General features: G+C 70.8%; 38 protein-coding genes and 2 tRNA genes. 35 read left to right on the top strand and 5 right to left on the bottom strand.

The features are described from left to right. Nucleotides 1-298: 298 nt before the first annotated feature. The 17 genes from ACFYPH_RS09415 to ACFYPH_RS09335 all read left to right on the top strand — a co-directional run bounded on the left by ACFYPH_RS09415 (nt 299) and on the right by ACFYPH_RS09335 (nt 23,052). Nucleotides 299-1,477, top strand: a complete 1,179-nt coding sequence (locus tag ACFYPH_RS09415) for an ROK family protein (protein WP_387180487.1) — start codon at nt 299-301, stop codon at nt 1,475-1,477. After that, nucleotides 1,474-3,090: a sugar ABC transporter ATP-binding protein gene (locus ACFYPH_RS09410; RefSeq protein WP_354854608.1), complete on the top strand. Its 1,617-nt coding sequence runs from the start codon at nt 1,474-1,476 to the stop codon at nt 3,088-3,090. Before ACFYPH_RS09415 ends, ACFYPH_RS09410 begins: the two co-directional genes overlap by 4 nt. Then, on the top strand, nt 3,087-4,214 hold the full coding sequence (locus ACFYPH_RS09405; protein ID WP_354854606.1) for an ABC transporter permease: 1,128 nt from the start codon (nt 3,087-3,089) through the stop codon (nt 4,212-4,214). The genes ACFYPH_RS09410 and ACFYPH_RS09405 overlap by 4 nt, the downstream gene beginning before the upstream one ends. A gap of 95 nt (nt 4,215-4,309) precedes the next feature. After that, complete coding sequence (locus ACFYPH_RS09400; protein ID WP_354854604.1) at nt 4,310-5,362, top strand: substrate-binding domain-containing protein; 1,053 nt, start codon at nt 4,310-4,312, stop codon at nt 5,360-5,362. A gap of 54 nt (nt 5,363-5,416) precedes the next feature. Further along, the gene (locus ACFYPH_RS09395) at nt 5,417-6,610 is read left to right on the top strand and encodes a Gfo/Idh/MocA family protein (protein ID WP_387180570.1); all 1,194 of its coding nucleotides are present in this window, start codon (nt 5,417-5,419) and stop codon (nt 6,608-6,610) included. Between the two features lie 505 nt (nt 6,611-7,115). Beyond that, on the top strand, nt 7,116-8,282 hold the full coding sequence (locus ACFYPH_RS09390) for an inositol-3-phosphate synthase (RefSeq protein ID WP_387180482.1): 1,167 nt from the start codon (nt 7,116-7,118) through the stop codon (nt 8,280-8,282). After that, a complete protein-coding gene (locus tag ACFYPH_RS09385) occupies nt 8,266-9,288 on the top strand; it encodes an SCO3242 family prenyltransferase (protein ID WP_387180479.1) in 1,023 nt (340 codons plus the stop codon). Before ACFYPH_RS09390 ends, ACFYPH_RS09385 begins: the two co-directional genes overlap by 17 nt. Nucleotides 9,289-9,392: 104 nt before the next feature. Continuing rightward, a complete protein-coding gene (locus tag ACFYPH_RS09380; RefSeq protein ID WP_387180477.1) occupies nt 9,393-10,343 on the top strand; it encodes a sugar phosphate isomerase/epimerase family protein in 951 nt (316 codons plus the stop codon). A 65-nt stretch (nt 10,344-10,408) separates the two neighbouring features. Next, nucleotides 10,409-11,017, top strand: coding sequence for an EboA domain-containing protein (locus ACFYPH_RS09375; RefSeq protein WP_387180474.1), 609 nt, complete (start codon nt 10,409-10,411; stop codon nt 11,015-11,017). Then, nucleotides 11,018-11,872: a TatD family hydrolase gene (locus tag ACFYPH_RS09370; RefSeq protein WP_355064081.1), complete on the top strand. Its 855-nt coding sequence runs from the start codon at nt 11,018-11,020 to the stop codon at nt 11,870-11,872. Continuing rightward, entirely contained in the window at nt 11,872-13,071 is a 1,200-nt protein-coding gene (gene eboE / locus ACFYPH_RS09365) for a metabolite traffic protein EboE (RefSeq protein WP_387180470.1), read from the top strand. The genes ACFYPH_RS09370 and eboE overlap by 1 nt, the downstream gene beginning before the upstream one ends. Beyond that, a complete protein-coding gene (locus tag ACFYPH_RS09360) occupies nt 13,068-14,483 on the top strand; it encodes an alkaline phosphatase family protein (RefSeq protein WP_387180467.1) in 1,416 nt (471 codons plus the stop codon). Before eboE ends, ACFYPH_RS09360 begins: the two co-directional genes overlap by 4 nt. Then, complete coding sequence (locus ACFYPH_RS09355; protein ID WP_354854588.1) at nt 14,480-15,547, top strand: polyprenyl synthetase family protein; 1,068 nt, start codon at nt 14,480-14,482, stop codon at nt 15,545-15,547. Before ACFYPH_RS09360 ends, ACFYPH_RS09355 begins: the two co-directional genes overlap by 4 nt. Nucleotides 15,548-15,827: 280 nt before the next feature. Then, nucleotides 15,828-18,683, top strand: coding sequence for a PQQ-dependent sugar dehydrogenase (locus ACFYPH_RS09350; RefSeq protein WP_387180464.1), 2,856 nt, complete (start codon nt 15,828-15,830; stop codon nt 18,681-18,683). Between the two features lie 60 nt (nt 18,684-18,743). Further along, nucleotides 18,744-20,858 carry a ThuA domain-containing protein gene (locus ACFYPH_RS09345; protein ID WP_387180460.1) on the top strand — a complete coding sequence of 705 codons (2,115 nt, stop codon included), beginning with the start codon at nt 18,744-18,746 and terminating at the stop codon, nt 20,856-20,858. 469 nt (nt 20,859-21,327) lie between these two features. After that, nucleotides 21,328-21,831, top strand: coding sequence for a sensor histidine kinase (locus ACFYPH_RS09340; RefSeq protein ID WP_387180458.1), 504 nt, complete (start codon nt 21,328-21,330; stop codon nt 21,829-21,831). Between the two features lie 213 nt (nt 21,832-22,044). Then, complete coding sequence (locus tag ACFYPH_RS09335) at nt 22,045-23,052, top strand: sugar phosphate isomerase/epimerase family protein (protein ID WP_354854580.1); 1,008 nt, start codon at nt 22,045-22,047, stop codon at nt 23,050-23,052. Between the two features lie 82 nt (nt 23,053-23,134). Here the strand turns inward: ACFYPH_RS09335 and ACFYPH_RS09330 are convergent, their stop codons facing one another. Beyond that, nucleotides 23,135-23,548, bottom strand: a complete 414-nt coding sequence (locus ACFYPH_RS09330) for a hypothetical protein (RefSeq protein WP_354854578.1) — start codon at nt 23,546-23,548, stop codon at nt 23,135-23,137. 293 nt (nt 23,549-23,841) lie between these two features. Between ACFYPH_RS09330 and ACFYPH_RS09325 the strand changes: the two genes are divergently transcribed. The 12 genes from ACFYPH_RS09325 to ACFYPH_RS09270 all read left to right on the top strand — a co-directional run bounded on the left by ACFYPH_RS09325 (nt 23,842) and on the right by ACFYPH_RS09270 (nt 38,828). Continuing rightward, nucleotides 23,842-23,914: transfer RNA gene (locus ACFYPH_RS09325), tRNA-Asn, on the top strand. Between the two features lie 375 nt (nt 23,915-24,289). After that, on the top strand, nt 24,290-26,413 hold the full coding sequence (locus ACFYPH_RS09320) for an MMPL family transporter (protein ID WP_363940424.1): 2,124 nt from the start codon (nt 24,290-24,292) through the stop codon (nt 26,411-26,413). Beyond that, a complete protein-coding gene (locus tag ACFYPH_RS09315; RefSeq protein ID WP_387180453.1) occupies nt 26,403-27,641 on the top strand; it encodes an FAD-dependent oxidoreductase in 1,239 nt (412 codons plus the stop codon). Before ACFYPH_RS09320 ends, ACFYPH_RS09315 begins: the two co-directional genes overlap by 11 nt. Nucleotides 27,642-27,695: 54 nt before the next feature. Continuing rightward, on the top strand, nt 27,696-28,643 hold the full coding sequence (locus ACFYPH_RS09310; protein WP_355135250.1) for a hypothetical protein: 948 nt from the start codon (nt 27,696-27,698) through the stop codon (nt 28,641-28,643). After that, complete coding sequence (locus ACFYPH_RS09305) at nt 28,640-30,328, top strand: insulinase family protein (protein ID WP_387180450.1); 1,689 nt, start codon at nt 28,640-28,642, stop codon at nt 30,326-30,328. Before ACFYPH_RS09310 ends, ACFYPH_RS09305 begins: the two co-directional genes overlap by 4 nt. 61 nt (nt 30,329-30,389) lie before the next feature. After that, nucleotides 30,390-30,466, top strand: a tRNA-Ile gene (locus tag ACFYPH_RS09300). Nucleotides 30,467-30,721: 255 nt separating this feature from the next. Next, nucleotides 30,722-31,018 (top strand): hypothetical protein, encoded by a 297-nt coding sequence (locus ACFYPH_RS09295; RefSeq protein ID WP_355135246.1) that lies wholly within the window; start codon nt 30,722-30,724, stop codon nt 31,016-31,018. Nucleotides 31,019-31,361: 343 nt separating this feature from the next. Then, a complete protein-coding gene (locus tag ACFYPH_RS09290) occupies nt 31,362-35,420 on the top strand; it encodes an AAA domain-containing protein (protein ID WP_387180448.1) in 4,059 nt (1,352 codons plus the stop codon). Further along, the gene (locus ACFYPH_RS09285; protein ID WP_387180446.1) at nt 35,417-36,253 is read left to right on the top strand and encodes a hypothetical protein; all 837 of its coding nucleotides are present in this window, start codon (nt 35,417-35,419) and stop codon (nt 36,251-36,253) included. Before ACFYPH_RS09290 ends, ACFYPH_RS09285 begins: the two co-directional genes overlap by 4 nt. 222 nt (nt 36,254-36,475) lie before the next feature. After that, a complete protein-coding gene (locus tag ACFYPH_RS09280) occupies nt 36,476-38,302 on the top strand; it encodes a hypothetical protein (RefSeq protein WP_387180443.1) in 1,827 nt (608 codons plus the stop codon). 212 nt (nt 38,303-38,514) lie between these two features. Continuing rightward, entirely contained in the window at nt 38,515-38,679 is a 165-nt protein-coding gene (locus ACFYPH_RS09275; protein WP_355135238.1) for a hypothetical protein, read from the top strand. Further along, the gene (locus tag ACFYPH_RS09270; protein WP_355135236.1) at nt 38,667-38,828 is read left to right on the top strand and encodes a helix-turn-helix transcriptional regulator; all 162 of its coding nucleotides are present in this window, start codon (nt 38,667-38,669) and stop codon (nt 38,826-38,828) included. The genes ACFYPH_RS09275 and ACFYPH_RS09270 overlap by 13 nt, the downstream gene beginning before the upstream one ends. 233 nt (nt 38,829-39,061) lie before the next feature. Here ACFYPH_RS09270 and ACFYPH_RS09265 read toward each other — a convergent pair whose 3' ends face one another. From ACFYPH_RS09265 to ACFYPH_RS09255, 3 genes are read right to left on the bottom strand one after another with little or no spacing between them, the layout of a single operon-like run. Next, nucleotides 39,062-39,418, bottom strand: a complete 357-nt coding sequence (locus ACFYPH_RS09265; RefSeq protein WP_387180440.1) for a hypothetical protein — start codon at nt 39,416-39,418, stop codon at nt 39,062-39,064. Further along, nucleotides 39,406-39,738 (bottom strand): SUKH-3 domain-containing protein, encoded by a 333-nt coding sequence (locus ACFYPH_RS09260; protein ID WP_387180437.1) that lies wholly within the window; start codon nt 39,736-39,738, stop codon nt 39,406-39,408. Before ACFYPH_RS09260 ends, ACFYPH_RS09265 begins: the two co-directional genes overlap by 13 nt. 32 nt (nt 39,739-39,770) lie before the next feature. Continuing rightward, nucleotides 39,771-40,610, bottom strand: coding sequence for a PhzF family phenazine biosynthesis protein (locus tag ACFYPH_RS09255; protein WP_387180435.1), 840 nt, complete (start codon nt 40,608-40,610; stop codon nt 39,771-39,773). Nucleotides 40,611-40,863: 253 nt separating this feature from the next. On the opposite strand from ACFYPH_RS09255, the gene ACFYPH_RS09250 reads away from it, so the two are divergent. The 6 genes from ACFYPH_RS09250 (at nt 40,864) to ACFYPH_RS09225 (ending at nt 47,973) form a co-directional block, all read left to right on the top strand. Beyond that, a complete protein-coding gene (locus tag ACFYPH_RS09250) occupies nt 40,864-41,256 on the top strand; it encodes a YciI family protein (protein WP_387180432.1) in 393 nt (130 codons plus the stop codon). 139 nt (nt 41,257-41,395) lie between these two features. Then, a complete protein-coding gene (locus ACFYPH_RS09245) occupies nt 41,396-44,176 on the top strand; it encodes a BTAD domain-containing putative transcriptional regulator (protein WP_387180567.1) in 2,781 nt (926 codons plus the stop codon). A 92-nt stretch (nt 44,177-44,268) separates the two neighbouring features. After that, nucleotides 44,269-44,991, top strand: a complete 723-nt coding sequence (locus ACFYPH_RS09240) for a hypothetical protein (RefSeq protein WP_387180429.1) — start codon at nt 44,269-44,271, stop codon at nt 44,989-44,991. Between the two features lie 43 nt (nt 44,992-45,034). Beyond that, nucleotides 45,035-45,916 (top strand): hypothetical protein, encoded by an 882-nt coding sequence (locus ACFYPH_RS09235; RefSeq protein WP_387180426.1) that lies wholly within the window; start codon nt 45,035-45,037, stop codon nt 45,914-45,916. A 214-nt stretch (nt 45,917-46,130) separates the two neighbouring features. Continuing rightward, nucleotides 46,131-46,655, top strand: coding sequence for an orotate phosphoribosyltransferase (pyrE, locus tag ACFYPH_RS09230; protein WP_355135226.1), 525 nt, complete (start codon nt 46,131-46,133; stop codon nt 46,653-46,655). Nucleotides 46,656-46,782: 127 nt separating this feature from the next. Beyond that, nucleotides 46,783-47,973, top strand: coding sequence for a serine hydrolase domain-containing protein (locus ACFYPH_RS09225; RefSeq protein ID WP_355064112.1), 1,191 nt, complete (start codon nt 46,783-46,785; stop codon nt 47,971-47,973). A gap of 99 nt (nt 47,974-48,072) precedes the next feature. Here ACFYPH_RS09225 and ACFYPH_RS09220 read toward each other — a convergent pair whose 3' ends face one another. Next, nucleotides 48,073-49,212, bottom strand: a complete 1,140-nt coding sequence (locus ACFYPH_RS09220) for a helix-turn-helix domain-containing protein (protein ID WP_387180421.1) — start codon at nt 49,210-49,212, stop codon at nt 48,073-48,075. Between the last annotated feature and the right edge of the window lie 307 nt (nt 49,213-49,519).

Raw genomic sequence — 49,519 nt, 5'->3', positions numbered from 1 at the left:
GGGTGGCGCCAGCTGGTGGGGGGGGCCCCCGGCCCCGCATGGCCCCCCCCCCGCACCCACATTTTGGTGCCGCCCAACCCCCGCCGGGGGGGGGGGCGCCCCCCGCGCCCCCCCCCCCCGGTTCGTTTCCGCAGGCCCTTTTCTTGATCCACTATTAGCTTTTGCTCTTACGGACAAAAGTTGCCACCGGAACGGTCGAAGCTCTGGACAGGCGGTGCGGAACGCTCCTACTGTGTCGGACACAACACCTCGGCGTTGCGTCGATGTGAACGAGTTCGATGAAGAGGTGAACTCCCCGGTGCGGACCGTCGAGCCCCTGCACGTCCGACTGTTGCGGTTGCTCCGCGACGAGGGAGCCGTGTCCCGCGCCGAGCTGGGCGACCGCCTCCAGATGCCCCGCCCGCGCCTGTTGGCCGAGCTGGACCGGCTGGTCGCCCTGGGTTACGTCGCCGAGGCCGGGCTCGCCGCCTCCCGGGGCGGGCGTCGCTCCACCCTGGTCGAGCTGAACCCGAAACTGCGCTTCGCGGCCGTCGACCTGGGCGCCAGCTCGATGGACGTCGAGGTGGTCAACGGTCGGCTCGAACCGGTGGCCCACTACGCCGAGCCGGCCGAGATCCGTAATGGACCGAAAGTGACCCTGCAACGGGTCAACGAGCTGCTGCACAAGGCCCGGGTCGACGGCGCGTACGAGCGGTTGGACGCGGTGGGCATCGGCGTGCCCGGCCCGGTCAGCTTCCGCGACGGCGTCCCGGTCTCACCGCCGATCATGCCGGGCTGGGACCGGTATCCGGTCCGCGAGCTGCTCAGCCGGGAGCACGGCTGCCCGGCGGTGGTCGACAACGACGTCAACATCATGGCGATCGGTGAGCGTCACGGCGGGGTCGCCCACTCGGTGGACGACTTCCTTTTCGTGAAGATCGGCACCGGCATCGGCTGCGGCATCTACCTGACCGGCGACGTCTACCGCGGCACCGACGGCTGCGCCGGGGACATCGGCCACATCCAGGTCGACTCGCACGGGCCGATGTGCTCGTGCGGGAACGTCGGATGTCTGGAGGCGCTGTTCAGTGGCGCCGCGCTGGCCAAGGAGGCGACCGCCGCCGCCCGCAGCGGGGCGTCGCCGGCACTGGCCGAGCGGCTGGGCCTGCGCGGCGTGGTGACCGCTCTGGACGTCGCCGAGGGCGCGGTCGAGGGCGACGTGACCTGTATCCAGCTGATCCGCGACGGCGGGCGACGGGTCGGCGGAGTCCTCGCCGGTCTGGTGAGCTTCACCAACCCGTCGATGATCGTGATCGGCGGTGGGCTGGCCCAACTCGGGCACATCCTGCTCGCCGAGATCCGCAGCGTGGTCTACCGCCGGTCGCTGCCGCTGGCCACCGGCAACCTGCCCGTCGTGCTGTCCGAGCTGGGTGGTCGGGCCGGCGTCGCCGGCGCGGCCGTGCTCGCCAGCGACGTCGCCTTCGGGGAAGCATCATGAGCGAGGAGGAGACCGTGGCCCTGTCCGACGAGACCGCCACCACCGGGTCGGCCGACGCCGACGCGCCGCTGGTCGAAGCTCCGCCCGACACCGTCGCGGGCGAGGTGGTCCTGCGCCTCACCGACGTGGTCAAGACCTTCCCCGGCGTACGCGCCCTTGACGGTGTGCAGCTCGAGGTACGCGCCGGAGAGGTGCACTGCCTGCTGGGGCAGAACGGCGCCGGCAAGTCCACCCTCATCAAGGTACTGGCCGGAGTGCACCAACCGGATTCCGGGCTCGTCCAGTGGCGCGGCGAACCGGTCACCTTCGCCAACCCGCAGGCCGCCATGAAGGCCGGCATCGCCACCATCTACCAGGAACTCGACCTCGTCGAAGACCTCTCGGTCGCGGAGAACGCGTTCCTCGGGCACGAGTACCGCAGCCTCGGCTTCGTCCGGCGCGGCCGGATGGCCCGGCACACCCGGCAGATCCTCAGCCGGCTGGGTCACGGCGAGATCCCGCCCGGGCGGATGGTCCGCTCCCTGCCGGCGGCCGGCAAGCAGATCGTCAGCATGGCCCGGGCGCTGTCGCACGAGGCGCGACTGATCATCATGGACGAGCCGAGCGCGGTGCTGGCGCACGACGAGGTCGGCAACCTGTTCCGGATCATCCGCGAGCTGGCCGCGCAGGGCATCGCCGTCATCTACATCTCCCACCGTCTGGAGGAGATCCGCGAGATCGGCGACCGGGTCACCGTACTCAAGGACGGCCGGACCACTGCGGCGAACCTGCCGGCACGCGACACCCCGACCCGCGACCTGGTCAGCCGGATGACCGGCCGGACCATCGAGTACGTCTTCCCGGACCGGCCGGCCGACGACACCGCCGGCGCCGACCTGCTCCAGGTGGACGGGTTGACCCGCACCGGCGAGTTCGCCGACGTCTCGCTGAACGTGCGGGCCGGGGAGATCGTCGGCATCGCCGGCCTGGTCGGCTCCGGCCGGTCCGAGCTGCTGGAGACGATCTACGGCGCCCGGCTGGCGGAGGCTGGCACGGTGCGGATGGACGGCAAGGTGCTGCGCCCCGGCGTCGGTGCGGCGGTGCGGGCCGGCATGGGCATGGCCCCGGAGGAACGCAAGAGCCAGGCGCTGCTGCTCGGCGAGCCGATTTACCGCAACGTCACACTCGCCACCTTCGGCCGGTACGCGCGGCTCGGCTTCACCAACGCGGCGGCGGAACGCGCCGAGGCGGACCGGATCGCCGAGACCCTGGAACTGCGGCCCCGGGACGTCGACCGGCCGGTACGCACCCTGTCCGGCGGCAACCAGCAGAAGGTGGTGGTCGGCCGATGGTTGCTCGGCGGCACCAAGCTGCTGCTCCTCGACGAGCCCACCCGGGGCGTGGACGTGGGCGCCCGGGCCGAGCTGTACCAGGTCATCCGATCACTGGCCGCGCAGGGCGTCGGCGTGCTGCTGGTCTCCAGCGAGGTACCCGAGGTGCTGGGCCTCGCCGACCGGGTGCTGGTGATGCGGGAGGGCCGGGTCGTCCGCGAAGCCGCGGCCGGCGAACTCGACGAGAACACTGTGCTTGACCTCGTGATGGCGGGGTCCTTGATGGAAGGCGCACCGGCATGAGCGACGCGACTCCCACACCCACCGCGACACCGGAACGCCCACAGCTTCCGGCGCAGTCGCCGCCGGTGGACCCCGCGGAGACGGCGGTGACCAGCGACAAGGCCGCATCCACCGGCAAGCTCTCCTGGTGGCGGGGCGACGGCGGCGACGGCGCGAAGCGCAACCTCGGTCTGATCGGCGTGCTGGCCGCGCTCATCGTGGTCGGTGCGGTCACCAAGCCCGAGCTGTACGGCGACCCCACCTGGGTCTGGAACAACGTGCTGGCGATCCTCCAGCTCGCCTCGGTCGTCGGCGTGGTCACGGTCGGCATGACCTTCGTGATCATCGGCGGTGGCATCGACCTGTCGGTCGGAGCGATCGTCGCGCTGGCCGGGGTCTGGTGCACCACGGTGGCCACCCAGAGCTACGGCGCCGGCGGCATGATCTTCGCGGCCCTCGTGGTCGGCATCTGTGTCGGCCTGGTCAACGGCGTCCTCATCTCGTACGGCAGGTTGGTGCCCTTCATCGCGACCCTCGCGATGCTGGTGGCCGCGCGCGGCCTGGCGGCGTCGATCTCCAACAAGCAGACGCAGGTGTCGAGCAGCACGTTCATCAACGACATCGCGGCCCGCAAGGTGATCGGCATCCCGATCCTCGTCTACATCCTCGGCGCGGTGGTGGTGGCCGGGTGGGTCCTGCTCAACCGGACGACCTTCGGCCGGCGGACGGTCGCCGTGGGCGGTAACCCGGAGGCGGCCCGACTGGCCGGCATCAACGTGCGCCGGCACACCATGCTGCTCTACGCGCTCTCCGGTCTGTGCTGCGGCATCGCCGCCATCATGCTCACCTCGCAGGCCACCTCGGCGCAGGCGGCGATGGCCAACCTGTACGAGCTGGACGCGATCGCCGCGGCGATCATCGGCGGGACGCTGCTGAGCGGGGGGCGCGGCACGATCGTCGGCTCGCTGCTGGGCGTCATCATCTTCGCCACGATCACGAACCTCTTCGCCATCAACGGCCTCTCCATCGAGGCGCAGAACATGGTCAAGGGCGGCATCATCGTCGCCGCCGTCTTGATCCAGCAGTTCCAGTTCAAGTCCGTCACTCGGCTCCTCGCGCGGAACAGGGTCACCACCGCAACCTGACGCACCGCACCGTTGTCCAGGCGACGTCGAGATCTTCGACAGTGGCCGGGCCTCGCACACCCTCATCCCTAAAAAACGCTCCCAGGAGGTCGTTCATGACCCAGCACAGTCGCGACCTGTCGCGCCGCCGGTTGCTCTTCGGTGGAGCCGCGGTCGGCGCCGCCACCCTCTTGACCGCCTGCACCAGCAACGAGACACCGGCCGCCAGCACCCAGACCAAGGCCGCCGGCAACGCCGAGGGCAACAACGCCCCGGGCAAGAAGGTCGTCATCGGCTTCTCCGCCCCGGCGGCCGACCACGGCTGGATGGGCGCCATCCACGCCAACGCCAAGGCCCAGGCCGCGGCGTACTCGGACGTGGAGTTCAAGGAGGTCGACGGCGGGTCGAACTCGGAGGCCCAGCGCTCCACGCTCGGCACCCTGATCGCCCAGAAGCCGGACATCATCGTTGTGCTGCCGCACGACGGCAAGGAGGTCAACGCCGTTGCCCTCCAGGCCATGCAGGCCGGCATCCCGATCGTCAACCTCGACCGGGCGTTCCCCGACGCGCTGGCCTCCCGGCTGGTGATCAAGGGTGACAACTACGGCATGGGCGTCTCGGCCGGGCACTTCATCGGCAAGCAGCTCAAGGACAAGGGCGTCACCAACCCGGTCATCGGTGAGATCGCCGGTCTGGAGATCCCGCTGACCGTCGAGCGCAGCGAGGGCTTCAAGGCGGCCCTGGCGACGTACGGGTTTAAGGTCACCAACCGTCGTTCGGCCGAGTTCACCCCGGACAGCGGCCAGCGCGAGGCGGCCCAGCTCCTCCAGGCGTTGCCGAAGATCGACGCGATCTGGAACCACGACGACGACCAGGGCATCGGTGTGCTCGCGGCCATCAAGCAGGCCAACCGGTCGGAGTTCTTCATGGTTGGCGGTGCCGGCTCCAAGCTCGCGATCGACGCGATCAAGGCCGATAACTCGGTGCTGAAGGCGACGGTGACCTACAACCCGTCGATGGCGTCCTCGGCGATCTCGCTGGCGCGGCTCATCGCGCAGGGTCGGGGCCTGGGCGACCTGACGGAGCTGCAGGTGCCCAAGGAAATGACCCTCGCCTCCGAGACGATCACCAAGGAGAACGCGAGCAGCTACGACAAGCTCGGGTTCTGACATACCGGGGGGAGACCCACCTTGTCCACGACAGACAGAGAACTGCGGATCGGCATGGTCGGTTACGCGTTCATGGGCGCCGCGCACTCGCAGGCGTGGCGCACCGTGAACCGCGTGTACGACCTGCCGGCACGGGCCAGAATGGCGCTGATCTGCGGCCGCGACACACCGAAGGTGGCCGAGGCCGCCGACCGGCTCGGCTGGGACGCGTACACGACGGACTGGCGTGACGTGATCAACTCCGCCGACATCGACGTGGTCGATATCTGCACACCCGGCGACAGTCACGCCGAGATCGCCCTCGCCGCACTGGCCGCCGGCAAGCACGTCCTGTGCGAGAAGCCGCTGGCCAACACAGTGGCGGAGGCACGGGCGATGACCGCCGCGGCGGACACCGCCCGCGCCGCCGGGGTGCGGTCGATGTGCGGGTTCAACTACCGCCGGGTCCCCGCGGTCACGATGATGCGCCAGATGGTCGCCGACGGACGACTCGGGGTGATCCGGCACGTCCGAGCGACGTACCTGCAGGACTGGATCGTGGACCCGCAGTTCCCGCTGGTCTGGCGGTTGCAGAAGGACAGGGCGGGCTCCGGCGCGCTCGGTGACATCGGTGCGCACATCATCGACCTGACGCAGTTCGTCGTCGGTCAGCGGATCACCGGCGTCAGCGCGATCACCGAGACGTTCGTGAAGGAGCGGCCGTTGCCGGCCGGGTCGAGCGGGTTGGCGGCCACGGTGGACGGCAGCGGATCGGTGGACGGCAACGGCTCAGCCACCGGGCCGGTCACCGTCGACGACGCCGCGATCTTCGTGGCCCGGCTCGACGGCGGCGCCCTGGCGACGTACGAGGCGAGCCGTTTCGCCACGGGCCGCAAGAACGCCCTCCGAGTCGAGATCAACGGCTCGCTGGGCAGCGTGGTCTTCGACCTGGAGCGCCTCAACGAGTTGGAGTTCTACGACGCCACCCGGCCTACCCTGGAACAGGGCTTCAGCCGGATCCTGGTGACCGAGAGCGACCACCCGTACATGTCGGCGTGGTGGCCGCCCGGCCACATCATCGGCTACGAGCACTCCTTCACCCACCAGATGCGCGATCTCATCGAGGCGATCGCCACCGGCACCGACCCAGCGCCCTCCTTCGCCGACGCGTTGCAGGTCCAGCTCGTGCTGGACGCGGTGACCCGTTCGGCGGACGTCGGTTCCTCCTGGACCGACGTGGAACCGGCGCTGACCGCGGTGGCCGTCTGACCCCCTGACCATCCGCGACGGCGGTGTTCGCGCCGCCGTCGCCCGACCGGCTTTCCGGAGCCGACCGGCGAGGGACCGACCGCGGTTTGCGCCCCGCGGTCGGGACGAGGTCGGCTCCGGAGAGTGTGCAGCCGGGCCGTGTGGCCCGGTGGCGCACGAGCAGGACGGTCGTCCGGTGCGACCGGACCGGGATTCCCCGGCCGCACCGGAGGACCGCCACCACCTGAGACGTCCGGTCGGGGCACGCCAACGCCCCGGCCGGCCGGATGCGGGGGAGGCAGGGTCGAGACGCCGACCGACCCTGCCTGCCAGCCCCGTCTGCCCGCACCCGTACCGGAAACCGGTCCGTCGTCGTCGCCGCCGACGCCGACGCCGGATCCGGTGTCGTTCCGGTACGGGTCGGGCGGGCGGGGCCCATCCGCCAAGGCCGTAGCTTTTCGAAAAATATTCTGATATTCCTATATTTAACTACACCGACGGTTCCTCCTGGACGGGAAGGAGCACCATGCGAACGGGTGTCTGGCTGGTAGGAGCACGCGGTTCGGTCGCGACCACCAGCATCGTCGGAGGGCTCGCGCTGCGGGCCGGCCTGGCCGGGCCGACCGGCTGCGTCACCGAGTTGCCGGATCTGCGCGGTCCCGCCCTCCCGTCCTTCGCGGACCTGGTCTTCGGTGGGCACGATGTGGCCACCACCCCGTTGAGCAAGCGCGCGGAGGCCCTCGCCGACACCGGTGTGATACCCGGTCGGCTGGTCGCCGCGCTCCCCGACGAGCTGGCCGCCGTCGAGCAGGAACTGCGTCCGGCCCCGCTCGGCGGCACCCAGGCCGACCGGGTCGCGACCGTCGTGGGTGACCTCACCTCCTTCCGTGCGCGCAACCGGCTGGACCGCGTGGTCGTGGTCAACGTCTCCGCCACCGAACCCGCACCTCGACCGCACCCCGGGCACGCCGACCCGGCCGCGCTGCGTGCCGCCCTCGCCGGCCAGGACGAGGTGCTGCCGCCCAGCTCCCTGTACGCGTACGCGGCGCTGCTGGCCGACTGCCCGTACGTCGACTTCACCCCGTCCACCGGGCTGCGGCTGCCGGCGCTGGCCGCGCTGGCCGAAGAGCGGCGCCTGCCGTACGCCGGGCACGACGGCAAGACCGGTGAGACCCTGGTCAAGTCGGTGCTCGCGCCGATGTTCGCGATGCGCAACCTCGCCGTGCGCTCCTGGTCCGGGATGAACCTGCTCGGCGGCGGCGACGGCGCCACCCTCGCCGACCCGGCCGCCAACGCGGCCAAGGTGCAGAGCAAGCAGCGCGTGCTCGGCGAGACGCTGGGCTACGTCCCGCAGGGCAACACCCGCATCGAGTACGTCGAGGAGTTGGGCGACTTCAAGACCGCCTGGGATCTGATCACGTTCGCCGGCTTCCTCGGCACCGGGATGCGGATGGAGTTCACCTGGCACGGCTGCGACTCCGCGCTGGCCGCGCCGCTGGTGCTCGACCTGGCCCGGCTCACCGCCGCCGCGCACGCCGCCGGGCACGTGGGGCCGTTGGCCGACCTGGGCTTCTTCTTCAAGGACCCGCTCGGCTCGCCCACCCACTCGCTGGCCGAGCAGTGGGCCCGGCTGACCGACTTCACCCAGCGGTTGCACGCCGGTCTGGACGGTGGCCATGACCACGCTGGCTGACGTGGCCGAGCTGGTCCGGGCACCGGCCGCGCTCTCGGTCCCCGGTGACGTGGTCGCCGGCGCGGCGGCCGCCGGCGCGTTGAGCCCGCGTACCCCCGCCCTCGCCGGCGCGTCGGTGCTGCTCTACTGGGCCGGCATGGCCGCCAACGACTGGGCCGACCGGGAGTTGGACGCCGTCGAACGCCCCGAGCGGCCGATCCCCAGCGGCCGGGTCACCCCGGCCGCCGCGCTGGGCCTCGCGGCCGGCCTCACCGCCGCCGGCGTGGGCCTGGCCGCCGCCGTGGGCGGTCGCCGCGCGGCCGCGCTCGCGGTGCCGCTGGCCGCCAGCATCTGGGGGTACGACCTGCTGGCCAAGAACACCGCCGCCGGCCCCGCCGTGATGGCCGCCTGCCGAGGGCTGGACGTGCTGCTGGGCGCATCCGGCGGCCACCTGTGGCGGGCGCTCCCCTCGGCGGCGACCGTGGCGGCCCACACCTGGACGGTCACCACCCTGTCCCGGCGCGAGGTCACCGGCACGGACGCGGCCCTGCCGATGCGCACCCTGGCCGGCACCGCCCTGGTCGCCGCCAGCGCCGTCATCGCCGTCCCCGGCGCCCGTCGCGCTGCCGTGCCCGCCGCTCGTGGCGCTGCCGTCCCTGGCACCCGTGGCGCTGCCGTCCCTGGCACCCGTACCGCTGTCGTCCCCGGCGCCGGGGCTGCCGGGGCCGACGGGCGGGCCGTCGTGGGCGGGGGCCGGGCCCGGTCGGCCGGGTTCGCCGTCGCGCTGCCCGCGCTGCCCGCGCTGCTGGCCGGGTGGTACGCCGCCCGTTACGGCGCGGCCCAGGCCCAGGTCGTCCGGGATCCCTCGGCCGGGAAGGTCCGCGCGGCGGTCGGCGCGGGGATCACCGGCCTGCCCGCCCTACAGGGAGCGCTCACCGCACGCGGCGGCGCCGGCCTGCTCGGGCTGGCCGTCGCGGCGGCGGCGCCGCTGGGCCGTCGGCTGGCCCGGAAGGTCTCCCCGACATGACCGTGCCCCGGCCCCGACCCTCCCAGCCCGAAACCGCTCGGCCCGAAAGCGCTCGGCCCGGAACCGCTCGGCCTCGACCCGCGCCGTCCGGCAACGGGACGGTCGTGCCGCCGAGCGGCGACGCGACGACGCTGCGCCTCGGGTACGGCACGAACGGCTTCGCCAACCACCGGCTCGACGACGCGCTCGCCGTCCTCGCCGACCTCGGCTACGACGGCGTGGCGCTCACCCTGGACCACGATCACCTGGACCCGTTCACACCCGGGCTCACCCGCCGGATCGCCGCGGTCGCCCGGCGGCTGGACGCGCTCGGTCTGGGGGTGGTGATCGAGACCGGGGCCCGCTACCTGCTCGACCCGTGGCACAAGCACGCACCGACGCTGCTGCACGACGACCCCACCCGGCGGATCGATTTCCTTCGCCGGGCGGTGCGGATCGGCGCTGACCTGGGGGCGGAGGCGGTCTCGTTCTGGGCCGGCGTGCGGCCCGAGACGGTGTCACCGCAGTGCGCCTGGGACCGGCTCGTCGCCGGCTGCGCCAGCGTGATCGACGCCGCCGACAGCGCGGGCGTCACCCTCGGCTTCGAGCCGGAGCCGGGCATGCTTGTCGAGAGCATCACCGACTGGCGTCGACTGCACGCGGCGCTCGACGCGCCGGCCCGCTTCGGCATCACCCTCGACATCGGCCACTGCCGGTGCCTGGAGCCGTGGCCGGTGCCGCAGTGTGTCGCCGAGGTGGCCGACCACCTGGTCAACGTGCAGATCGACGACATGCGCCGGGGCGTGCACGAGCACCTGGAGTTCGGCACCGGTGAGATCGACTTCCCGCCGGTGCTGGCGGCCCTGGCCGAGGCCGGCTACCGCGGGCTGGTCGCCGTCGAGTTGCCCCGCGACTCGCACGCCGCACCGGACGTGGCCGCCCGGTCCATTGATTTCCTGCGCGCGGCGGCCACTTCGACAATCGGTGACCGCCGGCGACAGAAGGTACCCGCCGACGCCCTTTGCTCTGCTTCAACGGACGCAACAGATCGGGACACCAACCGTCGCGTGGAGTGAAGCAGAGCAAAGGACGCGCTCGGGCACCCGCGGAGCGGCGCAGCAGCACAAGGGGAGGAGACGGGATGACACCGGATTCACTACGGGCCGCGCTGCGGGGCGTACCCGATCCCGATTGGCTGGACGAGGCGCTGCGCCAGGTCGCGGCCGAGCCCACCGCGATCGCCCGGCTCTTTCCCGCGGTCGGCCGGCGTTGCGGTCGGGCCGCGTTGTCCGACGCCCCCGGCTGGACCGCCGACGACGCGGCCCGGGTGCTGCTGCTCACCGCCCTGCCGGGCGAGTACGCCTCGTACGCCGAGAGCCTCTACCAGCACGGTGACGCGGCCGAGCGGCGGGCCGTGCTGCGGGCCCTGCCGCTGCTGCCGATCGGCGCCGCCGGGGTGCCGCTGCTGCACGACGCGATCCGGACCAACGACACCCGGCTGATCGCCGCCGCCCTCGGCCCGTACGCCCGGCACCTCGACCCGGCCGCCTGGCGGCAGGCGGTGCTCAAGTGCGTGTTCAGCGGCGTGCCGTTGGCCGTGGTCGCCGACCTGGAGACCCGCGCCGACGGGGAGCTGGCCGGGATGCTGGCCGCGCTCACCGCCGAGCGGCACGCCGCCGGCCGGGAGATGCCCGCCGACGCCACCGACCTGCTCGACCGGCTCACCGCCGCACTGCCCCGGGAGGCGTGAATGCGCATCTTCGACCCCCACATCCACATGACCTCACGCACCACCGACGACTACGAACGGATGGCCGCCGCCGGGGTCCGCGCGGTGGTGGAGCCGGCGTTCTGGCTGGGCCAGCCGCGCACCAGCGCCGCCTCGTTCATCGACTACTTCGACTCGCTCATCGGCTGGGAGCCCTTCCGGGCCGGGCAATTCGGGGTGCGGCACCATGCCACGATCGCGCTCAACCCCAAGGAGGCCAACGACCCGCGCTGCCGCCCGGTGCTCGACCTGCTGCCCCGCTACCTGGACAAGGACGCGGTCGTGGCGGTCGGCGAGATCGGGTACGACTCGATGACGCCGGAGGAGGACGAGGCGTTCGCGGCGCAGCTCGCCCTCGCCGTGGCGTACGACCTGCCGGCGCTGGTGCACACCCCGCACCGGGACAAGGCGCGCGGCTGCGAGCGCACCCTCGCCGTGGTCGCCGAATCCGGCATCGACGCGGGTCGCGTGGTCGTCGACCACCTCAACGAGGTGACCGTCAAGCTCGTCCGGGACAGCGGCTGCTGGCTGGGTTTCTCCATCTACCCGGACACGAAGATGACGCCGCAGCGGATGGTCGATCTGCTGCGCGAGTACGGCACGGAGCGGATGCTGGTCAACTCGGCCGCCGACTGGGGTCGCTCCGATCCGCTGCTGACCCGGGCCACCGCGGAGGCGATGCTGCTCGCCGGGTTCAGCGACGACGACGTCGACCGGGTGCTGTGGCGCAACCCGGTGGAGTTCTACGGGCAGTCCGGTCGGCTCGACCTGAGCGACCTCGACGTCACCGCCGTGGACCCGCAGACCGGCAACTCGATCCTGCGCGGCGGCAGCTGATGCGGCTGCGACATGCCGGCGGCGACACCGTCCATCTCGGCTACTGCACCAACGTGCACCCCGCCGAGGACCTCGCCGGCATCCTCGGTCAACTGGACACCTACGCCGTACCGGTGCGGGAAGCGCTCGGCAGCGACCTGCTCGGCCTCGGCCTGTGGCTGGCCGCCCCGGTCGCCGCCGAGCTGGCCGCCGACCCGGCGCTGCGTCTGCGGCTGCGCGCCGAGCTGGACGCGCGCGGGCTGGAGGTGGTCACCCTCAACGGCTTCCCGTACGCGGCCTTCCAGGCGCCGGTGGTCAAGCAGGACGTGTACCACCCGGACTGGACCACCGAGCAGCGGCTGACGTACACAGTGGATCTGGCCCGGGTGCTCGCCGACCTGCTGCCCGACGACGCCGCCCGGGGCTCGATCTCCACCCTGCCGCTGGCCTGGCGGCGGCCCTGGGACACCGAGCGGGCCGACGCCGCCCGACGCCGGCTGGACCAGCTCGCAGCCGGCCTCGCCGCGGTGCAGCGCGACACCGGCCGCGAGGTGCGGGTCGCCTTCGAGCCGGAGCCCGGCTGTGTGGTGGAGAGCACCGGGCAGGCAGCCGCGCTGCTGGACGGCATCGACACCGACCGGTTGGGCGTCTGCCTCGACCTGGCCCACCTGGCGTGCGCCTGGGAGGAGCCGGCCGAGGCGTTGGAACGACTGCGGGCGGCCGGCCTGCCCGTGGTGAAGGTGCAGGTCTCCGCCGCCGTCGAGGCGGCCGACCCGGCCGGCGGCGCGGACGCGCTGCGCCGCTGGGTGGAGCCGCGCTTCCTGCACCAGACCCGGGGCGCCGGCTGCGCCGGTCTGGCCGACCCGGCCGACGCGGCGTACGCGGCCGACGACCTGGACGAGGCGTTGGACCGGGAGCTGCCCGGCCCGTGGCGGGTGCACTACCACGTGCCGCTGCACGCCCCACCGGAGGAACCGCTCGGCTCGACCCTGCCCGTCCTGCGTGCCGCCCTGAGAGCGCTCTACAGCGGGCCGACCGCCGGGTGCGACCACCTCGACGTCGAGACGTACACCTGGGGGGTTCTGCCGGCCGCGCGGCGGCCGGGCACCGACGCGGAGCTGGCCGCCGGCATCGCCGCCGAGCTGGCCTTCGCCCGAGACGAACTGGTCGGCCTCGGGCTGACCCCGGAACACACCGTGACCGCGGGAGTGACGCGATGAGCCGACGACTGGTGGTACTCGACGTGGTGGGGCTGACCCCCCGCCTGCTGGCGCACATGCCTCGGCTGCGCGGCGTCGCCGACGGCGGCTTCCGGGCCGAGCTGGGCACCGTGCTGCCCGCGGTGACCTGCTCGGTGCAGTCCACCTTCCTCACCGGCGAGCAGCCCAGCGGGCACGGGATCGTCGGCAACGGGTGGTACTTCCGGGAGCTGGGCGAGGTGTTGCTGTGGCGGCAGCACAACGCGCTGGTCGGCGGGGACAAGCTCTGGCAGGCGGCCCGTCGGGCCGAACCGGGCTACACCGTGGCCAACGTCTGCTGGTGGTACGCCATGGGCGCGGACGTCAACTGGACCGTCACGCCGCGACCGGTGTACTACGCCGACGGCCGCAAGGAGCCGGACTGCTACACCGACCCGCCGGAGCTGCACGACGCGCTCACCGGGCGGCTGGGCACCTTCCCGCTGTTCACCTACTGGGGGCCGACCGCCGGGCTGCCGTCGTCGCGGTGGATCTGCCAGGCCGCCGAGCAGATCCTGGCCGACGTGTCACCCGACCTGACCCTGGTCTACGTCCCCCACCTGGACTACGACCTGCAACGCTTCGGCCCCTCGTCGGCCCAGGCCGCCACCGCGGCGGCCGAGCTGGACGCGGTGCTCGGCCCGCTGCTGGACGCCGCACGGGCCCGCGACGCGACAGTGGTGGTGCTCTCCGAGTACGGCATCACCGACGTGTCCCGGCCGGTGGACGTCAACCGGCTGCTGCGTGCCGAGGGGCTGCTGCGGGTGCACACCCAGTCCGGCATGGAGTACCTCGACCCGTGGACGTCGAAAGCGTTCGCGGTCGCCGACCACCAGGTCGCGCACGTCTACGTCAAGGACCCGGCCGACGTGCCGGCGGTGGCGAAGCTCTGCGCCGGGCTACCCGGGGTGGCCGAGGTGCTCGACGCCGAGGGCAAGGCCGCGCACGGGCTGGACCACCCGCGCGCCGGTGAGCTGGTGCTGGTGGCCGAGCCGGACTCCTGGTTCACCTACTACTACTGGCTCGACGACGCCCGCGCGCCGGACTTCGCCCGGCTGGTCGAGATCCACCGCAAGCCGGGGTACGACCCCGCCGAGCTGTTCTTCGACCCGGCCAACCCCGGTGCCGCGAAGGCGCGCGCAGGCGTGGCGCTGGCCCGCAAGAAGCTCGGCATGCGCTACCTGATGAGCGCCGTCGGCCTGGACGCCGGCGCCCAGGCGGTACGCGGCTCACACGGGCGGCTGCCCAGCGACCCGGCGGACGCCCCGGTGCTGCTCTGCTCCGACCCGTCCGCTGCCCGGGACCGGGTCGCGGCCACCGAGGTGAAGGCGCTGCTGCTGGAGTTGGCCGGGTTGGCCAACGGCGACGGTGGCCGGACCGGGGTGGGATCGTGACGTCCACCGTCGCCCCGACGGACGCGAGCAGGCTGCGGGAGCGCTTCGACGCGGAGTTGGCGGCCTTCCTCGACCGGCAGGGCCCGGACTGGCCCGACGGAGCGCCGCGCGGGGTGTTCACCGCGCTGCAACGGTTCGTGCTGGCCGGCGGAAAGCGGCTGCGTCCGCTGTTCTGCTACTGGGGCTGGCGGGCTGCCGGGGCCGCCGACGGCCGCCCGATCGTGGTGGCCGCGGCGGCGCTGGAGCTGTTCCACGCTTTTGCGCTGATCCACGACGACATCCTGGACGGCAGCGACCGCCGCCGGGGCGAACCGTCGGTGCACCGCCTCTTCGCCGACCTGCACGCCCGCTCGTCGTGGCGCGGCGACCCCGAGGCGTACGGGCGCAACACCGCCCTGCTCTGCGGGGACCTCTGCGCGGCCTGGTCGGATCAGATGTTCCACGAGTGCGGGCTGGACACCGAGCAGGTGCACCGGGGCTACGCCGTGTTCGCGCTGATGCGTACCGAGGTGATCGCGGGGGAGTACCTCGACCTGGTCTCCGGGGTGGGTGACGGCTCGGTGGCCAGCGCGCTCACCGTGATACGGATGAAGGCTGCCCGGTACACGGTCACCCGACCGTTGCAGATCGGCGCGGCGCTGGCCGGGGCGGGGCCGGAGCTGATCGCGGCTCTCGGCGAGTTCGGTGATCCGTTGGGTGACGCGTTCCAGCTCCGCGACGACGTGTTGGGCGTCTTCGGTGATCCGGCGGTCACCGGCAAGTCGATCCTGGACGACCTGCGCGAGGGCAAGCCCACGGTGATGATGGCGCTGGCCCGCAGCGCCGCCGACCGGTCGCAGACCCTGCGGCTGCGTGAGCTGTTCGGCAACCCGAAGTTGGACGCGGACGGCGCGGTCGAGCTGCGCGAGATCATCGAGGCCACCGGCGCCCGGGACCGGATCGAACAGATGATCAGGATCCGCAAGGAAGCGGCGACGGGAGCGCTGGCGGCGATCCCGCTCCCGGATTCGGTACGGGCGGCGTTGGTGGGGTTGGCCAGTCAGGTGACCGGTCGGCAGTCGTGACGTGTCGGCGTCGCGTGCCGCCCCTCGTCGGGTGCGGCACGCGACGCCCCTTCTGGGGTCCCAACCCGGCAACTTTCGATCAAATCGACGAAAGTTGATGCTGGATCGTCGGAAGGTATGGACACATCGACATGCGCGACTTAGTGTCGGGGCCAACACGACATTGTTTCGTCGAGGTGAACCGGCGGCGCGGTAACCCATCGACCCCACCACCGCTACGGCATCCGGCGCGACGGCGCGCGCCCGGCCTGGCTTCATTCGTCAGGAAGGGACAGCACAGATGTCCAACAAGGACGCACCCCCTCGTCGATCCCGACGATGGCTCTCCACCGGATCGGCCCTGCTCCTCGTGGCCGCGGCCGGCACGGTCACGCTCGCGGCCAGCCCGACACCGGCCCAGGCGCACACGATCAACGCCACCGACTTCCAGCAGGTCGAACTCGCCCGGGGCGTGTCCGACATGGGTGAGCCGATGTCGTTGGCCGTGCTGCCGGACCGTTCGGTCCTGCACACCGCCCGCAACGGCACGCTGCGCCGCACCGACGCGAACGGCACCACGTCGGTGATCGGCACCCTGTCGGTCTACAACCACGACGAAGAGGGGTTGCAGGGCGTCGGCGTCGACCCGAACTTCGCCAGCAACCGGCAGATCTTCCTCTACTACGCGCCGCCGCTGTCCACCCCCGCCGGCGACGCGCCCGCGACCGGCACCGACTTCTCGGCCTGGCAGGGAGTGAACCGCCTCTCCCGGTTCACCCTCAACGCCGACTTCACGATCAACCAGGCCAGCAAGGTCGACGTGCTCGACGTACCGGCCGACCGCGGTCTGTGCTGCCACGTCGGCGGGGACATCGACTTCGACGCCGCCGGCAACCTCTACCTGTCCACCGGCGACGACACCAACCCCTTCGAGTCCGCCGGCTACTCGCCGCTGGACGAGCGGACCAACCGCAACCCGGCGTACGACGCGCAGCGCAGCGCCGGCAACACCAACGACCTGCGGGGCAAGGTCCTGCGGATCAAGGTGAACGCCAACGGCACGTACTCCATCCCGTCGGGCAACCTGTTCGCCCCCGGCACGGCCAAGACCCGGCCGGAGATCTACGCGATGGGGTTCCGCAACCCGTTCCGGATCAGCGTGGACAAGGCCACCGGCGTCGTCTACGTCGGTGACTACGGGCCGGACGCCGGCAGCACCAGCTCCACCCGCGGGCCGTCGGGCCAGGTCGAGTTCAACCGGGTCGCCGCGCCGGGCAACTTCGGCTGGCCGTACTGCACCGGCACCAACACCACCACCGAGACGTACAACGAGTGGGACTTCGCCACCAACGCCAGCGGAGCGAAGTACAACTGCGCCGGCGGGCCGACCAACAACTCGTTCCGCAACACCGGCCTGACCACCCTGCCGCCGGCCCAGCCGGCCTGGATCCGGTACGCCGGCGACGCCGGCACCCCGACCGAGTTCGGCGGCGGCTCCGAGTCGCCGATGGCCGGCCCGGTCTACCGCTACAACGCCTCGTCGACCTCCACCACGAAGTTCCCGCAGTCGTTCGATGGCCAGTTCTTCGCCACCGAGTTCGGCCGGGGCTGGATCAAGCCCATCCACGTCAACTCCGACGGATCCCGGGGCACCATCGACGCCTTTCCCTGGGTCGGCAAGCAGGTGATGGACTCGGCCTTCGGCCCGGACGGCTCGTACTACGTGCTCGACTACGGCACCGGCTACTTCAACGGTGACGCCAACTCGGCGCTCTACCGCTTCGACTACGTCGGCGGCGGCAACCGGGCGCCCAGCGCCGCGGCGAGCGCGAACAAGACCTCCGGCGCGGCCCCGCTGACCGTGGTGTTCTCCTCGGCCGGCTCGTCCGACCCCGAGGGCGGGGCGTTGACCTACTCGTGGAACTTCGGCGACGGCACCACCTCCACGACGGCGAACCCGACGAAGACGTACAGCACGAACGGCACCTACACCGCCACGCTGACCGTACGGGACCCGCAGGGCGCCACCGGCAGCGCCAGCGTGCAGATCAGCGTCGGCAACACCGCGCCCACGGTGACCATCAACAACCCCGGCAACGGGCAGTTGTTCAGCTTCGGTGACACCGTGCCGTACAGCATCACGGTGACCGACCCGGAGGACGGCACGATCGACTGCACGAAGGTCAAGATGACCTACGTGCTCGGGCACGACCAGCACGGGCACCAGATCACCTCGAAGACCGGCTGCTCCGGCTCGATCACCATCCCGGTCGACGGTGAGCACGACGACGCGGCGAACATCTTCGCCATCTTCGACGCCGAGTACACCGACGCCGGTGGGCTGACCACGCACACCCAGCACACGCTGCCGCCGCGCCACCGCCAGGCCGAGTTCTTCGGCAGCTCGTCCGGGATCAACGTGTTCAGCAAGACCCCGGCCGAGGGCGGCAAGACCGTCGGCGACATCAACGACGGCGACTGGATCGCGTTCCAGCCGTACCGGCTCGGCAACGTCACCTCGTTCACCGCCCGGGTCTCCTCGGCGGGCGCCGGCGGCACCCTCCAGGTGCGGGCCGGCTCGGCCACCGGCACGGTGCTCGGCTCCGCCACGGTCCCGGTGACCGGCGGCTGGGAGACCTTCACCACGGTCACCGGGGCGATCACCAACCCGCCGACCGGCACCACCACGCTCTACCTGACCTTCGCGGGTACGGGCACCGGCGCGCTCTACGACCTGGACGCGTTCACCTTCACCACCGGCTCGGCCCCCGTCGGCGGGACCGGCCCGATCAAGGGCCTGGGCGGCAAGTGCCTCGACGTACGCAACGCCGCCACCGCCGACGGCACGCAGATCCAGATCTATACCTGTAACGCCAGTGCGGCCCAGACCTGGGCGGTCACGCCGAACTCCACAATCAAGTCGTTGGGCAAGTGCCTGGACGTCTCCGGTGCCGGCACCGCCGACGGCACCAAGATCCAGCTCTACACCTGCAACGGCACCGGGGCGCAGAACTGGGCCGGGCAGGCCGACGGCACGCTCCGCAACGTGGCGTCCGGGAAGTGCCTGGACGTCTCCGGAAGCAACTCCGCGGACAGCACCGTGGTGAACCTCTGGACCTGCACCGCCGCCGCGAACCAAAAGTGGACCCTGCCCTGAGCTGAGCGGAGGGGCTCCCGCCACACGGGAGCCCCTCCCCACCGTCGATAGGAGAGCGACATGCGCAGACTCCTGCGAACCGTCCTCGGCGCGACCACCGCCGTCCTCGCCGTCATCGCCTGCACCACCCCGGCCACCCCGGCCAGCGCCGCCGACGCCCCGTACGACGTGCTGGTGTTCTCCAAGACCGCCGGCTTCCGCCACGACGCGATCCCGGTCGGCATCCAGACCATCCGGGACCTGGGCGCCGCGAACAACTTCACCGTGACCGCCACCGAGGACGCCGCCGCGTTCACCACCGCCAACCTCGCCCAGTACGAGGCGGTCGTCTTCCTCAACACCACCGGCGACGTGCTCAACGCCACCCAGCAGACCGCCTTCGAGTCGTACATCGGGTCCGGCCGCGGGTACGTGGGTGTGCACGCCGCCGCCGACACCGAGTACGACTGGCCGTTCTACGGCAACCTGGTCGGCGCGTGGTTCGCCTCGCACCCGGCCATCCAGCAGGCCAACGTCAAGGTGGAGGACCGGGGGAACGCGGCCACGGGGCACCTGCCGCAGACCTGGACCCGCACCGACGAGTGGTACAACTACCGCACCAACGCCCGGTCCACCGCACACGTGCTGGCCACCCTGGACGAATCGTCGTACTCCGGGGGCGGCATGGGCGCCGACCACCCGCACTCCTGGTGCAAGAGCTACAGCGGCGGCCGGTCCTTCTACACCGGCGGCGGGCACACCCAGGCGTCGTACGCCGAGCCGGCGTTCCGGGCCCACCTGCTCGGCGGCATCCGGTACGCGGCCGGTCGGAGCAAGGCCGACTGCCGGCCCGAAACCGGCTACACCCCGCTCTACAACGGCTCCACCACCGGCTGGTCGCAGGCCGGGCCGGGCAACTTCACCAACTCCGACGCCACCCTCACCTCGGTGGGCGGCATGGGCCTGTACTGGTACAGCGCCAAGCAGTTCACCAACTACTCGCTGAAGCTGGACTGGAAGCTGGCCGGCGACGACAACTCGGGCGTGTTCATCGGCTTCCCGCCGTCGAGCGACCCGTGGTCGGCCGTCGACAACGGCTACGAGATCCAAATCGACGCCACCGACGCGGCGGACCGCACCACCGGCTCGGTCTACACCTTCAAGTCCGCGGACCTCGCGGCCCGCGACGCGGCGCTCAACGCGCCGGGGGAGTGGAACACCTACGAGCTGCTGGTCGAGGGCGAGCGGCTGCAGATCTTCCTCAACGGGGTGAAGATCAACGACTTCACCAACACCAATCCGGTACGGTCGCTGGCCGGCCACATCGGCATCCAGAACCACGGCACCGGTGACGACGCCTCGTTCCGCAACATCCGGATCAAGGAGCTGGGCACCACGCCTCCCCCGAGCGGGAACACCACCATCCAGGCCGAGTCGTTCAGCTCGGCCAACGGGGTCTCCGCGTTCACCAAGGCGGGTGCCAACGGTGGTCAGACCGTCGGCTACATCGACCCGGGTGACTGGGCCGCGTACAACGGCGTGGACCTGACCGGCGTCACCTCGTTCACCTCCCGGGTCGTCTCCGGCGGCGCGGGCGGCACCATCCAGGTCCGCACCGGCTCGGCCACCGGTCCGGTGCTCGGCACGGTCACGGTGCCCAACACCGGCAGTTGGACGACGTTCGCCAACGTCACCACGACGCTGTCCAACGTCCCGTCCGGCACCCAGAACCTCTACCTCACGTTTGGCGGTAGCGGCACCGGGCTCTTCGACGTGGACGACTTCACCCTGGTCAAGGGGACCGGCGGCAGCACCGGGGTCGGCCCGGTCAAGGGCCTCGCCGGCAAGTGCCTGGACGTGCGCAGCGGCGCCACTGCCGACGGCACCCAGATCCAGATCTACACCTGCAACGGCAGTACGGCGCAGACCTGGACCGTGACGCCGAACTCGACGATCAAGGCGCTCGGCAAGTGCCTCGACGTGTCCGGCAGCGGCACCGCCGACGGCACCAAGATCCAGCTCTGGACCTGCAACGGCACCGGCGCGCAGAACTGGGCGGCCCAGTCCGACGGCAGCCTGCGCAACACGTCCTCGGGCAAGTGCCTGGACGTCTCCGGCAACAACTCGGCGGACAGCACCATCGTCCACCTCTGGACCTGCAACGGCGCGGCCAACCAGAAGTGGACCCTGCCCTGACCTGCCGAACGCGCCGAGCCCACCGGGCTCACTGAACGCGCAGGCGCCGCCGGTCACGGCCGGCGGCGCCTGCGAGTCACCTGCTCCCGACGCCACCTGCTCCCGACGCCACCTGCTCCCGACGCCACCCGCTCCCGACGCCACCCGCTCCCGACGCCACCCGCTCCCGACGCCACCCGCTCCTGGTGGCAACCGCAGCGTCGGCGAACGCGCTCCGCCTCACCGGGCGCGTCCTTGCCGAGGCCAATGTCACCGAAGAGGGGTATACCTGTGAGTCATATTTATGACTCACAGGTATACCCCTCTCGACAATCCATCGCGGAGCGGCCGGAGCGGCCGGAGCGGCCGGAGCGGCCGGAGCGGCCGGAGCGGCCGGAGCGGCCGGAGCGGCCGGAGCGGCCGGAGCCGCTGGGCGCGTTGCCTGGACGCCGGAGGCCTACTCTCAGCCGGCTGCCGTACCTTGACCAGCATGGGGCGTTTCGCGCGATGGCGCCGAGTGGTGCGGTCGCAGGGAGACCGCCTCCGCGGCGCGCTGCACCGGGCCGAGGAGCCCGACCCGTTGACCGGGCCGGCTCCCAGCCTGAACCGTCTCGACGCGCTGGCAGAGGAGTTCGCCGCAGGCCAGCCCGTGCGTTGGAGCCTCGGCGGGGCACCCCGGCCGCTGCCCGGCGCGGTCGACGTGGCGGCGTACCGGATCATCGAGGAGTCGCTGGCCGACGCGCGTCGACACGCCCCCGGCGCGGCGGTGGCGGTCCGGCTGCGCTACGACGCCGAGGGCGTCACCATCGAGGTACGCGACGACGGCGCCAATGCCGCGACGCCGGCCGGGGAGACCCGGGGCGCCGGGCGGGGGCTGGCCGCGGTGCGCGGGCGCACCGAGCGGGTCGGTGGCACCTTCTCCGCCGGCCCGAATCCCGGCGGCGGGTTCACCGTCCGGGCGGTCCTGCCCGCGCCCGAAGAAGCGGCCGAGTGACGATCCGGGGCTTTCGCGATGGGGCCCAACGGAAATAGGGTGGAGGTGGCGACCGTGACGGTGGCCGGTGACCCGGTGGGAGGCGCAACCCGGCGGGCTCAGGTGCGCTCGGCATCCACCGGTGTTCCGCCTCGGTGCCATGTACCGGTCTGACCGGTCACCCTCGCCCCGGTCCGCACAACGGAATCCCCATCACATCAGGGGAGAAGGACAATGGCGCGACCCATCACGCTCTTCACCGGCCAGTGGGCCGACCTTCCGTTCGAGGAGGTCTGCCGGCTCGCCTCCGAGTGGGGCTACGACGGTCTGGAGATCGCCTGCTGGGGCGACCACTTCGAGGTCGACAAGGCGCTCGCCGACGACTCGTACGTCGACCGCAAGCGGGAGACGCTCGCGAAGCACAACCTCGAGGTCTTCACGATCTCCAACCACCTCGTCGGTCAGGCGGTCTGCGACCATCCGATCGACGAGCGGCACCAGGACATCCTGCCCGCCCGGATCTGGGGCGACGGGGAGCCCGAGGGGGTCCGCCAGCGGGCCGCCGAGGAGATCAAGGACACCGCGCGGGCCGCGGCGAAGCTCGGGGTGAAGACCGTCGTCGGTTTCACCGGGTCGTCGATCTGGCACACCCTGGCGATGTTCCCGCCGGTGCCGCCGTCGATGATCGAGCGCGGCTACCAGGACTTCGCCGATCGGTGGAACCCGATCCTCGACGTGTTCGACGAGGTCGGGGTGCGGTTCGCGCACGAGGTGCACCCCAGCGAGATCGCGTACGACTACTGGACGACCAAGCGGACGCTGGAGGCGATCGGCAACCGGCCCGCGTTCGGGCTGAACTGGGACCCGTCGCACTTCGTCTGGCAGGAGCTGGACCCGGTGAACTTCATCTTCGACTTCGCCGACCGGATCTACCACGTGGACTGCAAGGACGCGAAGGTGCGTACCGGCGATGGCCGGCGCGGCCGGCTCGCCTCGCACCTGCCCTGGGCCGACCTGCGTCGCGGCTGGGACTTCGTCTCCACCGGGCACGGCGACGTGCCCTGGGAGGACTGCTTCCGGGCGTTGAACGCGATCGGCTACACCGGCCCGATCTCCGTCGAGTGGGAGGACGCCGGGATGGATCGCCTGGTCGGCGCCCCGGAGGCGCTGCAGTTCGTCCGCCGGCTCGCCTTCGACGCCCCGAGCGCCGCCTTCGACGCGGCGTTCAGCAGCAAGGACTGACCACAGCTCGGAGCAGATTGCCGTTCGGACAGACCACGGGCCGGTCGCCGTCAGGCGACCGGCCCGTCTACGTGCGGATGGGTCAGAGCGTGCTGCCGTTGGTGCCCGAGCCGGACGGCTTGGTGCGGGGGGTGGTGGCCGACGGCGACCCGGAGGTCGTGCCGACCGTGCTGCTGCCCGTCGAGCCGGAGCCCGCCTTGGCGCCCACCGTGGCGGGCGTGCCGGCGAACGCGTCGTCGGCGGCGGTCAGCTCCTGCTTGCCGGTGCTGCCGTTGCCCAGCTTCTCGCCCAGCTTGGACTGGCCGAGCTTGTCCTTGCCCTCGCTGTAGAGCCGGTTGGCCTGGGCCTGCGCGACCCCGGCCGCCTCCTGGACGGTCGGGTGGTCGAGCACCTTGCGGCCCCGAACCACGAGCTCTTCGTACTTCTCCCGGCCGGCACGGGCGCCCAGGACGAATCCCGCAGCCAGCCCGCCAAGAAACATGATCTTTCCGCGCATGGCGGCTCCTTCCGTACCTGACGCGCCGTCGCCCCCGCCGGGTTGCCCCGTCGGGCGCGACAAATTCGCGCCTGCGTCCTCTGTCCGCAGCTAACTACCCATCCTGCTCCCCGCTCAAGCCTGCTTGTGCCGGGATGGCGATTTGCCCCGATTGCGATCAGGCCGTGGCGCTGACCTGCGAATCTGGATCAAGGCGGCTGCGGGTGCAACCCACTGGACCACCACCGGGGGATGTCCTGTACTCTTGTCCCGTCGCAGGGCACCGGCGAGATCCGGTTCCAGGCGGTGCACGATCCCCTGTAGCTCAATTGGCAGAGCAGCCGGCTGTTAACCGGCAGGTTATTGGTTCGAGTCCAATCGGGGGAGCTTCTCCACCAACGCCCGTCGGCAGCACGCCGACGGGCGTTTCTGCTGTCCCCACGTCCCGCGCCCTCCGCCCCCGGCGGCTCCTCTCGGCGGGCCCGAACCCTGCCCGCGCGATCGTGGCAGCAACTTCGGGGATGTTGCTGCTTCCCGCGTGCCTGAGGCAGCAACATCCCCGTTGTTGTGACGATCTTGGGGGCGCGGGGCGCGGGGCGCGGGGCGCGGGGCGCGGGGCGCGGGGCGTGGGGCGTGGGGCGCGGGGCGCGGGGCGGAATGGGAGGTTTGGGCCGCTTGCGGCTCGCGTGCCCGGCAGGATGGTCGATGTCGACTTAGACTCCCGCTGCGTCGATTGATGCGTCGATTCTTGGGGTGAGCGCAATGTCCGGACGAGGCGGCTTCGGCCGGGCCACACTGGTCGCGGTGGCGGTCGTGCTGGCCTGGCTGGTGATCGGCGGTGTGGCCGGCCCGTACGCCGGGCGTCTCAGCGAGGTCGCCACCAACGACAACGCCGCCTTCCTGCCCACCGACGCCGAGGCGACCCGTGCCCAGGACCTCGCCGGTGGCTTCGTCGACCGGCAGACCGTGCCGGCGCTTGTCGTCTACGAGCGGTCCGCGGGGATCACCGACGCGGACCGGCAGCGGGTGAGCGCCGACGCCGCCCGCTTCGCCCAGGTGCCCGGCGTGGTCAACCCGCTGCCCCCGCCGATTCCCAGCGAGGACGGCCAGGCACTCCAGGTCGTCGTGCCGGTGGACGACGCCGAGGGCGAGGAGATCGGCTCGGTCGTCGAACAGTTGCGCGACATCGCCGGCGGCGACCGGGACGGGCTTACCGTGGACGTCGCCGGCCCGGCCGGCCTGCTCGCCGACCTGATCGAGGTCTTCTCCGCCATCGACGGGCCACTGCTGCTCGTCACGCTCGTGGTGGTGCTGATCATCCTGCTGATCGTCTACCGCAGCCCGGTCCTGTGGATCTTTCCGCTGCTGGCCGCCGGAATGTCGTACGCGCTGGCCTCGGTCTTCGTCTACCTGCTCGCCGACGCCGACATCGTCAAGCTCAACGGCCAGGCACAGGGCATCCTCACCGTGCTGGTCTTCGGCGCCGGCACCGACTACGCGCTGCTGATGATCGCCCGCTACCGCGAGGAGCTGCACCGGCACGACCGACCCTGGGACGCGATGCGCACCGCGTGGAGGGGCGCCGCGCCGGCCATCATCGCGTCCGGCGGCACGGTCATCGTCAGCCTGCTCTGCCTGCTGCTGTCCAGCCTCAACTCGAACCGGGCGCTCGGCCCGGTCGCCGCCATCGGCATCGCCGCCACCCTGCTGGTGATGCTCACCTTCCTGCCGGCGTTGCTGGTGCTGGGCGGCCGGTGGGCGTTCTGGCCCCGACGTCCCCGAGCCGACCAGGCCGACCCGCGGGCCGAGCACGGCATCTGGAGTCGCATCGCCGGGTTCGTGGCCCGGCACGCCCGACCGATCTGGCTGAGCACCGCCGTCGTCCTGGCTCTCCTCACGCTCGGCCTGACCCAGCTCGGCGCCACCACCCTCGGTCAGTCCGACCTGTTCACCCAGCGCACCGACTCGGTGGACGGCCAGGACGTGATCGCCCGGCACTACCCGGCCGGCACCGGCAGCCCGGCAACCATCTTCACCACCGAGCAGAGCGCACGGCAGGTGGCGCAGGTGGCCCAGGGCGTACGCGGCGTCGCCGACGTCCGTCCGCTCTCCAGCGGCCCGCAGACCGGCCCGCCCGAGGAGAACGCCGCCCCGAAGGTCGTCGACGGGCGGGTGCAGTTGGAGGCGACGCTCGCCGACCCGCCCGACAGCGACGGCGCCGAGCAGACCATCCGCGACCTGCGGGTGGCCGTACACCAGGTGCCCGGCGCGGACGCCGTGGTGGGCGGCTTCACCGCGATCAACGTGGACACCTCGGACGCCGCGAAGCGCGACCAGAACGTCATCATCCCGGTGGTGCTGGTGGTCATCGCGGTCATCCTGGCCCTGCTGCTGCGGGCCCTCCTCGCTCCGGTGCTGCTCATCGGCACGGTGCTGCTCAGCTTCGCGGCGACCCTCGGTCTCTGCGCGCTGCTGTTCCGCCACGTCTTCGACTTCCCCGGCGTGGACTCGTCGTTCCCGCTGTTCGCGTTCGTCTTCCTGGTCGCCCTCGGGATCGACTACAACATCTTCCTGATGAGCCGGGTCCGCGAGGAGTCGGTCAAGCGGGGCACCCGCGCCGGTGTGCTCGCCGGCCTCGCCGTCACCGGCGGGGTGATCACCTCCGCCGGCATCGTGCTCGCCGCGACCTTCTCCGCCCTGGCCGTCCTGCCGCTGGTGGTGCTCGTCGAGCTGGGTACCGCCGTCGCGATCGGGGTACTGATCGACACGATCATCGTCCGGTCGCTGCTGGTGCCCGCGCTCGCGTACGACATCGGGCCGAAGATCTGGTGGCCGGGCCGCTTGTCCCGGGCGAACGGCGAGCGGGAGGCGCGCGATGCTGGCTGAGACCGACGTGGTCGTCGTCGGCGGGGGCCTGGCCGGCCTCGCCGCCGCCCGCCGGCTGCACCGCGCCGGCGTGCCCTGGCGGCTGCTGGAGGCCGGCGGCCGGCTCGGCGGCCGGGTCGCCACCGACGTCGTCGACGGCTACCTGATCGACCGCGGTTTCCAGGTGCTCAACACGGCCTACCCGCGGCTCGGCACGCTGCTCGACACCGACCGGCTCAACCTCGGCTATTTCACGTCCGGGGTGCTGGTGCGCCGGGGCGACGACCTGCTACGGCTGGTCAACCCGCTGCGCGAACCGGCCGGCGGGCCGCGTACCGCGCTGGCCGGCGTGGGCTCGCTGCTCGACCGGCTGCGCTTCGCCGCGCTCGCCACCGGCTGCGCCACGCTGCCGGTGTCCCGGCTGCTCTCCGCGCCGGAGACCAGCGCCGAGACGGCGCTGCGCCGCGCCGGTCTCTCCGACGCGATCATCGAGGAGCTGCTGCGGCCGTTCCTGTCCGGCGTGTTCATCGACCGGGAGCTGGCCACCTCCAGCCACGTGCTCGCGATGGTGCTGCGCTCGTTCGCCCGGGGCCGGATCGGTCTGCCCGCCGAGGGGATGGCCGCGCTGCCCCGGGCCATCGCCGACCCGCTCCCCGCCGACCTGCTCGACCGGGACACCCCGGTCGCGCAGGTCGCGCCCGGCCGGGTCCGCACCCAGGCCGGCGACATCCGCTGCCGAGCCGTCGTGGTCGCCGTCGACCCGCCCGCCGCGGCCGCGCTGCTGCCGGCCCTGGCGACGGTACGCATGCACAGCTACACCACGTACTACCACAGCGCGCCCGAGCCGCCGCTCGCCGAGCCGATCCTGCTCGTCGACGGCGACCGGCGGGAGATCGTCGCGAACACGGTGGTGCTCAGCAACGCCGCCAGCACGTACGCGCCCGCCGGACGGCACCTCGTGGCCACGTCGGTGGTGGGTCCGACGGCCCCACCCGAGTCGACCATCCGGGCCGAGTTGACCCGGCTGTACGGTCGATCCACCGCCGACTGGACCCACCTCACCACAGTGGTCGTCCCGGACGCGCTGCCCGCCGCGCCGCCGCCGCAGGGGCGGCTGCGCAAGCCCGTGTCAATGGGGGAGGGGCTGTTCGTGGCCGGTGACCACCGCGACAGTCCATCGATCCAGGGCGCTCTCGCCAGCGGCTGGCGTGCCGCCGGGGCGGTGCTGAAGGAGCTGCGCGCCGGCTGAGCCCGCCTCGAACGAGGGCCCCGCAGCCGTAGTTGATCACCTATGATCGCCGCCATGCCCGCCCCCCTCCCGGCGCCCACCTTCGATGCCGCTGCCGCGTACCCCGAGGTCAACGACCTGCGCAAGGCGCTCGACGCCGCCGACTGGCCCGCCGTCCGGGCCGTGTTCGCCGACCGGGACCCCGCCTTTCACACACTGCTCGTCAGGGAGGCCGGCGACCACGCCGGGTCCGCCGCGTTCCTGCACCGCGTGTACGACGACGACCCCACCGACAGGCTGGCGGGCACCCTGCACGGCACTCACCTCATCTGCGACGGCTGGCGGATCCGCAGCTCCTACCGCGCCCGACACGTCAGCCGGTCGCAGTTCGAACAGTTCCATGAACACCTGCGTCGCGCCGAGCGGGTGCTCATCGACGTCACCGCCCGGTACCCCGACGACGCGGCCGCCTGGACTGAACGGATCATCATCGCCCGGGGTCTGCAACTGGGCCAGAACGAGGCACGCCGCCGCTACGACCGACTCGCCCAGCACCACCCCCACCACGCCCCCGCACAGGCGGCCCTGCTCCAGCAGCTCTGCCCGAAGTGGAGCGGCGACTGGGACCGGGCCTTCGCCTTCGCCCGCGAGTGCGCGCAGGCCGCGCCCGCCGGGGCGCCCAACGCCGTGCTGGTCGCCGAGGCGCACCTGGAACGCTGGCTGGACTTCGACACCGACCGGGAGCGCACCGCGTACGTGCGCAGCACGCCCGTCGTGGACGAGGTGATGCAGGCCGGGCAGCGATCCGTGCTGCACGCGGACTTCGTCGACCGGCCGGGCTGGGTCTGGATCCGCTCGACGTTCGCGCTGATGTTCAGCCTCACCGAACAGTGGCCCGCCGCCGCCAGCCAGTTCACCGCCCTGGGCAACCTGGGCACCGAATACCCCTGGGCCTACGTCGACGACGCCGAGGGCTTCACGAAGTACCGCGCGAAGGCGTACGCGAAGGGTGGCCAGTCATGATCCAGCACCTGGACGTGGACGGGGTGCCCACGCTGCTCGCCCCCACCGGCGGGCCGATGCGCGCCGGACTGACCTTCCGGGTCGGCACCGCCGACGAGACGCTCAGCCGCGCCGGCATCACCCACCTCATCGAGCACCTCGCGCTCGCACCGCTCGGCCTGGCCGACTACCACGTCAACGGCGTGACCGCCCCGGCGTTCACCATGTTCCACACCCAGGGCTCCGAGGCGGACATCGCGGCGTTCATGACCGCCGTCTGCGGGCACCTGTCCGACCTGCCGGTGGCGCGGCTGGACGTGGAGAAGGACATCCTGCGCACCGAGTGGAGCAGCCGGGGCGCCGCCGCGATCGACGACATCCCGCTGTGGCGACACGGCGCGCGGGACTTCGGTCTGAGCAGCTACCCGGAGTGGGGCCTGGGCGCGCTCACCGCGGACCACCTGCGCGAGTGGGCGGCCCGCTCGTTCACCCGGGAGAACGCGGTGCTCTGGATCGCCGGCGACCGGGTGCCCGCCGGGCTACGCCTCGCGCTGCCCAGCGGCGTCCGTCAGCCGGTGCCGGCGGTCTCGTCGGCGCTGCCGCAGACCCCGGCGTACTTCGTCAACGGCGCCCGCGCCGTGGTGCTCGACTCGGTGGTGCGGCGCAGCACCGCCGCGGCCGTCTTCTCCGGCGTGCTGGAGCGGGAGCTGTACCGGTCGCTGCGCCAGGAGTCCGGGCTCTCCTACACCACCACGACGGGGTACGAGCCGCGCGGCGACGGGTACGCCACGCTGCGGGCGCTCGCCGACGCGCTGGCGGAGAAGCAGGACGCCGTGCTCGGCGGCTTCGTCGACGTGCTGGCGAAGCTGCGGGTCGGGCGGATCGAGCAGGCCGACCTGGACGCCACCATCGCCAAGCGGGAGGACGTGCTCGGCACCGCCGAGGTCGACGCCGCGCGACTGCCGGGGTACGCCCTCAACGTGTTGACCGGCGAGCCGAACCTCAGCATCGACGAGCACCGGGCCGAGCTGAAGGCCGTCAGCCTCGCCGACCTGCGCCAGGTGGCCGGTGAGGTGACGTCGTCCGCGCTGCTCATGGTGCCGGGCGGGCTCCGCGCCGACTGGGCCGGCTTCGTCGCGGCGCCCACCCACTCCAGCGACACGGTCGACGGCACCACGTACGCGGCGAAGCAGGGTGCCGGCGCGCTCCGCATCGGCGTGGACGGGGTGACCTACCTGGGCACCGACGGGCCGCTGACCGTCCGGTACGCCGACTGCTCCGCGATGCTCGCCTGGCCCGACGGGGCGCGGCAACTGATCGGCTCGGACGCCATCGTGCTGCAGGTCGAGCCGACGATGTTCAACCTGCACCCGGCGGCGCTTCCGGTCATCGACGCCCAGGTGCCCGCCGACCGGCACATCGCCATGCCGGCCCGCACACCGGACTCCATCCCGCAGCCGTCGGCCGCCGAAAAGCCGGCCGCAACGCCCGCCGACCGCCCCTGGTGGGAGATCGCGGCGATCGTGGTCAGCGGCGTGGCCGTCCTGTTGGCGGGCGCGGTGAGCCTGCTGCTGACGTACGTCATGGTCGCCGCCGGAACCGAGCCGGGCGAGGAATGGCTCTGGGGCGTCGTCGTGGCGGGCTGGCTGCTCACTGTTATCCTCGCGTTGCCCATCGTGCTGCTGTGGCGACGGCGGCGGGGATGAGGCGGGGCCACACCGGTGCTGGCCCGTGATCCACCGAGCGGGATAAGATCCGCGCGGTGTCGGGGCGGTAGCTCAGCGGGTTAGAGCAGTGGACTCATAATCCATCGGCCACGGGTTCGAGTCCCGTCCGCCCCACCAGCACAAACGCTATCGTCGATCTTGCCGTGGTGCTACTCGCGGTGCCAGCGTCTATGCGGTCGCGCCACCGGGACCGTATACCTGGATGAGGACTTCGGCGGCGTCGTTGGTGCCCGCGAACTTCTGTCGTGGCAGTCGCGCTGCTTACCATGCAGCGGCTGTACCTGGGCCTAGTGCGATGAGCCGTTCGGTCGATGCAGCATCTGGACGAGATCAGTCGTTGACCAGCTCGGTGATCACCACCAGGTGCATGTCATGGTGATGAAGGATTGTCGAGCGGCACTATCAGTAGCGGGCCATTCGCCGGATCGCCGGGACCTTCGAGGGCGACGCACAGCGCTCAACGCCGCGCAGCTTGACTTCATCAATCTAGTCATCAACGACCTGACTGCCACCGGTGTGATGGACCCGGGTCGCCTCTACGAGTCTCCGTTCAACGCCATCGCGCCTCACGGGCCCGAAGTGCTGTTCCCATCGGCGGACGTGGGCCGGCTCTGTGTGATCCTCGCCGTCGTCAAGCGGAACGCTATGCCGGCAACCGAGGCGGTCTGATGGCCTGCCACCACCGACGAGTTCCAAGTCGATCACAGAGCGCAGGTGCAGTCGGCCCTGCTGGGCCGAGCTTCTCACGGCAAGACCTGCCGGCGCGAGTTGGCCTCCACTCGGGCAATGCCCACCCTGGCACTGCCAAATCCGGCCTGATTGATAGCCAACACAGCTTGGCGACAACTGGACTGGCGGATGGTTTTTGCTGAGTGAGGTTATTCCGATGGCGTTCTTGTCAGAAATCCGACGCATAGACCGACATGTCATCCGGCCTATCCTGGAGGGCTTTGCCTCGGGCCAACGGCCCGGCGGATCAGCTTTGGCGTACGTCGACCGACTTGGAGACGAGATGCTGTTGACCCAACCGGATGTGCTCCACCTCGTCCAACAGGCCGCCGGCCGGTGGGCAGACCAACTGATCGACTTCGGCCCGCGCAACACGCTGCTCTACTTCAAGGAGCGACAGACCACCACCCTCGATCTCGCCGAGGCGGCTGCTGAGGTGGTCGCCGATCTGATCCGAGGACAGAAGGTTCGCCTACGGACGCTGTTCCCGGACCAAGACCGGCACAACACCGCCTGCAACACTGCCCGCAGTCTCCGCCGGAAGCTGGTCGAGCTGGAGGAGGAGCAGGGCATCCAGGCAGGTTGGGTGAGCCGCGGCCTGCTCTGCATGGTCGGCCAGTACACCCGGGGGTCCGTGCCGATGCAACCGCTGCGGGCGCCGCTGATTCTGCAGCAGCTTGCGCTGGACAGCAGGACGGCGACGGAGAACGACTTCACGCTGGAGCTGTCGGAGTCACCCGAGATCAATCCCGTCCTTCTGTACGCGCTGGAGCGGCAGTACGGCGTGGAGGCGGGTATCAGCGCACTCGGCGAGAAGCTGAGCGCGATGCTGTCCGAGATCGCTGACCCGGACCAGCAGCTCAGTGCCGCCTACGAGCTGATCGCCGAGGCAGTCGCTCCCAGCGGCCTGTCTCTCCGGCTCGAGCCCGCGGTGGTTGCCGGCGTCTTCAGCTTCGACAAGCTCCCCATGGTCGAGGACCTTCGTAACTCGGCCGAGCTGCTCGCATTACATCCGGTGATCGGCGCGATGGCGGGCGACCGCGACGCTCGGCAACAGCTGCGCACTGAGCAAGCTCAGGGGTCCAGCTCCAGTGCCGATCGGATCGATCCGGCCAACGAGTTCCTGGTCCACGACGCGGACTCGTCTCAGCAGTCGGCGATCGACGCGGTGCTGTCCGGCCGGCATGTGGTCATCGAGGGCCCACCCGGCACGGGCAAGAGTCAGACGATCGCGAACATCATCGCGTACATGGCCGCGATGGGTCGCAGCGTGCTGTTCGTCTCCGAGAAGCGGGCTGCCATCGAAGCGGTGATGAACCGCCTTGGCGACGTCGGGCTCGACAACCTGGTGTTCGACCTGCACGACCGCAAGATCAGCAAGCGGCAGGTCGCCCAGCGCATCGCCAATGTCCTCACTCAAGCCGGCGCTGAACCACCCGTCGACACCGGCGAACTGCACCGCCGCCTGCACAGCCGCCGGGCCGCGGCGAAACGGCACCCGGCCGAGCTGCACGAAGTACGGCAGCCCTGGGGGGTGAGCGCGTTTCAGGTCATCGAACAACTCCTCGCGCTTCCGACTCTCGATGTCAGCGGCTACAACCTGCGCGCCTCCGAGCTGCGGAACCTTGACCGGTCAAGGCTTGAGTCCGCGAGGGAGGACCTTCGGACCTTCGTGGATCGTGGCGGGCTGAGGATCTGGCGCGGAGAGTCGCCGTGGGCGAAGGCCGCTATCCACACCCCAGACGATGTCGGCAAGGTGCTGGTGCATCTCGACGAACTCGCGGCCGGTGCCCTGCAGGACGCACAGCGCCAGATCCGGGACTTGGTCGACCGGGCCGGGCTGGATGTGCCAGACGACCTCGCTGCGTGGAAGAGCCTGTTCGACCTGCTCAGCGAGGTCGACCGCACCATCGTCAGCTATGGCGAGCAGGTCTTCGGCCCGGATCTGGACGACTTCCTCTACGCGACAGCACCAGGGCGATCCCGGCCGCGCCGCTCGGAGCCGCTCGGGGTCTTCCGCCGGTTCCAACTGCGCCGCGAGCTGCGGCGGACCTGTCCGGCCGCTCCCCGGAAGCGATCCGAGATGTACCAGGGCCTGGTCGCCGCAGTGGAACAGCGTGAGCGGTGGCGGAAGCTCAGCCGTCAGGACAGCGCACCTACTGCTCTGGCGGGTGCCGACCTATGCCTGTCGTCCTTCATGCAGGTTCGTAACCACCTCGCTGCGGTGGCGGCATGTGCCCGGATCGACGGCCTTGAGCGTGGAACCACGACCACCGCAGCCAACACCCTGGCCGAATTGAACGCCGACCGCGAGACGTTGTTCCTGATGCCCGACCTGAACAAACAGCAGCAGCTGTTCCGGTCGTTGGGGCTGAGCCACATGCTCGATGACCTGGCCCACCGGCAGGTCTCGAGCGACGAGGCAGCCGACACCCTGTTGCGCTCCTGGTTGCAGGTGGTCCTCGACGAGATGCGCATGCGGGTCCCGTACCTCGGTCAGTTCGTCGGTCAGCAGCATGCCACGGTGGTCCAGGACTTCCGCGCTGCGGACAGCCGGCACATCGAGATGGCCGCCCGGCACGTGCGCCGCAACGTGGCAGTGAACCTGAGGAAGGCCCGAGACGCCTATCCCGACCAGAACGGCCTCGTCCGACGGGAGGCGGCCAAGAAGAGCCGCCACCTCTCTCTCCGGAAGCTGCTCAGCAGCGCACCGGAGGTGCTCCTCGCCGCGTTCCCGTGCTGGGCCATGTCACCGCTGGTGGTCAGCCGCATCCTGCCGCCCGAGCGGTCGTTCGACGTGGTGATCTTTGATGAGGCGAGCCAGATCGAGCCGCACGACGCGGTCGCCTCGATCATGCGGGGCACCCAACTCGTCGTGGCCGGCGACCCGAAGCAGCTCCCACCCACGCCGTTCTTCCGGCGCCTCGTTCAGCAGAGCCCGGCTGGCGAAGATGATGATCTCGGCGACGAGAGCCTTGAGGACTACGAGTCCGTTCTTGACGTCCTCGGAGGCCTCATCTCGGACCGGTACCGCTTGACCTGGCATTACCGCAGCCGAGACGAGCGCCTGATTGCGTTCTCGAACGTCGAGATCTATAACCGGTCCCTCGTTACGTTCCCTGGCGTGCAGGTCGACAGCCCGCTGCGCTTGGAGACGGTGGATGGCCGTGTCGCCCCCGGGCAGGGCGGCTCATCAACGGAGGAGGTCAACCGGGCGGTCGAGCTGATTCTCGAGCATGCCGAGCAGCGACCGAACGAGAGCCTCGGCGTCATCACGATGGGGCAGAAGCACGCCCTGCGGATCGAGGCGACTTTGCGCAGCCGGCGCCGAGAGCATGAGCACCTCGACGACTTCTTCTCCCAGGACCGGGTCGCGAGCCAGCGGTTCTTCGTCAAGAGCCTGGAGAACGTCCAGGGCGACGAGCGGGACGCCATCATCCTGAGTATTGGCTACGCCAAGACCAGAGACGGTCGACTTCCGCTGCGCTTCGGACCGCTCAACCAGGAGGGCGGTGAGCGGCGCCTCAACGTCGCGGTCACTCGAGCGCGGAGTCGGATGACCGTCGTGAGCGCCTTCTCGCACCACGACATGGACCCGAACCAGACCGCGGCGACCCGGAACCGCGGACCGGAACTGCTCCGCCGTTACCTCGAGTTCGTCGACCTCGGCGGCGACCTGGGCGCGCGACAGCACACTGGGGTCGAGCTGAATGGCCTCGAACGCAGCGTCCTAAAGTCTCTCCAGCAGCAGGGCATCAACGCCGTGCCGCAGTGGGGCGTCTCCGGCTACCGCATCGACCTGGCCCTCGCCCACCCAGCTCAGCCCGGCCGCATGGTCCTCGCTGTGGAGACCGACGGTCACTCCTATCACCAGGCACACAGCGCCCGTGACCGGGACCGGCTACGCCAGCAGCACCTCGAGCGCCTCGGGTGGGAGTTCCACCGCATCTGGTCGACCGACTGGTACGTGGACCCGGCAGGCCAGACGGCCCGGCTCGTCGCCCGCTGGAAGCAGGCGGTCGACCGCGCCAACCACGCCGCGAGGAGCCACGCCGTACCGCCGGCACGCCGGCCCGCTCAGCAACCGACGCCGCCGGCGACCCGCCGTGGCCCACGCCCCGACGTGCCGATCGGTCTGCGGATCACCGACTACACGCGGGAACAGCTGGTACAGATCTGCACCTGGCTGGTGAGCGACCAACTCCAGCGTGATCGGGATGAGCGCCTCCAAGAGGCCATGAGCGAACTCGGCTTCCGCAAGCGCGGCTCAATCATCCTCCAGCGCCTGACCGAAGCACTCGACATCGCGCAGCAGCGCGCCGACCGGGAGGTGTCCCGATGACTGCCCTCGACCCGCTCACTCTGGAACGCGTCGCCCGTCTGATCTGCGACGTCGATGGTCCCTACGAGCGGACAGGTACGCAGATCGAGCGGTTCCTGCACCGGGTCCGGTGGCCTGGAGATCCGCAGTACGACGGCTCTCCGCGGATCCCCTGGCTGACTGAAGTACTCAATTGCCATGCCGATGACGCCGCCGCACTCGACCGGCTGCTCTGTCGCATCGGTGATCCGCTGGAGTACGACGGCGGCGTCGAGGCCGCCGAACCGATCGCGCAAGAGCTGAACCGCATCCTGGCTCCCGAGCAGTTCACCATCACCTACGTCGGCGGGCGCCCCGTGCTCGGTCAGATCAGCCAGAGCAGTGACGTTCCCCTGTACGGGCCGCCCCCGGACCTCCACGAGCGGGTGCGACGACTCTCCCCCAACAGCAAGGCGGTCGACATCCTCATGGCGCGCGCCGACGAAGCGTCGATCTGCCAGAACAACGGAGCCTACGCACTGGCGATCATCGGCATCGGCAGCTTCGTCGAAGGTCTGCTGCACGTCGTGGTAACTGACCGCGACGAGACCGTGCGAAGGAACGGCCTGGTCGACCGTAACGGCCGACGGGTTCGGGCCGAACGAGCGGGCCTTCACCTGCTCCTTGAGTACGCGCATCGGAAGAAGTGGGTCCAGACCGACGCCAAGGACTTCATGGAGAAGGTCCGGGACTACCGCAATTTCGTCCACCCTCGTCACCAGATCGACTACGGGCTCGTGCCCGACCTGGACACAGTGCGGATGTGCTGGGCTCCTGTGCACGCGCTTCTCAATGACCTGGAATCCGCACCATGATCAACAGTTCATTTCGCTAACCAACAAGCCAACGGATTGACCTCTCCTTGTCCAGATGCCGACCTCGACACCGCCGCTGCTACTCCAGCTCCGAAACAAGACCAGGTGCTGGAGTAGCAGGCGGAGGTCAGCAGGGCCGCATCGAGCGAGTGCGGCGACGCGTTCGGCGGAGCTCTCTCGCCTCTAACCCCTCGGGACGTGCAAATGCTCGGTTTCAGGTCTGTGTTCACGACCCAGCACGAACGGAACCATCTGCAGCCACTGGTACGGGAACAACTCGACCGGTGGATCGCGGGCCCCAAGTGCTGGGATCCGTCTGCGCTTCAGGAGAATCGGTGGGCGACCATCGGCGACAACGTCAGGGCCCTCCTACTGCAGCACGAGGGGCAGGATGGATCGACGTCAACGCGCGTACGGATCGTCGAAACGAAGCCGGACGGGCAGTGGATCATCCAACTGACCGTACACTCGCCCAACGCGAGAGAGCGGGCGGCGTGGGCCTGGATCGACATCGAATCACCCGACCCCGACAGTGAGGACCCACGCGGCCGCCCCCGCCTCGCAGGCACACCCCGCTTTCTCGCACCCATGCTCGAAATCGTCGATGCCTGGGACGGTGCCGCACGCCTTACGACCAGACCAATCGTCATCCGCGGCGACGAAGTCGACGAGGTCCACCGAGCGCTCATGGACACCGAGCGACGAGGTGTCGTCTTCGTCGCCGGCAACGACGACTCGCTGCCGTCAGTCCCATGGACGAACCGGATCGCCAACCTGACCCGGTTCACCATCGGTATGGCCTCGTGCTATGTGCTGGACGGGGAGGCCACACAGTTGCTCAACGACCGGCTCGGCCAGGCCCACGCCGTAGTGCCCGGCCGGCTTCGGACCTTTCGCTCTCAGGTTCAACCGGACTCCGTCGTCGATGGGCTGCGGCACCGGGTCCTGAGCGCCGAACGGATCACCGACGACAGCGAACAGCCCCGCCTCGCGCGGGTCCTCGCCTCCAACGCCCAACTTCAGGCTCTCGAACAGCCGCTACCCGCATCTGTGGCGCGGGTACACCGGATGCTGGAACGCATCGCCGACGACATGTTGGTGCACCGGCTTGGCGACGTCGGTTCGAAGCGGCCATCGCTCGTTCCGTCGCAGCCCCAGGCGTCGGGCGTCGAGACGCGAGAGAGTGATCGCCGACAAGATGACGTCGGCGCGCAGCAAGGCATGTTGCTGGACTACCTGAAGATCAAGGTAGGGGTCGATGACCTGACCGTCGACCGAATCGACGAGATCGTGCGCCTGATCGAGGTCGGTCGGTCATCGCAGGAGGCGCAGAAAGACATCGCATCCCGACTCGCGCAACTCCAGGCCGAACTCGATGAGACACAGAAGGCGTATCACGACGTCAAATGGCAGCTGGATGATGAGCAGATCGAGAATCGGGACGTCGTCGACCGCCTGACCCGGTCCGCGGAGACTGAACGGACGCTGCGCCACCGGCTCGCCTCTATGGGGCAAACAGAAATGGCCTGGACGGCACAGCCATCGGAAGCGGACGTCTCCCGGCCGGCCAGCTTCGGCGAGTTGCTCCGTTGGCTGCCAAGGCTTGAACATGTCGTGTTCACGGGCGATCCTGACTGCGCTGAGGAACTCGACAGCAACGACCCCCTGGGCGCCTGGGCTTCGAAGACCTGGGACGCGTTGTTGGTGCTCCAGGACTATGCAGCGGCGAAGGCAGACGGGCGCTGGGATCGGGACGTGCATGGCTTCCTGGAGAACACTCCGGATGGCTGCCACGAGTGGCCGACGCGACGACACGCCCGTGACGAGAGCGCGGATGTCCGAACCAACCCGGCGTTCTGGAGGAAGCGGGTGCTACCCGTGCCGGTCTCCGTCATTCCGGCGGGCGAGACCTTCATGGGGGCGCATTTCAAGATCGCTCAGTTCGCGATGATCAGCCCCCGCATGCACTATTATGACGATACGGCGCAGAGCGGACGGATCTATGTCGGATACATCGGCCGGCACCTTCCGACCGGGCAGACCAATTGACGCAACAGACGCAATGGACGGGGTCAGCACGGCGCACCGTCCGACCGGCGCGTTCGTCCTCGACCATGGCCGTCGACGCGACGACGAGCATCCCGTCGACGGACAGCGGCAGCACGTAGGCGACCTCTGGACGTTCACCGAACCTCAATCCCGATTGCCGAGGTCGCCTACGACGGTTGGCTTGCCTTCGAGAGGAAACGGAGGGAGAGCCGATGAGCGACTTCCATGACTGGGACGACATCCGCGCCGCGCTGCACGATGGGGACGACCATGCGCTCGATGCGGAAGGTGCCCGCACCGAGGCGTGGGTCAGTGCGTTCCACCGCGCCGAGGAGCGCAAACGCCTCGGTTCACCCAACGGCCGGTGGCCGAGCTGATGGGAGTTACGCCCGGCCGGGTAAGTCAGATCGAGAGCGGCGATCTGGAGGCCAACGAGGTCGCGACACTCAGCCGGTATGCACGAGCGCTGGGCGCGCGGATGCGGCTCATCTTCGACTACGGCAGCGATCTGCGGCAGATCGCCTGATCTCCGCTAGCGCTCGGACGGCATGGTGCCCGGCAGGGGGTAGCCCTTCCGGCGAACTGCACCGGTCGGCACGCCGAGGTCACCCAGCACCAGCCGACGCGCCTGAGCTGTGCAAAGTTAGCGGTAGCGGCGTCAGGCGTCTCCTGCCTGCCGGTTGCGCTCATCAGCTCAGACCCCGCGTTTCGAGCGGCACGAGAGGTACCAGCAGTTCCTCCGGAACGCGACGCAGACTGTCAGATGTACGGGATGGACCAATCGAACATCCGCACCGGCAGGAGTACCAGAACGACGGTCGCGGCGACGGCGAGCAGAACGCGCACGGTGCGAAGACCTCGCCACCACGGGATGATCCAGAGCAGCAACCACATGGCACCCGAGATCGCCAGATGCGTGCCGATCACCCCGAGGCTCGTCTCCTCGCACATGTTGTCGGCCACGGCCTTCTTGCACAGGGCCGGCGGGCCGTTGTGGTCCCCGAAGTTTCCCAACACGCCGACGATGCCGGCCAACACTGGAGCCGCCACGAGGGTGAACAGGGGCGTCACCAACCATCCGGCGAGGTCCCGGCGCCGGTTCGCTAGCCGTTCCACTCGCGAAACGGTACAGCCGGGTAGGCGGGTGGCGCAGCCCGTGAGATCAGCTGGGTGGTACGCGGACCGCCTCCGGCGAGGTGTGCCGTGACGGCGCGCCGTACTCCGATGCGGGCGGAGTCCCGACCGGGATCGCTCACCGGCACGACCAGCCTGCCGAACTCGGTCAGGAAGGCACGAGCGGGAGCGTGCATGGCAAAGCCCTCCGGGGCGCGCCCTGACTTCCACTCGCCGACGTCCACCCGGCGGCGTGGCGTCCAACCTGTCATCCCGAGTGTCTGAGCCGCGCGGTCCGGCAGCAGGCGGTCGTCTCCCCGCATCACCGCACCTCCCTCAGGTCGAACGCGTTGCGCTAGGCCCTCGGGTGGTGGACCAGGCCGCCGATTCTGGCCACGATGCCGTCTCGGGTCTGTGTCGCGGTGGCGAAGACGGCTGACGGGCGGCCGAGCGCGTCGCCCTGGTGAACTTCGATGTCGCTGGTGCGGGATGTGTCGAGCAGGTGGGCGGCGAGGCAGCCGACGCTGTTGGCGTTGACGATGTCTTCGTCGACACCGATCGCGGGGGCGAACATGCGGGCGGTGACTGGTCCCGCGGTCGGCGCGAGCACGTAGGCGAAGCAGCCGAGATAGCCGAGCCCGCGACACTCGGCTGCCAGCCGGTCCGGATCAGGCCGCATCGCTGACAGCGTCCGGCGTTCGCGGACACGGACGAGAAGCCGGGGCGTGCCGGGCGAGGCGACCCGCAGGTCGTCGGCGACGATGTCGCTGGGCGTCAGACCGAGGGCCGCGATGATGGCGCTGCTGGCGGGCGCGGCGGGGTTCGACAGCGCGATGACGCCTTGCTCGAACCAGACTTCGATGCCGTCGCGCCGGCGGGTGGCGGTCACGGCGACGAGTCGGTTGCCGGTGCGCTGGTGGCCGTGGTGCTGGGTGCCGCCGGCACGGTGCAGCAGGACGGCCTGCGCGGCGATGGTGCCGTGGCCGCAGTTCTGGAGTTCTCCCTCGGTGGTGAAGAACCGTACGCGGGGCAGGGCCTCGCTGCTGCTGTCGACGAATGCGGTGTGGGAGGTGCCGACCGTTGATGCGACAGCGCGCCGCTCCTCGTCGGTGCGGGTGGCGTCGTCGATCACGACCGCGGTAGGGCTACCGCCTCGTCCGTCGCGAGTGCAGGCATCCACCACGATCAACCCCATGGGGCAACTCCCAGATGATCCGGAGGTTCCAGCGGCACCCGAACAGGTCGAGGGCGGCCAGCAGTGGCCTCTCGATGCTTCGATTCCCGACACGGTAACCAGTAGCCGGGACAGCGCCGGGCACGACCGTCGGGAGCGGCTCGGTGGGACCCCTCGATCCGGCCGCGCGGCGTAGCGTCGAATCCGTGCCGAGCCGTTCGTAGTACAGGCAGGAGGCGGTCGGAGGAGACCGCCGGGACGAGGGAGTCGTGTTATGCCGCGGTACCTGATCTCGTTCAACGAGGGCGCGATGGACCACATCCCCGCCGAGGATTGGCCCGACGTGGGCAAGGCCTCGCACGCGGTGGTCGAGGAGGCCGTGAACGCCAGCGTGTGGGTGTTCGGCGCCGGGCTGGAGAGGCAGCAGGCGAGCATCGTGGCCACGGACGGAACGGTCACCGACGGTCCCTACCCGGAGACCAGGGAGGTCGTCGGCGGCTTCGCGGTCGTCGACGTGGCCACGCGCGAGGACGCGCTGGCGTGGGCTGCCAAGGTCGCGGCCTCGTGCCGTTGCGCGCAGGACGTCCGGGAGCTCATGCCCGATCCCGAGACGGACGAGATGATCCGCCAGGCCGCCAGTCGGGGGCGACGGCCCGACGGAGTCTGATCGAGGATCCGCGGGACCCGCTACGACGGCACGTCAGGCGACACCCGCAACGGCCCGTACACCGGGCAGATCCGGCGTCGTGTCCGTTGCGCGACGAACGGATCGAGCCTGCGGGCTGCGGATTTAGCCTGATTCGGTGATGTCGATGGCTGGCGCGGGCGTACGCGTCCGACTGCTCGGCCCGGTGGAGGTGGTCGCCGCCGACGGCCCGCAGGCAGTGAACGGGTTGCGCCGCAAGGCGGTACTGGCGACGTTGGCGCTGCACGCGGGCCGGGTCGTGAGCGTCGACCGGCTCATCGACGTGGTCTGGGGCGAGCGCCTGCCGGCCACCGCGGAGAACACGCTCCAGCGCCACGTCTCCTACCTGCGCGGGGTGCTCGGCGAGCCCGGATCGATCGTGGCACGTCGGCCCGGTTATGTGCTCAACACCGGGCCGGAGTCCACGGACGTCCAGGTCGCCGAGCACCTCCTGGAACTGGCCCGCCGCGCGACGGACCGGGCGGAGCAGGTGACCCACCTGACGGAGGCGGTGGCACTGTGGCGCGGACCGCCGCTGGCCGACGTGGCCGGGTCCGCCTGGCTCGAGGAGCAGGCGGAACACCTGGCACGCCTGCGGTTGGAGGCCGAACGAGCGCTCGCCGAGGCCCGGCTGTCGGTCGGCGAGCATGCTCGGCTCGTCCCCGGGTTGGAACGGCTCGTCCGGCAGCATCCCTTCGACGAGCACCTGCACGCGCAGCTGATGCTCGCCCTGTACCGGGACGGCCGACAGGGCGAAGCGGTCACCACGTACCGGCGGTTGCGCGACGCCCTGCGGGACAACCTCGGCATCGACCCCAGTCCGCGGCTACGGGATCTGGAGCGCGCCATCCTGCGCCAGGACACCGCGATCGCCGCGCCCGCCCCGACGCCGACGGCACGGCCGGTGGCGGTGGCGGCGCAGCTGCCTCCTCCCGTACCGACGTTCACCGGGCGCGAGGCGGAACTCGCCGCCCTGGACGTGCTCGTCGACCGGGGCGGCGCCGTGGTGGTGTCCGGCACCGCGGGCGTCGGCAAGACCGCGCTCGCCGTGCACTGGGCGCACCGCGCGGCCGGGCGCTTCCCCGACGGCCAGCTCTACGTCAACCTGCGCGGCTTCGACCCGGCGGCCACACCGACCGAACCGGCCCGAGCGCTGCACGGATTCCTGGAGGCGCTCGGCGTTGCGGCGGCGCGGATGCCCAGCGAACCGGACCTGATGGTGAGCTTGTACCGCACGGCGGTGGCCGGCAAGCGTCTGCTGGTGGTGTTGGACAACGCGCGCGACGCGGAACAGGTCCGACCGCTGCTGCCCGGCTCACCCGACTGCCTCGCGATCATCACCAGCCGGGACCAGCTCACCCCGCTGGTCGTCACCGAGAGCGCCCAGCCGGTGATCCTCGATCTGCTGAGCCCCGACGAAGCCCGCCACCTGCTGGTCCGCCGGCTCGGGGCGCACCAGGTCGCCGCCGAGCCCGCCGCGGCCGACGACATCGCCGACCGCTGCGCGCGGCTGCCCCTCGCGCTGGCCATCGTCGCGGCCCGAGCCGCCACCAACCGGCGGCTCTCACTGGCCGCGGTCGCCGGTGAGCTGGGCGACCTGAACGCCTTCCACGGAGGCGACGAGGCCACCGACGTCCGGACGGTGTTCTCCTGGTCGTGCCGAACGCTCAGCCCGCCCGCGGTCCGGCTGTTCCGGCTGCTGAGCCTGCATCCCGGCCCGGACGTGTCCGCCCCGGCCGTGGCCAGCCTCGCCGGCGTCACCCCGACGGCGATCGGTCCCCTGCTCACCGAGCTGACCCGGGCGAACCTCCTCACCGAGCACACCCACGGGCGGTACGCGTTCCACGACCTGCTGCGCGCGTACGCCGCCAGCCTCGCCGACGACGCGGAGTCACCGGCCGACCGACAGGACGCCGTGCACCGGTTGCTGGACCACTGCCTGCGCGCGGCACACGCCGCGGACCTCGCACTGCACCCGCACTTCAGCGAGATCAGCCTTCCGCCGCCCCGGCCCGGCGTGACGGCGGAGTACCCCAGGAACAAGTCGGCCGCCACGGCGTGGTTCACCGCCGAGATCCCCGTTCTGCTCGCCGCCGTACCGCTCGCCGCGCGGTCCGGGTTCGAGGGACACGCCTGGCGGCTCGCCTGGGCCATGGCCGGCTTCCTGCACCGGCAGGGGCACTGGCAGGACTGGCTCGGCACGCAGCGGATCGCTCTCGCCGCCGCGTCCCGCATCGGCGACCAGGCCGGGCAGGCCCATGCCCACCGCAGCCTCGGTCTCGCCTGCTCCCGGCTCCGGCGGTACGACGAGGCGGACGACCACCTGCGGCGCGCGCTCGACCTGTTCACCGAGGTCGGCGACGACGCCGGGCGGGCACACACCTGCCTCAACCTCGGTCAGCTGGCCGAGCGGCAGGGGCAGCACCACCAGGCGCTCAGCCACTCCCGGCGGGCGCTGACGCTGTTCCGGCGGGCTGGGAACCGGGCCGGGCAGGGGTACACCCTCAACGCGGTCGGTTGGCAGGAAGGGCTGCTCGGCAACTACCACAGTGCCCTCACGTCGTGCGGCGAGGCGCTGCGGATGTTGCAGGAGGTGGACGACGTGCAGGGACAGGCCGACACGTGGGACAGCCTCGGCCACGCCCATCACCAGCTTGGGGACGACCGACGGGCGGTCGCCTGCTACGAGCACGCCCTCGAACTCTTCGCGCAGGTCCACGACCGGTACGCGGTGGCGAGCACGTACGTCAATCTGGGCGGCAGCCACCGGGCGCTCGCCGACCTGGGTGCCGCCCGTGCCGCGTGGCGCCGCGCCCTGAGCATCCTCGACGACCTCGGCGACGCCGACGCCGACTCGCTGCGCGCCGACCTCGAACAGCTCGACGTCACCCGGCTGTCCTGACGCCCCGCGCTTTCAGCGCCGTTTCCGGGCCGTTTCAGCCCGGCCCGGCACTCTTCGGGCACCAGTTTCCCTCGCCAGGAATGGAGCATTCGATGAGTCGCTTGGCACGCAACCTCGCGGTGGTGGGGGTGGTCGGCGCGATGGTGCTGGCCACGTCCTCCGCAGCCGTGGCCCAGACCGACAAGCCGCCGACCAGAGGCACCGACTGTGTGGTCCAGTACCTCGACGACCGCGGCGGGATCGCCCGCACCGAGACCGAACCGGAGGGTCGGGAGCACGGTCAGTTCCGCTGCGTCGCCGCGCAGTGGACATTCGCCTGGGACCCGTTCGGGGCGGACGACATGATCATGGTCGACGAGATCTGGATCGATCCGTCCGGCGCTGTCACGGCCCGGCGGTTCACCGGTCCCGCGCTCGGCAACGACCTCACACTGGGCGAGATCGCCGCCATCACCCAGGCCGTCACCGGCAGCGGGAAGGTGCTGATCGACCGCGCGATCGTGGCGGTCGACGACGGCAAGGAGCGGACCCCGGAGCAGGTCCAGGCGCTGCTCGCCGGCAAGGACACCACAGGCGTACGGGTGCTGGGCACCATCGACAAGCCGGATCCCGCCAAGTCGACGAAGGACATCATCGACGAGGCCGGCGGCACGCCCGAGTCCACCGTCGTCTACTTCAGCATCTTGGGCGCGATCAAGTCCGCGCTCGCGTGGGTCGCGGACACGATCCACGACATCGGTGAGTGGATGGAAGAGCACTGCACCTGGGGGCCCTCTCCCACCGGCCTGGGTGTGGTGATCACGTGTGGCTGGTAGCCCGTACGACTCCGCCGACAGCGGTCACCGAGATGAGGACGCCATGAGAGCTCTGCGGGACATCGCCAAGCGTGCCACCGTCGTCACCGCGGCACTCGTCGTCGGGCTGGTGGCCTCGTACGCGCCGTCGCAGGCCGCCGAGGACACGGCCAGGACGACGGTCACCGACCAGCCCGGTGCTCCGGGGATGATGCTGCGGCAGTTCGAGGACCTGACCGGTCAGCCCGTCGGTGATCTGGACACGGTGCTGGCCGTCGACGCCGGAGGCCGGGATCTCACCGCCGACCAGCTCGCGGCGCTCGTCGCCGGCGAGAAGGTCGACGGCGTCACGGTCGTGGGCGCCATGCCGGGCGGCCGGGAGATCCTCGGCACGACGATGGCCGACCTGGCCGACGGCGTGTACGACGGCAGGGGTGACAGCGGGACAGCGACAGCCCTGCTGTTCGCCTCGTCGGTGCCGGGGGGCCGGGAGTGGTGCCTGACCATGTGCATGGCCTCGGGCAAGTCCTACTGGGAGTGCATCCAGTCGCGCCGGGGCGACCAGACCTTCAGCCTCGATCTCGGCGGCGACACCACGGTGGGCGGGATGAAGGCTGCCTTCGAGAAGGCCAACGGCGTCGCCGCCGACGGCCCGTACGCCGTGGACACCTTGACCGGCGACCGCGAGCCCTCGGCGCAGGAGATCGAGACGCTGCTCGACGGCAAGGACGTCGACTCGCTGCGCCGGGTGGCGAGCGTGCAGGGGCCGGACGCCGGGTGGGCGCTGGGCGACATCGCCGAGAAGTCGGGCGTGCCGTACCTGAAGACGAGGATCCACATCTTCACCCTCGGGCTGCCCATTCTCGGGAAGGTCGTCGTGGTCTGCGTCTCGCACAACGACGGAAAGACCTGGAAGTGCTCGGCCCGCCCGTGGAGTGGGTTCTAGCGGTCGATGAAGCCGCTCCGCGTCGACCGGGTCGGTCGACGCGGAGCGGGACCGGTCCGAGGTACGGCCGGGGCTGCGACTCAGCCTTCGCTCAGCGCGCCCGCCACGGCCTGCCGAAGGGCCGTCGGTGGACGGCCGCCCGAGCCCGCGTCGCCCTTCCTCGTTGACGGGGTCAGGTACTGATCGCGTCAGCTCGGATGCGAGGCTGAGGGGCGTGCCGTCCTCCCTCGCGCGTCGTGTGTACGAAGCCTGTCACCTGACCGGGTCGTTCCGGCTGCGATCCGGTCAGGTGAGCCCCGAGTACTTCGACAAGTATCTGTTCGAGGGGCAGCCCGATCTGTTGCGCGACGTGGCCGAGGCGATGGTCGCCCTGCTGCCGGAGTGCGACGTGCTGGCCGGGATGGAGATGGGCGGCATACCGATCGCCACCGTCATGTCACAGCTGACCGGGCTGCCGACGGTCTTCGTTCGCAAGCAGGCCAAGGAGTACGGCACCGGCAAGGCGGCGGAGGGCGGCCCGGTGGACGGCCGGCGCGTCGTGGTGATCGAGGACGTGGTCACGACGGGCGGGGCGCTACTGGCGTCGTGCCGGCAACTGCGCGCCAGCGGCGCGGTGATCGAAACCGTGGTGTGCGCGATCGACCGTGAGCAGGGCGGGCGGGAGAACCTCGCCGCCGAGGGGCTGGGGTTGCGCGCCGCCCTCAGCCGACGCGATCTGGCGCCCTCCGCGTCGGCCTGACCGCCTCCCCCCGCCGCAACGGGGTAGCGCAGGCGGTACCGCAGGAGGGCAGCAGGAGGGATCGTCCCGGCATCGGAATCCTTGAACCATTGATGGCGTCAAGCGAGTTCGATACCGAGGAGCCGTCATGCCCCTGCAAGAGCGCACGTCCACCCGCCGCCGCCGGACCCTGCGGGCAGCCGCCGGGACGCTGGCCGCCGTCGCCGTCCTGACCGGACCCCCGGCGTTCGCCGCCGAATCCGGTCGGCCCGCCGGCCCACGCGACACCGTGCAGCGGCAACTGGACCGCCTGGTCAGCGAGGAGGGCTTTCCCGGCGTGCTCGCCTCGGTGCGGGGGACCGGCGGACGCGTCCGCGACTACACCGCCGGCGTCAGTGACCTCCGGTCGCACGGCCCGGTGCCCCGCGACGGCCAGGTCCGCATCGGCAGCAACACCAAGACCTTCACCGCCGTGGTCGTTTTGCAGTTGGTGGGGGAGGGCCGCATCGACCTGGACGCCACGGTCGAGCACTACCTGCCCGGCGTCGTGCGGGGCAACGGCAACGACGGCGGCGCGATCACCGTACGCCAGCTGCTCCAGCAGACGAGCGGCCTGCCCGACTACGACGACGTGCTGTTCACCCAGCCGCAGGACCTCGTCGACAAGAGTCACTCGTACTACCAGCCGCGCCGGCTGGTGGACGCCGCCCTCACGAACGCCCCGCACTTCGCGCCCGGGGCGAAGTGGGAGTACAGCAACACCAACTACGTGCTCGCCGGGCTCATCGTCGAGCAGGTCACCGAACGCCCCATCGGAGAGGAGATCACCAACCGCATCATCAGGCCGCTCGGTCTGCGGGACACGTACTGGCCGGGCGTCGGGGAGCAGCGCCTTCGGGGCACGCACCCACACGGCTACGTCGCGGTGGCCCCGGACGCTGAGTGGGTGGACGTCACCGACATGGACCCGTCCCTGGGCTGGGCCGCCGGCCAACTGGTCTCGACCCCGGACGAGCTGCGGACCTTCTTCGAGGCGCTCGTCGGTGGCAGGCTGCTCAAGCCCGCGCAGCAGGCGGCCATGATGACGACCGTGCCCGCGCCCGGCTTCGAGCCGACCGGCGAGTACGAGTACGGGCTGGGCATCGCCCGGCACGAGCTGCCCTGCGGCGGCGACGGCTGGGGTCACGGCGGCGACATCCAGGGCTTCGAGACCCGCAACCTCGTCACCGAGGATGGCCGCAGCGCCGTCGTCGCGGTGACCGGCCTGCCGACCGGTGAGCAGATGCTCGCCGCGGTGAACGAGAGCGTCGAAACGGCGCTGTGTGCCACCGTCCACTGAGGCGGCACAGGCTGCTCCTCGCGCGCTCCACGGACCGGATCTCACCGGTCTGCGGGGCGCGGCGCGCCGCCCGGATCAGGTCGCCGAGCAGATCCGCCCTTATCGGGTGAGTCCGACGAGCGTGGCCAATCGCGCCACGTGGGTGGCTGCGGGGCCGCTGTGAGCGATCTCGGCGATGAGGGTACGGGCGGCAGGGCGGCAGCGGACTTCGGCGGGCGCGATGGTGTCGGCGTCGGCGAGGGAGCGTGCGGCGGCAGAGAGTTCGCCGAGATCGAGGTAGGCGCGGGCAGCGTCGATGAGGTGGGCGGCTCGATGTTCGGCGGGCAGTCGAGGCCAGTCGTCGCGGCGGATTGTCTGCTCGTGGTGGTGCACGGCGTGGTCGGTGTCGCCGAGGTGCAGGGCGGTGAGAAAGCGGGCGAGCAGCACGGCGCTCGGGCCGAACGCGGTGTGGTGGGGGTCGTCGTTCCCGGTGTTGCGGTCAGCCAGGGCGGTGGCGTGGTCGAGCAGGTCCTCGACGCGGCGGCGCTTGGCACAGGCGGCTGCAGCCATGGCGGCCTGGAGGAGCAGTGTTCCGCGTACCCCATTGTGGGCTGCGGTGCCGGTGGCAGCGAGGGCCGCGGTGAGGGCGAGTCGGTCGCGGCCAAGTGCGCGTAGCGCCTGGGCGACGCTGATGGTGGCGGCGCCGACGCAGACGGGGTCGCCGGTGGCGGCAGTGACGGCCCGGTGGGCGGCCAGCCAGGCGAGGTCGGGCTCGCCGAGTTTGATGAGTACGCAGGCGGTGATCCGGTACGTGGGCACCAGTAGGCCGGGTGTGGCGTGAGCGGCGTCGAGCAGCGCGGGTAGCGCCCGCAGCAGTGGGGCGTAGTGAGCGTGCTGGTAGCTGAGCCAGGCGTACGCCACCTGGCGTTGGACCTCGTCGGCGGGCAGGATGCGGGTGGGCCGGTGGTGGTAGTGGGCCAGGGCGGCGCGGACGGCGTCGATGCCGTCGATGCCGGTGACCGGCGCCGGTGGTGTGCGGGGGTGGAGGAGGACGGCCGGGTCAACGCGCAGCACCTCGGCGATGTCCTGCACGACGGAGTAGCGGTCCAGGCCGCGTACGCCGCGTTCGACCTTGTCGACCCAGCTCTTCGACTTGCCGAGTCGGTCGGCGAGCATCTGCTGGGTCATCCGACGGCGCGCCCGCCACCGGGCCACCCGCCGCCCGACGGGCTCGTCGCGCTCCGGCGCTGGCCCGGTCACCGGTCGCGTCCCTCGGGTAGCGGCTGGGTTTGCTGGCCGCAGTGGGGGCACCACCTTGCTTTCACCCTGAACGCCAGCAGCCCGAGCAGAAACCCCGGCACCAGCCCTCCGAATACCATCGCCGTCACTCCGGAAATCACGCATCACCTCACCTCCTGGCGTGGGTCACGCAACGCGACCCTTCACCGACCAGCACACCCTGGAATCTGCTCGTTGCGTGTAGTAATCAGGGTTGCGCATCAAGTGATGCAAGGCAAGCTTTTGCGGTGATCAACATCGACCTGCGTCAGGTTGATGCAAGACAATA

The sequence above is a fragment of the Micromonospora sp. NPDC005252 genome, assembly GCF_042872475.1.
Taxonomy (GTDB): domain Bacteria; phylum Actinomycetota; class Actinomycetes; order Mycobacteriales; family Micromonosporaceae; genus Micromonospora.
This window is presented reverse-complemented; position numbering and strand designations above follow the sequence as displayed.

Bases quoted from the DNA above. Each gene is read 5' to 3' on its own strand.
- ACFYPH_RS09410 (WP_354854608.1), top strand. From the start codon at position 1,474: ATGAGCGAGGAGGAGACCGTGGCCCTGTCCGACGAGACCGCCACCACC.
- ACFYPH_RS09405 (WP_354854606.1), top strand. From the start codon at position 3,087: ATGAGCGACGCGACTCCCACACCCACCGCGACACCGGAACGCCCACAG.
- ACFYPH_RS09400 (WP_354854604.1), top strand. From the start codon at position 4,310: ATGACCCAGCACAGTCGCGACCTGTCGCGCCGCCGGTTGCTCTTCGGT.
- ACFYPH_RS09395 (WP_387180570.1), top strand. From the start codon at position 5,417: ATGGTCGGTTACGCGTTCATGGGCGCCGCGCACTCGCAGGCGTGGCGC.
- ACFYPH_RS09390 (WP_387180482.1), top strand. From the start codon at position 7,116: ATGCGAACGGGTGTCTGGCTGGTAGGAGCACGCGGTTCGGTCGCGACC.
- ACFYPH_RS09385 (WP_387180479.1), top strand. From the start codon at position 8,266: ATGACCACGCTGGCTGACGTGGCCGAGCTGGTCCGGGCACCGGCCGCG.
- ACFYPH_RS09375 (WP_387180474.1), top strand. From the start codon at position 10,409: ATGACACCGGATTCACTACGGGCCGCGCTGCGGGGCGTACCCGATCCC.
- ACFYPH_RS09370 (WP_355064081.1), top strand. From the start codon at position 11,018: ATGCGCATCTTCGACCCCCACATCCACATGACCTCACGCACCACCGAC.
- eboE (WP_387180470.1), top strand. From the start codon at position 11,872: ATGCGGCTGCGACATGCCGGCGGCGACACCGTCCATCTCGGCTACTGC.
- ACFYPH_RS09360 (WP_387180467.1), top strand. From the start codon at position 13,068: ATGAGCCGACGACTGGTGGTACTCGACGTGGTGGGGCTGACCCCCCGC.
- ACFYPH_RS09350 (WP_387180464.1), top strand. From the start codon at position 15,828: ATGTCCAACAAGGACGCACCCCCTCGTCGATCCCGACGATGGCTCTCC.
- ACFYPH_RS09345 (WP_387180460.1), top strand. From the start codon at position 18,744: ATGCGCAGACTCCTGCGAACCGTCCTCGGCGCGACCACCGCCGTCCTC.
- ACFYPH_RS09340 (WP_387180458.1), top strand. From the start codon at position 21,328: ATGGGGCGTTTCGCGCGATGGCGCCGAGTGGTGCGGTCGCAGGGAGAC.
- ACFYPH_RS09335 (WP_354854580.1), top strand. From the start codon at position 22,045: ATGGCGCGACCCATCACGCTCTTCACCGGCCAGTGGGCCGACCTTCCG.
- ACFYPH_RS09330 (WP_354854578.1), bottom strand. From the start codon at position 23,548: ATGCGCGGAAAGATCATGTTTCTTGGCGGGCTGGCTGCGGGATTCGTC.
- ACFYPH_RS09320 (WP_363940424.1), top strand. From the start codon at position 24,290: ATGTCCGGACGAGGCGGCTTCGGCCGGGCCACACTGGTCGCGGTGGCG.
- ACFYPH_RS09315 (WP_387180453.1), top strand. From the start codon at position 26,403: ATGCTGGCTGAGACCGACGTGGTCGTCGTCGGCGGGGGCCTGGCCGGC.
- ACFYPH_RS09310 (WP_355135250.1), top strand. From the start codon at position 27,696: ATGCCCGCCCCCCTCCCGGCGCCCACCTTCGATGCCGCTGCCGCGTAC.
- ACFYPH_RS09305 (WP_387180450.1), top strand. From the start codon at position 28,640: ATGATCCAGCACCTGGACGTGGACGGGGTGCCCACGCTGCTCGCCCCC.
- ACFYPH_RS09295 (WP_355135246.1), top strand. From the start codon at position 30,722: ATGGTGATGAAGGATTGTCGAGCGGCACTATCAGTAGCGGGCCATTCG.
- ACFYPH_RS09290 (WP_387180448.1), top strand. From the start codon at position 31,362: ATGCTGTTGACCCAACCGGATGTGCTCCACCTCGTCCAACAGGCCGCC.
- ACFYPH_RS09285 (WP_387180446.1), top strand. From the start codon at position 35,417: ATGACTGCCCTCGACCCGCTCACTCTGGAACGCGTCGCCCGTCTGATC.
- ACFYPH_RS09275 (WP_355135238.1), top strand. From the start codon at position 38,515: ATGAGCGACTTCCATGACTGGGACGACATCCGCGCCGCGCTGCACGAT.
- ACFYPH_RS09260 (WP_387180437.1), bottom strand. From the start codon at position 39,738: ATGCGGGGAGACGACCGCCTGCTGCCGGACCGCGCGGCTCAGACACTC.
- ACFYPH_RS09255 (WP_387180435.1), bottom strand. From the start codon at position 40,610: ATGGGGTTGATCGTGGTGGATGCCTGCACTCGCGACGGACGAGGCGGT.
- ACFYPH_RS09250 (WP_387180432.1), top strand. From the start codon at position 40,864: ATGCCGCGGTACCTGATCTCGTTCAACGAGGGCGCGATGGACCACATC.
- ACFYPH_RS09245 (WP_387180567.1), top strand. From the start codon at position 41,396: ATGTCGATGGCTGGCGCGGGCGTACGCGTCCGACTGCTCGGCCCGGTG.
- ACFYPH_RS09240 (WP_387180429.1), top strand. From the start codon at position 44,269: ATGAGTCGCTTGGCACGCAACCTCGCGGTGGTGGGGGTGGTCGGCGCG.
- ACFYPH_RS09235 (WP_387180426.1), top strand. From the start codon at position 45,035: ATGAGAGCTCTGCGGGACATCGCCAAGCGTGCCACCGTCGTCACCGCG.
- ACFYPH_RS09225 (WP_355064112.1), top strand. From the start codon at position 46,783: ATGCCCCTGCAAGAGCGCACGTCCACCCGCCGCCGCCGGACCCTGCGG.